The sequence below is a fragment of the Streptomyces sp. NPDC006643 genome (assembly GCF_042870175.1).
Classification (GTDB): domain Bacteria; phylum Actinomycetota; class Actinomycetes; order Streptomycetales; family Streptomycetaceae; genus Streptomyces.
Genome location: NZ_JBIAHA010000022.1, coordinates 22970 through 79419 on the forward strand (window position 1 = coordinate 22970; position 56450 = coordinate 79419).

52 protein-coding genes and 1 pseudogene (1 of these 53 cut by a window edge) are annotated in these 56450 nt (G+C 70.5%); 22 read left to right on the top strand and 31 right to left on the bottom strand.

Annotation, left to right across the window (positions count from 1 at the left end):
* Window positions 1-148 precede the first annotated feature (148 nt).
* Window positions 149-1699 carry a CehA/McbA family metallohydrolase gene (locus ACFYNU_RS27725; protein ID WP_388767507.1) on the bottom strand — a complete coding sequence of 517 codons (1551 nt, stop codon included), beginning with the start codon at window positions 1697-1699 and terminating at the stop codon, window positions 149-151.
* Window positions 1700-1943: 244 nt separating this feature from the next.
* Between ACFYNU_RS27725 and ACFYNU_RS27730 the strand changes: the two genes are divergently transcribed.
* Both ACFYNU_RS27730 and murJ read left to right on the top strand, forming a co-directional pair.
* Window positions 1944-2771, top strand: coding sequence for an LLM class F420-dependent oxidoreductase (locus ACFYNU_RS27730; protein ID WP_356597309.1), 828 nt, complete (start codon window positions 1944-1946; stop codon window positions 2769-2771).
* An 89-nt stretch (window positions 2772-2860) separates the two neighbouring features.
* Window positions 2861-4552, top strand: a pseudogene (gene murJ, locus ACFYNU_RS27735) (murein biosynthesis integral membrane protein MurJ); the annotation flags it as partial.
* Between the two features lie 2 nt (window positions 4553-4554).
* Here murJ and ACFYNU_RS27740 read toward each other — a convergent pair.
* The 3 genes from ACFYNU_RS27740 to ACFYNU_RS27750 form a co-directional block, all read right to left on the bottom strand.
* A complete protein-coding gene (locus ACFYNU_RS27740) occupies window positions 4555-5127 on the bottom strand; it encodes a dihydrofolate reductase family protein (protein ID WP_356597307.1) in 573 nt (190 codons plus the stop codon).
* A gap of 82 nt (window positions 5128-5209) precedes the next feature.
* Entirely contained in the window at window positions 5210-5725 is a 516-nt protein-coding gene (locus ACFYNU_RS27745) for a DinB family protein (RefSeq protein WP_356597305.1), read from the bottom strand.
* A complete protein-coding gene (locus tag ACFYNU_RS27750; RefSeq protein WP_356597303.1) occupies window positions 5722-6036 on the bottom strand; it encodes a helix-turn-helix transcriptional regulator in 315 nt (104 codons plus the stop codon). The genes ACFYNU_RS27745 and ACFYNU_RS27750 overlap by 4 nt, the downstream gene beginning before the upstream one ends.
* Before the next feature lie 193 nt (window positions 6037-6229).
* Here ACFYNU_RS27750 and ACFYNU_RS27755 point away from each other — a divergent pair, with 193 nt between their 5' ends.
* Both ACFYNU_RS27755 and ACFYNU_RS27760 read left to right on the top strand, forming a co-directional pair.
* Window positions 6230-7048, top strand: a complete 819-nt coding sequence (locus ACFYNU_RS27755; RefSeq protein ID WP_388767510.1) for an ABC transporter ATP-binding protein — start codon at window positions 6230-6232, stop codon at window positions 7046-7048.
* A 3-nt stretch (window positions 7049-7051) separates the two neighbouring features.
* Window positions 7052-8389: an FtsX-like permease family protein gene (locus ACFYNU_RS27760; protein WP_356594799.1), complete on the top strand. Its 1338-nt coding sequence runs from the start codon at window positions 7052-7054 to the stop codon at window positions 8387-8389.
* Between the two features lie 117 nt (window positions 8390-8506).
* On the opposite strand, the gene ACFYNU_RS27765 is transcribed toward ACFYNU_RS27760, so the two are convergent.
* Entirely contained in the window at window positions 8507-9142 is a 636-nt protein-coding gene (locus ACFYNU_RS27765) for a hypothetical protein (RefSeq protein WP_356594801.1), read from the bottom strand.
* Window positions 9143-9239: 97 nt separating this feature from the next.
* On the opposite strand from ACFYNU_RS27765, the gene ACFYNU_RS27770 reads away from it, so the two are divergent.
* Complete coding sequence (locus tag ACFYNU_RS27770; protein ID WP_388767513.1) at window positions 9240-11846, top strand: bifunctional FO biosynthesis protein CofGH; 2607 nt, start codon at window positions 9240-9242, stop codon at window positions 11844-11846.
* A 176-nt stretch (window positions 11847-12022) separates the two neighbouring features.
* Window positions 12023-13138 carry an ADP-ribosylglycohydrolase family protein gene (locus tag ACFYNU_RS27775; protein WP_356594805.1) on the top strand — a complete coding sequence of 372 codons (1116 nt, stop codon included), beginning with the start codon at window positions 12023-12025 and terminating at the stop codon, window positions 13136-13138.
* A 64-nt stretch (window positions 13139-13202) separates the two neighbouring features.
* On the opposite strand, the gene ACFYNU_RS27780 is transcribed toward ACFYNU_RS27775, so the two are convergent.
* The 4 genes from ACFYNU_RS27780 to ACFYNU_RS27795 form a co-directional block, all read right to left on the bottom strand.
* On the bottom strand, window positions 13203-14777 hold the full coding sequence (locus ACFYNU_RS27780) for a sodium:solute symporter family protein (protein WP_356594807.1): 1575 nt from the start codon (window positions 14775-14777) through the stop codon (window positions 13203-13205).
* Window positions 14778-15255: 478 nt separating this feature from the next.
* Window positions 15256-15465 (bottom strand): DUF397 domain-containing protein, encoded by a 210-nt coding sequence (locus tag ACFYNU_RS27785; RefSeq protein ID WP_078494319.1) that lies wholly within the window; start codon window positions 15463-15465, stop codon window positions 15256-15258.
* Between the two features lie 196 nt (window positions 15466-15661).
* On the bottom strand, window positions 15662-16519 hold the full coding sequence (locus ACFYNU_RS27790; RefSeq protein WP_356594809.1) for a helix-turn-helix transcriptional regulator: 858 nt from the start codon (window positions 16517-16519) through the stop codon (window positions 15662-15664).
* Between the two features lie 319 nt (window positions 16520-16838).
* A complete protein-coding gene (locus ACFYNU_RS27795) occupies window positions 16839-17579 on the bottom strand; it encodes a GPP34 family phosphoprotein (RefSeq protein ID WP_356594811.1) in 741 nt (246 codons plus the stop codon).
* Between the two features lie 1761 nt (window positions 17580-19340).
* Between ACFYNU_RS27795 and ACFYNU_RS27800 the strand changes: the two genes are divergently transcribed.
* The gene (locus tag ACFYNU_RS27800) at window positions 19341-21266 is read left to right on the top strand and encodes a serine hydrolase (RefSeq protein ID WP_356594813.1); all 1926 of its coding nucleotides are present in this window, start codon (window positions 19341-19343) and stop codon (window positions 21264-21266) included.
* 187 nt (window positions 21267-21453) lie between these two features.
* Entirely contained in the window at window positions 21454-23319 is a 1866-nt protein-coding gene (locus ACFYNU_RS27805; protein WP_356594815.1) for an MFS transporter, read from the top strand.
* Between the two features lie 51 nt (window positions 23320-23370).
* Here the strand turns inward: ACFYNU_RS27805 and ACFYNU_RS27810 are convergent, their stop codons facing one another.
* From ACFYNU_RS27810 to ACFYNU_RS27830, 5 genes are all read right to left on the bottom strand, one after another.
* Window positions 23371-24453, bottom strand: coding sequence for a C40 family peptidase (locus tag ACFYNU_RS27810; RefSeq protein ID WP_031231097.1), 1083 nt, complete (start codon window positions 24451-24453; stop codon window positions 23371-23373).
* Between the two features lie 47 nt (window positions 24454-24500).
* Window positions 24501-24983, bottom strand: a complete 483-nt coding sequence (locus tag ACFYNU_RS27815) for a poly-gamma-glutamate biosynthesis protein PgsC/CapC (protein ID WP_023540944.1) — start codon at window positions 24981-24983, stop codon at window positions 24501-24503.
* The gene (gene pgsB / locus ACFYNU_RS27820; protein WP_356594818.1) at window positions 24980-26728 is read right to left on the bottom strand and encodes a poly-gamma-glutamate synthase PgsB; all 1749 of its coding nucleotides are present in this window, start codon (window positions 26726-26728) and stop codon (window positions 24980-24982) included. The genes ACFYNU_RS27815 and pgsB overlap by 4 nt, the downstream gene beginning before the upstream one ends.
* A 6-nt stretch (window positions 26729-26734) precedes the next feature.
* On the bottom strand, window positions 26735-29089 hold the full coding sequence (locus tag ACFYNU_RS27825; protein ID WP_356594820.1) for a HAMP domain-containing protein: 2355 nt from the start codon (window positions 29087-29089) through the stop codon (window positions 26735-26737).
* Between the two features lie 358 nt (window positions 29090-29447).
* Window positions 29448-30698, bottom strand: a complete 1251-nt coding sequence (locus ACFYNU_RS27830) for a CapA family protein (RefSeq protein WP_356594822.1) — start codon at window positions 30696-30698, stop codon at window positions 29448-29450.
* 74 nt (window positions 30699-30772) lie between these two features.
* Here ACFYNU_RS27830 and ACFYNU_RS27835 point away from each other — a divergent pair, with 74 nt between their 5' ends.
* From ACFYNU_RS27835 to ACFYNU_RS27855, 5 genes are all read left to right on the top strand, one after another.
* On the top strand, window positions 30773-31777 hold the full coding sequence (locus ACFYNU_RS27835) for a hypothetical protein (RefSeq protein WP_356594824.1): 1005 nt from the start codon (window positions 30773-30775) through the stop codon (window positions 31775-31777).
* 205 nt (window positions 31778-31982) lie between these two features.
* Entirely contained in the window at window positions 31983-34040 is a 2058-nt protein-coding gene (locus ACFYNU_RS27840; RefSeq protein ID WP_356594826.1) for a histidine kinase, read from the top strand.
* 6 nt (window positions 34041-34046) lie between these two features.
* Window positions 34047-34736, top strand: a complete 690-nt coding sequence (locus ACFYNU_RS27845) for a response regulator transcription factor (protein WP_356594828.1) — start codon at window positions 34047-34049, stop codon at window positions 34734-34736.
* A gap of 121 nt (window positions 34737-34857) precedes the next feature.
* Complete coding sequence (locus ACFYNU_RS27850) at window positions 34858-35886, top strand: Clp protease N-terminal domain-containing protein (protein WP_356594830.1); 1029 nt, start codon at window positions 34858-34860, stop codon at window positions 35884-35886.
* Window positions 35887-36024: 138 nt separating this feature from the next.
* Window positions 36025-36537: a DUF6879 family protein gene (locus ACFYNU_RS27855; RefSeq protein WP_356594832.1), complete on the top strand. Its 513-nt coding sequence runs from the start codon at window positions 36025-36027 to the stop codon at window positions 36535-36537.
* 208 nt (window positions 36538-36745) lie between these two features.
* On the opposite strand, the gene tgmC is transcribed toward ACFYNU_RS27855, so the two are convergent.
* The 8 genes from tgmC to ACFYNU_RS27895 all read right to left on the bottom strand — a co-directional run bounded on the left by tgmC (window position 36746) and on the right by ACFYNU_RS27895 (window position 42581).
* Window positions 36746-37924, bottom strand: a complete 1179-nt coding sequence (gene tgmC / locus ACFYNU_RS27860; protein ID WP_356594834.1) for an ATP-grasp peptide maturase system methyltransferase — start codon at window positions 37922-37924, stop codon at window positions 36746-36748.
* Window positions 37911-38879 (bottom strand): ATP-grasp ribosomal peptide maturase, encoded by a 969-nt coding sequence (gene tgmB, locus ACFYNU_RS27865; RefSeq protein ID WP_356594836.1) that lies wholly within the window; start codon window positions 38877-38879, stop codon window positions 37911-37913. The genes tgmC and tgmB overlap by 14 nt, the downstream gene beginning before the upstream one ends.
* Entirely contained in the window at window positions 38876-39178 is a 303-nt protein-coding gene (gene tgmA / locus ACFYNU_RS27870; RefSeq protein WP_356594837.1) for a putative ATP-grasp-modified RiPP, read from the bottom strand. The genes tgmB and tgmA overlap by 4 nt, the downstream gene beginning before the upstream one ends.
* Before the next feature lie 309 nt (window positions 39179-39487).
* Window positions 39488-40336, bottom strand: a complete 849-nt coding sequence (locus ACFYNU_RS27875) for a helix-turn-helix transcriptional regulator (RefSeq protein WP_356594839.1) — start codon at window positions 40334-40336, stop codon at window positions 39488-39490.
* A gap of 9 nt (window positions 40337-40345) precedes the next feature.
* Window positions 40346-40864, bottom strand: coding sequence for a DUF6879 family protein (locus ACFYNU_RS27880; RefSeq protein WP_356594841.1), 519 nt, complete (start codon window positions 40862-40864; stop codon window positions 40346-40348).
* Window positions 40845-41159, bottom strand: a complete 315-nt coding sequence (locus tag ACFYNU_RS27885; protein ID WP_356594843.1) for a hypothetical protein — start codon at window positions 41157-41159, stop codon at window positions 40845-40847. The genes ACFYNU_RS27880 and ACFYNU_RS27885 overlap by 20 nt, the downstream gene beginning before the upstream one ends.
* A 328-nt stretch (window positions 41160-41487) precedes the next feature.
* Window positions 41488-41697 carry a DUF397 domain-containing protein gene (locus tag ACFYNU_RS27890; RefSeq protein ID WP_356594845.1) on the bottom strand — a complete coding sequence of 70 codons (210 nt, stop codon included), beginning with the start codon at window positions 41695-41697 and terminating at the stop codon, window positions 41488-41490.
* A 5-nt stretch (window positions 41698-41702) separates the two neighbouring features.
* Window positions 41703-42581, bottom strand: coding sequence for a helix-turn-helix transcriptional regulator (locus ACFYNU_RS27895; RefSeq protein WP_356594847.1), 879 nt, complete (start codon window positions 42579-42581; stop codon window positions 41703-41705).
* Window positions 42582-42853: 272 nt separating this feature from the next.
* On the opposite strand from ACFYNU_RS27895, the gene ACFYNU_RS27900 reads away from it, so the two are divergent.
* From ACFYNU_RS27900 to ACFYNU_RS27910, 3 genes are all read left to right on the top strand, one after another.
* Window positions 42854-43288, top strand: coding sequence for an ATP-binding protein (locus tag ACFYNU_RS27900; RefSeq protein ID WP_356594849.1), 435 nt, complete (start codon window positions 42854-42856; stop codon window positions 43286-43288).
* On the top strand, window positions 43285-43713 hold the full coding sequence (locus tag ACFYNU_RS27905; protein ID WP_356594851.1) for a DUF6415 family natural product biosynthesis protein: 429 nt from the start codon (window positions 43285-43287) through the stop codon (window positions 43711-43713). The genes ACFYNU_RS27900 and ACFYNU_RS27905 overlap by 4 nt, the downstream gene beginning before the upstream one ends.
* 264 nt (window positions 43714-43977) lie before the next feature.
* A complete protein-coding gene (locus ACFYNU_RS27910; protein ID WP_356594853.1) occupies window positions 43978-44517 on the top strand; it encodes a DUF6879 family protein in 540 nt (179 codons plus the stop codon).
* 428 nt (window positions 44518-44945) lie between these two features.
* On the opposite strand, the gene ACFYNU_RS27915 is transcribed toward ACFYNU_RS27910, so the two are convergent.
* Window positions 44946-45812 carry a DUF2690 domain-containing protein gene (locus tag ACFYNU_RS27915; protein WP_356594855.1) on the bottom strand — a complete coding sequence of 289 codons (867 nt, stop codon included), beginning with the start codon at window positions 45810-45812 and terminating at the stop codon, window positions 44946-44948.
* Window positions 45809-46618, bottom strand: a complete 810-nt coding sequence (locus ACFYNU_RS27920) for a peptidoglycan-binding protein (protein WP_356594857.1) — start codon at window positions 46616-46618, stop codon at window positions 45809-45811. The genes ACFYNU_RS27915 and ACFYNU_RS27920 overlap by 4 nt, the downstream gene beginning before the upstream one ends.
* A 327-nt stretch (window positions 46619-46945) precedes the next feature.
* Between ACFYNU_RS27920 and ACFYNU_RS27925 the strand changes: the two genes are divergently transcribed.
* The 3 genes from ACFYNU_RS27925 (at window position 46946) to ACFYNU_RS27935 (ending at window position 48476) form a co-directional block, all read left to right on the top strand.
* Window positions 46946-47413, top strand: a complete 468-nt coding sequence (locus tag ACFYNU_RS27925; RefSeq protein WP_356594859.1) for a hypothetical protein — start codon at window positions 46946-46948, stop codon at window positions 47411-47413.
* Window positions 47414-47605: 192 nt separating this feature from the next.
* Window positions 47606-47989: a VOC family protein gene (locus ACFYNU_RS27930; RefSeq protein WP_356594861.1), complete on the top strand. Its 384-nt coding sequence runs from the start codon at window positions 47606-47608 to the stop codon at window positions 47987-47989.
* Window positions 47990-48038: 49 nt separating this feature from the next.
* Complete coding sequence (locus ACFYNU_RS27935; protein WP_356594863.1) at window positions 48039-48476, top strand: cupin domain-containing protein; 438 nt, start codon at window positions 48039-48041, stop codon at window positions 48474-48476.
* A gap of 51 nt (window positions 48477-48527) precedes the next feature.
* On the opposite strand, the gene ACFYNU_RS27940 is transcribed toward ACFYNU_RS27935, so the two are convergent.
* On the bottom strand, window positions 48528-49214 hold the full coding sequence (locus tag ACFYNU_RS27940) for a DUF2848 domain-containing protein (RefSeq protein WP_356594865.1): 687 nt from the start codon (window positions 49212-49214) through the stop codon (window positions 48528-48530).
* 140 nt (window positions 49215-49354) lie between these two features.
* On the opposite strand from ACFYNU_RS27940, the gene ACFYNU_RS27945 reads away from it, so the two are divergent.
* Both ACFYNU_RS27945 and ACFYNU_RS27950 read left to right on the top strand, forming a co-directional pair.
* Window positions 49355-50701: an MFS transporter gene (locus ACFYNU_RS27945; protein WP_356594867.1), complete on the top strand. Its 1347-nt coding sequence runs from the start codon at window positions 49355-49357 to the stop codon at window positions 50699-50701.
* 13 nt (window positions 50702-50714) lie between these two features.
* Entirely contained in the window at window positions 50715-51536 is an 822-nt protein-coding gene (locus tag ACFYNU_RS27950) for a carbon-nitrogen hydrolase family protein (RefSeq protein WP_356594868.1), read from the top strand.
* Here ACFYNU_RS27950 and ACFYNU_RS27955 read toward each other — a convergent pair whose 3' ends face one another.
* Window positions 51537-52199 (bottom strand): GntR family transcriptional regulator, encoded by a 663-nt coding sequence (locus tag ACFYNU_RS27955; RefSeq protein ID WP_356594869.1) that lies wholly within the window; start codon window positions 52197-52199, stop codon window positions 51537-51539.
* Between the two features lie 555 nt (window positions 52200-52754).
* On the opposite strand from ACFYNU_RS27955, the gene ACFYNU_RS27960 reads away from it, so the two are divergent.
* Window positions 52755-53957 carry an acyl-CoA dehydrogenase family protein gene (locus ACFYNU_RS27960; RefSeq protein WP_356594871.1) on the top strand — a complete coding sequence of 401 codons (1203 nt, stop codon included), beginning with the start codon at window positions 52755-52757 and terminating at the stop codon, window positions 53955-53957.
* Between the two features lie 96 nt (window positions 53958-54053).
* Here the strand turns inward: ACFYNU_RS27960 and ACFYNU_RS27965 are convergent, their stop codons facing one another.
* The 5 genes from ACFYNU_RS27965 to ACFYNU_RS27985 form a co-directional block, all read right to left on the bottom strand.
* Window positions 54054-54626 (bottom strand): GAF domain-containing protein, encoded by a 573-nt coding sequence (locus tag ACFYNU_RS27965; protein ID WP_388767528.1) that lies wholly within the window; start codon window positions 54624-54626, stop codon window positions 54054-54056.
* Window positions 54623-55273: an ATP/GTP-binding protein gene (locus ACFYNU_RS27970; RefSeq protein WP_356594873.1), complete on the bottom strand. Its 651-nt coding sequence runs from the start codon at window positions 55271-55273 to the stop codon at window positions 54623-54625. The genes ACFYNU_RS27965 and ACFYNU_RS27970 overlap by 4 nt, the downstream gene beginning before the upstream one ends.
* On the bottom strand, window positions 55263-55541 hold the full coding sequence (locus ACFYNU_RS27975; RefSeq protein ID WP_388767530.1) for a DUF742 domain-containing protein: 279 nt from the start codon (window positions 55539-55541) through the stop codon (window positions 55263-55265). Before ACFYNU_RS27975 ends, ACFYNU_RS27970 begins: the two co-directional genes overlap by 11 nt.
* A 98-nt stretch (window positions 55542-55639) precedes the next feature.
* The gene (locus ACFYNU_RS27980) at window positions 55640-56029 is read right to left on the bottom strand and encodes a roadblock/LC7 domain-containing protein (protein WP_356594876.1); all 390 of its coding nucleotides are present in this window, start codon (window positions 56027-56029) and stop codon (window positions 55640-55642) included.
* A gap of 91 nt (window positions 56030-56120) precedes the next feature.
* On the bottom strand, window positions 56121-56450 hold the 3' end of the coding sequence (locus ACFYNU_RS27985; protein WP_356594878.1) for an ATP-binding protein. It continues 1938 nt past the right edge of the window; 330 of the gene's 2268 nt are visible here — the last part of the coding sequence; its start codon lies off the right edge, out of view; it ends in the stop codon at window positions 56121-56123.

Sequence of the window (56450 nt, forward strand, 5' to 3'; positions counted from 1 at the left end):
TTTTTGACCGGCGTGGGCCGGGGGGGTTTGTTTCCGGGGGCGGCCGCTGGCCCCCCCGGGGGGGCCGGGCGGTGGTTCCCGCTCCCCGGCGGGGTGTTTGGGGGGGGGGGGGGGGCCCCCCGGGGGGGCCCCCCCCCCGCCGCCTCGACTACGCCTCCGTACGCCCCAGGAACACCGGGTTCGTCAGCGCGACGAAGTTGCCCGGGAGGGGCGGGGCCGTCGCGGGACGGCGTACCTCGGCGCGTACGTATGTCGCGTACTCGGCCGTCGTACGCCACTCCACCGTCCCCGTCCCCGACTCCGGCAGCGTGACGGTGTGCAGCGTCCCCTGGTCGGTGACGATGCGCGCCGAACTGCCCGCCGGGGCGCCGGTGACCTCCAGACGTACCGTCACCGGTTCGTCGTCCGCGACCCGCAGCCGTTCGCCGATGCCCGCGTGCAGACCGCGACCGCCCGAGGCGCCGAAGGTCAGGGACACCGCCGCGGACTCCGCGATGTAGCTGCGCCCCGCGCGGATCCCGGCCAGGATCGCCTCGCGGGACAGTTCGTCGGCGAGGACGACGGTCTGCGGGGTGCCGATCGGTTCCGGGTCGCGGTGCGCGTCGCTGCTGCCCATCGCCGGGGTCCACGGCCGTCCCGAACGGGCCGCCGACACCAGGGTGTTGTCCCACGAGGCCAGGGCGACCTCGTCCTCCGGGGTGAAGGGACCGTTCCACACCTCCACCGCGTCGGCGTCGGCGAAGCCGAACTTCCAGTTGCAGCCGATGCAGGTGGCGTGCGGATGCGCGGGCACGACCAGACCGCCCGCGCGCCGGATCTCGCGCGCGTAGTGCCCGAAGCGGTTGTCGCGGGCGCGGTAGCGCCAGTCGACGAAGGTGCCCGCGTCCATGCCGATGGCCACGACATGGCCGTTACGGGTGGTGATCTCCTCGCCGGTGAGGATCAGCAGGTCGTCGCCCCACAGCCCCTCCCACGCGGTGTGCGCGGACGAGGTGTTGTGCTCGCTGGTGTTGATGAAGTCCAGCCCGGCCGCCCGCGCGCCCGCCGCGATCTCGGCGGGGGTGCGCCGGCCGTCCGAGTGCACGGAGTGCAGATGGCAGTCGCCCCGGTACCAGGCGCGCCCGCGCCCCTTGGCCCGCTCGGGCGGGTGGACCGGACGCGGGGTGCGGCCGGGGGAGCCGTACGTGAGGGTGATGGTCACCTCGTACGCCAGCCCCTGGGGCGCGACGGTGTACGGGCCGAGCGCGATGTGCCACCTGCCGGAGCGCACCGGGCCCGGCAGATAGCCGGGGGTCGCCTCGTCGGCGCGGATGAAGAACTCGCTGCGCGCGCCGCCGGACCAGCCCCGGAACCCGTCGCCGCCCAGGGCCGTGCCGCGCTCGTCGAAGATGCCGATGTCCAGGGCATTGCCCTGGGTGCCGGCGGGCACGGCCGGCCGCTCGTAGCTGTACGCGACGCGGATCTCACGTACCCCGCGCGGTACGTCGACCGGCAGATGGACGAAGTCGGGGGAGCCGGGCGGCAGGGTGCCGCGCACGGTCTTGGTCTCCGTACCGCTCTTGCCACTCGTACCGCTCGTACCGCTGTCGCCGGGCGCGGCGTTCGCGAAGCTCACGCTGCCCAACGTAAGGGCCGCGGCGGCCCCGGTCACGAGCAGACCGCGTCTGCCTATCGCGTGTTCGGTGTGGTCGTTGCACATGCCGACGGCTCCCCGGGGTTCGAGAGGGACAGGAGTGGAGGTTCCGAACCCTGGTATTGAGTCGTGAACGGCCGTACAAGGGAAGGGGGTGGGGAGGTGGTGCGCACATTGCCAGTGGTCACGGCGTGCGACAGGCGTCGGTCCCGCCCGACCGGGGCATAAGTTGGGACGCCGCCAGGCAGTCCCCGCCCCCGTCCCCGCCCGACCGTCCCCGTCCCGACGCCCCGAAACGAGAAACATCCGTATGCGGATCGCGACCACCATCTTCCTCACCGACGAGACCATCACCCCCGTACGGCTCGCACGGGAACTGGAGGAGCGTGGCTTCGCCGGGCTCTATCTGCCCGAGCACACCCATATCCCGATCGAACGGACCACCCCGTACGCCGCGGGCGGCGACCTGCCGCGCGAGTACGGCCGTACGCTCGACCCCTTCGTCGCGCTCGCCCAGGCGGCGGCCGTCACCGAACGCCTCGGCCTCGGCACCGGCATCACGCTCATCGCCCAGCACGACCCGATCGACCTCGCCAAGCGGATCGCGACGCTCGACCATCTGTCCGGCGGCCGGTTCACGCTCGGTATCGGCTTCGGCTGGAACAAGGAAGAGGCGGCGGACCACGGCGTCGAGTGGACGTCACGGCGCGCCCTCGGCTGGGACCGGCTGGCGCTGATGCGCGCGCTGTGGGCACCCGAACCGACGCCGTACGAGGGCGAGTTCGCCTCCGTACGCGCCAGTGAGGCCCACCCGAAGCCGGCGAACGGCGCCCCGCGCACCCTCGCGGGCGGCGCGGCCGGCCCCCAGCTCTTCGCCCATATCGCCGAACAGACCGACGGCTGGCTCCCGATCGGCGGCCGGGGTCTCTCGGAGTCGATCCCGCTGCTGCGCACGGCATGGGAATCGGCGGGCCGCCCGCCGGAGGCCCTCCAGGTCGTCCCGTACGCCGTCCGCCCCACACCGGGCAAGCTGGCGCACTACGCGGATCTGGGGGTGCGGGAGGTGGTGGTCCAACTGCCGCCGGGCGACGAGTCGGAGGTGCTGCGGACGCTGGACGACTTCGCGCAGTACGTGTGAGGGAAAGGTCCGGGCCCCGGCTGCCGCGCGGGTGAAAGAGTGTGCGGATGAGCGCGCCGCACGACCACGACACCGTCACCCTCAGAGTCCCACCGCAGCCCGCCCCGGCACCCGGGTCCGGGGCGCCGGCTGGTGCGCCCGGCGGGGCGCCGGGCGGGGTGGCCAAGTCCAGTGCGCTCATGGCCGCCGGGACCGTCGTCTCCCGTATCACCGGCTTCGCGCGCACCCTGGTCATGGCCGCGGCCATCGGCGTCGGGACCCTCAACGACTCCTACCAGGTCGCCAACGTCCTCCCCACCATGATCTACGTCCTCGTCGGCGGCGGCGCGCTCAACGCCGTGTTCGTGCCGCAGCTCGTACGGGCGATGAAGAAGGACGACGACGGCGGCGAGGCGTACGCCAACCGCCTCCTCACCCTCGTCATGGTGGCGCTGGCGGCCGTCACCGTGGTGTGCGTCGTCGCCGCGCCGCTCCTCGTCCACCTCATGTCGCCGGACATCGCGGACGATCCGCGCCGGCTGGCCGTCACCGTGGCCTTCGCCCGCTACTGCCTGCCGACCATGTTCTTCATGGGCGCCCATGTCGTCCTCGGCCAGATCCTCAACGCTCGCGGCCGGTTCGGCGCGATGATGTGGACCCCGGTCCTCAACAACATAGTGATCATCGCGGCGTTCGGCGGTTTCATCTGGGCGTTCGGCGGCTTCACCGGCACCGGCGTCACCCCCGCCACCATCACCCCGGAGGGCGTACGGCTCCTCGGCCTCGGCACGCTCCTCGGCCTCGCCGTGCAGGCGCTCGCCATGCTGCCGTACCTGCGCGACGCCGGCTTCCGGCTCCGTCCGCGCTTCGACTTCCGCGGCCACGGCCTCGGGAAGGCGATGGGCCTCGCCAAGTGGACACTGCTCTTCGTGCTCGCCAACCAGCTCGGCATGGTCGTCGTCACCCAACTCGCCACCAAGGCGGGCGCGGCGGCCGAACGCGCGGGCTTCACCGGCACCGGCATCACCGCGTACAACTACGCGCTCCTCCTGTGGCAGATGCCGCAGGCCATCATCACCGTCTCCATCATGACGGCTGTGCTCCCCCGTATCTCCCGCGCCGCCGTCGACGGTGACGCGGCGGCCGTACGCGACGACCTCTCGTACGGCCTGCGGACCTCGGCCGTCGCGATCGTGCCGTGCGCCTTCGCCTTCCTGGCGCTGGGAGTCCCGATGGCGACGCTCCTCTACGCGGGCTCCGGCGCCGAGGGCGCGCGGGGCATCGGCTTCGCGCTGATGGCCTTCGGTCTCGGCCTCGTCCCGTACTCCGTGCAGTACGTGGTGCTGCGCGGCTTCTACGCGTACGAGGACACTCGAACCCCCTTCTACAACACCCTCGTTGTCGCCCTCGTCAACGCCGCCGCGTCCGCCCTCTGCTTCGCCGTCCTGCCGCCGCGCTGGGCGGTGGTCGGCATGGCCGCGTCGTACGGCCTCGGCTACGCCGTCGGGGTCGGCATCGCCTGGCGCCGCCTGCGCCGACGCCTCGGCGGCGACCTGGACGGCGCCCGCGTACTGCGCACCTACGCCCGCCTGATCACGGCCTCGACCCCGGCCGCCCTCGCGGCGGGCGCGGTGGCTTACACCCTGACCAACACCCTGGGCTCGGGCGCGCTCCCGTCCCTCCTCTCCCTGACGGCGGGCGGCGCGGTCCTCCTGCTCGTCTTCCTGCTCCTGGCCCGCCTGCTACGCGTACCGGAACTCACAGCCCTGACGGCCATGGTCCGCACCCGGCTGGGCCGTTGACCTCACTTCTTGTCGCGCACCACGCGGTGGCGGAGGCAGACGACCCGTGAGCCGAAGGTGCGGGTCTCGACGAGTTCGAGATTTACCCGGCGTTCCTGCTGGGGGAAGAACGGGGTGCCGCCGCCGACCAGTACCGGGTAGACCCTGGGCCGGTACTCGTCGATCAGATCCAGGGCGGCGGCCTCGGCCGCGAGCGCGGCGCCGCCGATGGCGATGTCGCCGTCGCCCGGCTCGGCCCGCAGCCGTTCGATCTCCTCCGCCAGACTGCCCGAGGCGAGGCGCGCGTTGCCCCGCACCTCCGTCAGGGTGGTGGAGAACACCACCTTCGGGAGCGCTTTCCAGAGCGTGGCGAACTCCGTCGTCGGGAAGTCGAGCGACGGACTCTGGTCGATGGGCTCCCAGTACAGCATCGACTCGTAGAGCCGCCGTCCCAGCAGGTGGGCGCCGAGCCCTCGCACCTCGTCGGTGGAGAAGCGGAAGAGCTCCTCGTCGGGCGGCGACCAGTCGAAGCCGCCGTCCGGCCCGACGATGTAGCCGTCGAGCGAGACGCCCATCGAATAGGTGACTCTGCGCATCGGAAGTCCTCCTCGGTAGCGGGTTCGAGGGTACGACCGCCGGGGCGCCGCGAACTCATCGCGGCGCGCGGAAAAACTCCCGCTACGCGCCCACCGTCCCGTCCACGCCCTCGCGCAGCAGGTCGGCGTGGCCGTTGTGGCGGCCGTACTCCAGCAGGACGTGCACCATCACCATCCGCAGCGAGACGTCCTGGCCCCAGCGTGGCTGACGGCCCGTCAGATCCAGTGAGTCCGCCGCCCGTTCGATCCGCCGTGACGTCTCGACCTCGGCCTCCCAGGCGGTGAACGCCTCGGACCGGGACGAGGCGCTCGCGTCGTACGCCGCCTGGAAGTCGATCTCGCCCGGGGGCGACCAGAGCATCGGCGCCGCGTTGTCCTCGAACACCCGCCGGAACCAGGCGCGTTCGACCTCGGCCAGATGGCGTACAAGGCCCAGCAGGGAGAGCGTCGAGGGGGCCATCGACCGCTGTCGCAGTTCGTCGTCGCTCAGCCCGGCGCACTTCATCGCGAGCGTCGCGCGCTGGTAGTCGAGGAAGGCCCGCAGGGTTTCGCGTTCGGTGCCGGTGCGGGGCGGGCCCACGCGGTCGTCGGTGGTCATGGCGGGGAACCCGCTCCCGCCTGCTCCGGCACGGCGAAGCCGACGAGCAGGCACAGCCGCGCGTACTCCGCGTGATCCAGCCGCAGCGCCTCGGCCAGTGAGTCGACCACCGCCCTGGACGGGCGCCGGCGCCCCTGCTCCAGTCGCTTCAGATGCTCCTCCGACACCCCGGCCAGTCGCGCCAGCTCGTCGCGGCGCAGCCCCGGGACCCGGCGCGTCGCCGGCGACGCCGGCCGTATTCCCACCGTCTCCGGCTTCAGCCGCGCTCGGTATTCCCGCAGCGCAGCGCCGAAATCATCGTTCGTCCGCACCCGCTCAGTGTGACAGCCCGTGGTGCGGCCGGGCGCCGTCACCCGCCTCCCCCGGGGCCCGGGGGGATGGCAGCAGGGGCGAGGTGTACTCAGCGACACCCGTGGTTCGGGCCGTACGCCCAATGTGGGCGAAGCGCGCCGTCCGTAGCGTCTTACCCGTGGCACAGAGAGTGTCCGACGGGAAGGAACGATCATGATGCGTCGTAAGAACGCGAGCCGGCCGGCCAGGAGTGCGGAAGCTCTGCGGCTGGCTCAGGTCACCAAGGTCTACGGGACGGCCGAGAGTGCCGTCACCGCCCTTGACGGCGTCTCGCTCACGCTTCCCGCCGGTTCGTTCACCGCGGTCATGGGGCCGTCGGGCTCGGGCAAGTCGACACTGCTCCAGTGCGCGGCGGGCCTGGACCGGCCCGACAGCGGACAGGTCATGGTCGACGGCGAGGAGATGACCGGCGGCAGCGAGGCCGCGCTGACGAAGTTCCGCCGCCGGCGGATCGGCTTCATCTTCCAGCAGTACAACCTCCTGCCCACGCTCACCGTCGCGCAGAACACCGTGCTGCCCCTCAAGCTCGCCGGGCGCCGTATCGACAAGGACCGGGCCCGGGAGATCCTCACCCAGGTCGGCCTCGGCGACCGTCTCGGCCACCGCCCCGACCAGCTCTCCGGCGGCCAGCAGCAACGCGTCGCCATCGCCCGCGCCCTGGTCACCGAACCGGCTGTCGTCTTCGCCGACGAACCCACCGGCGCCCTCGACATCCGCAGCGCCCGCGACGTCCTGCGCCTGCTCCAGGAGACCGTACGGGTCCACGGCCGCACCGTCGTCATGGTCACCCACGACCCCGTCGCCGCCTCCTACGCCGACTCCGTCGTCTTCCTCGCCGACGGCCGCCTCGCCGGCCAGATCGACCACCCCACCGTCGACGCCGTCGCCGAACGCCTCGCCCACCTCGGCGACACCGTCCAGCACGGCAACACCGCCACCCCGTCCGCCCACACCACGTACGCGGGGGTGTGACCCATGTTCTCTCTCGCCATGAGTTCCGTCCGCCGGCGCCCCGGGCGCTTCATCGCCACCCTGCTCTCCACCTTCCTCGGCGCCGCGGTCATCATGACCTTCGGCTCGATGCTCGACACCGCCGCGGCCCCGGGCATCGACGCCGCCAGCAAGGAGCCCATCACCACCGCCGCGAACGTGGTCGGCGGCTACGGCGCCCTCCTCGTCTTCTTCGCCATCGCCTCCACCCTCACCGTCAACGTCCGCCAGCGCCGCGAGGAGATCTCCCTCCTGCGCCGGAGCGGCGCGACCCCCGCGCAGATCAAGCGCATGGTGGTCTTCGAGGCCGCCGTGGTGGGGATCGTCGGCTCCCTCCTCGCGATCACCCCCGCGATGATCGGCGGCGAGCAACTGCTCGACGTCTTCAAGGACAGTGGCCAGGTCGCCGACCGTGTCGACCATGTCTTCGGTCCCGTCGCGATCGCCCTCGGCGCGTCCATCACCCTGCTGGCCTCCGTCGGCGCCGCGTTCCTCGCGGTCCGCCGGGCGACCAGGGAGGCGGCCGGTGGCCCCAAGTCCCGTGGCCGCGCGAAGAATGCCGCCGGCTTCGCCGCCCTCCTGCTGGGCGCCGGCGCCGTCGGCTCCACCTTCGCCATCGACAAGACGGCCGTCGCGCTGATGGCCGCCCCCGGCTACGGCGCGATCCTGCTCGCCGCGGGCTTCGCGATCCTCTCGCCCGCCCTGCTGCGCGTCCTGCTCGGCGCCCTGTCCGGGCCGCTGACCCTGCTCACCGGCGCGAGCGGCTATCTGACCGTCCACAACATGCGCGAGCGCGCCAACCAGCTCTCCAGCGTGCTCATGCCGCTGATCCTCTTCATCAGCATCGCCTCGGCCATCTTCTACATGCAGATCATCGAGAACGACGCCGCCGAGGCCGCCGGGCTGACCCGGTCGAGCGACGACAAGAGCATCCAGACGCTCAACTTCGTCATCGCCGGCATCATCGTGATCTTCGCCTGCATCATGCTGGTCAACAGCCTTTACGCGGCGACCACTTACCGCACCAGGGAGTTCGGCCAGCAGCGTCTCTCCGGCGCCACGCCCGGTCAGGTCCTGGGCATGATCGGTCTCGAATCGCTCGTCCTGACCGTGTTCGGCGTGTTCTTCGCGACGCTGTCGGCGCTCGCCGGGATCGTCTCCTTCAGCATCGTCCGCACCGACACCGTCGTCCCGGACCAGAGCCTGACGATCTGGCTGGTCGTCGTGGGTATCGGGGCCGTGGCGACGATGGTCACCAGCGTGGGTACGGCCTACCGCGGACTGCGCACCCCGGCCGTCGAGGCGGTGGCACTGGCCGCCTGACATGAATCGACGACAGCACGACGAGAAGCCGCCGAGGGGCAGTCGCACACCGCGACTGCCCCTCCGGGCGTCTCCGGTCGCCTCCGCGCGTCTCCGGGCGTCTCCGGGCGGGCCGCCCTACTTCGGCTCGTACGCGCACGGCGACACGACCGACCCGCTGAACCGGCCCCCGTCCCGCCCGTCCCGCCACTCGAAGAGCAGCCCGGTGTCACCGCCGTCGTCGGACGGGCCCGGCCGCGAGGCACGCAGCGTCAGACTCTCCGCCGGTCCCGCCGTCCCCGCCGGACGGTACGCCGTCCCGTCGAACCTCTCGTACGTGTCGATGTCCCAGCCCTCGTCCCCGAGATACCGGTGCAGCCGCTTCAGCGCGGGCCCGGCCTCGGCCCCCGTCACCCCGTCCGTCTCCCACCCGTCGGAGAGGCTGTACGCGCCCTCCACCGGCTCGTCGGCGATGCTCTCCAGACCGTCGGGGTAGCAGAGGGAGTCGCCCGGACCGGCGGGCCGCGTGTCGCCATCGACGCCCAGCACGTCGTACGTCTCCTGAAGGATGGCGCCCATACGGCTCGTCATCGTGTCCCGGCCGACCCGCTCGTACTCCTCCGGTGTCCCGCGCTGCACCCCGTACGTGACGAGGAAGCCGAGCACGACCAGCACCGGTACGGCGACGAGCAGTCCGCAGCTGATCCCCACCCCGCGCAGCGCGCCACTTCCGGCCGGGCGGTCCAGATCGGTGAGGTCCTTCGCGTCGTCCATATGATCGAAGTTATTCCCCGATCCCCGAATGTGGGGATCCGCTCATGTACTCATCTCTCAGCCGGAATCGTCCGGCCCCGCTCGTATGCTCGGACATATGACGACGAGCGTCCCGTCCCCCGCAGCCCCCACCGCCAACGCCATGCGCCGCGCCCTCAAACGTGCCAGGGACGGTGTCGCGCTCGACACCGGAGAGGCCGCCGTCCTGCTCCAGGCGCGCGGCGACGACCTGTCGGACCTCACCGCCTCCGCCGCGCGGGTGCGTGACGCCGGGCTCGAAGCCGTCGGGCGCCCCGGGGTCATCACGTACTCCCGCAAGGTCTTCATCCCGCTCACCCGCCTCTGCCGCGACAAGTGCCACTACTGCACCTTCGTCACCGTCCCCGGCAAGCTCCGCCGCGCCGGGCACGGCATGTATCTGTCGCCCGACGAAGTCCTCGACATCGCCCGCGAGGGCGCCGAAATGGGCTGCAAGGAAGCGCTGTTCACGCTCGGCGACCGGCCCGAGGACCGCTGGCCCGAGGCGAAGGAGTGGCTGGAGGCGGAGGGGTACGACGACACGCTCGCGTACGTACGGGCCATGGCCATCCGCGTACTGGAGGAGACCGGACTCCTCCCGCACCTCAACCCCGGCGTGCTGACCTGGACCGACTTCCAGCGGCTCAAGCCCGTCGCGCCCAGCATGGGCATGATGCTGGAGACCACCGCCACCCGTCTGTGGTCCGAGCCCGGCGGCCCGCACCACGGCTCCCCGGACAAGGAGCCCGCCGTACGGCTGCGGGTTCTTGAGGACGCGGGCCGCTCCAACGTCCCCTTCACCACCGGCATCCTGATCGGTATCGGCGAGGACTACGCGGAGCGCGCCGACTCCCTCTTCGAGCTGCGCCGCACGGCCCGCGCCTACCACGGCATCCAGGAAGTCATCGTCCAGAACTTCCGCGCCAAGCCCGACACCGCGATGCGCGCCATGCCCGACGCCGAGTTGGAGGAGCTGGCCGCGACGATCGCCGTCGCCCGGCACATCCTCGGCCCGGCCGCCCGGATCCAGGCCCCGCCCAACCTCGTGGACGAGGAGTACGCGCTCCTCATCGGCGCCGGCATCGACGACTGGGGCGGTGTCTCGCCGCTCACGCCCGACCATGTGAACCCCGAGCGCCCCTGGCCGCACATCGACCAGCTCGCCGAGCGCACCGCCGCCGCCGGGTTCGAGCTGCGCGAACGGCTCACGATCTACCCGGAGTTCATCCAGCGCGGCGAGCCCTGGCTCGACCCGCGCCTCATGCCGCACGTGCGCGCGCTCGCCGACCCCGCGACCGGACTCGCCCGCACCGATGTCACTCCGGCCGGGCTGCCGTGGCAGGAACCGGACGAGGGGTTCACCGCCACCGGCCGTACCGACCTGCACCGCACCATCGACACCGAGGGCCGCACCGGCGACCGGCGCGACGACTTCGACCACGTCTACGGCGACTGGGACGCCCTGCGCGAGGCCGCCGCGCCCGGCATGGTGCCGCAGCGCATCGACACCGACGTCAGGCAGGCGCTCACGCGGGCCGCCGCCGACCCGACGAAGCTCACCGACGACGAGGCGCTCGCACTGCTGCACGCGGACGGCCCCGCGCTCGACGCGCTGACCCGGATCGCCGACGAACTGCGCCGCGAGGTGGTCGGCGACGACGTCACGTACATCGTCACGCGCAACATCAACTTCACCAACGTCTGCTACACCGGCTGCCGTTTCTGCGCGTTCGCCCAGCGCCGTACGGACGCCGACGCGTACACCCTCTCCCTCGACCAGGTCGCCGACCGGGCCGCGCAGGCGTGGGACGTCGGCGCCGTCGAGGTGTGCATGCAGGGCGGCATCCACCCCGACCTGCCCGGCACCGCCTACTTCGACATCGCGCGCGCCGTGAAGGAACGCGTCCCCGGCATGCATGTGCACGCCTTCTCACCCATGGAGGTCGTCAACGGCGCCTCCCGCACCGGGATGTCGATCCGCGAATGGCTCACGGCCGCGAAGGAGGCCGGACTCGACTCGATCCCCGGCACCGCCGCCGAGATCCTGGACGACGAGGTGCGCTGGATCCTCACCAAGGGCAAGCTGCCGACGGCCACCTGGATCGAGGTCGTGGAGACCGCGCACTCGCTGGGCATCCGCTCCAGCTCCACGATGATGTACGGCCATGTGGACCAGCCCCGCCACTGGCTGGGGCACTTCCGGACCCTGGCGGGCATGCAGCGCAAGGCACTTGAGGCGGGGCGCGAGGGCTTCACCGAATTCGTCACGCTGCCGTTCATCCACACCAACGCGCCCGTCTATCTCGCCGGGATCGCCCGCCCCGGCCCCACCACCCGTGACAACCGCGCCGTCATGGCGATGGCCCGTCTCCTCCTCCACCCGTACATCACCAATATCCAGACGAGTTGGGTGAAGCTCGGCACGGAGGGCGCGGCCGAGATGCTGCGCTCCGGGGCGAACGACCTCGGCGGGACGCTGATGGAGGAGACCATCTCCCGGATGGCGGGCTCCAGTTACGGCTCGTACCGCTCGGTCAAGGATCTGGTCGCGATCGCCGAGGCCGCGGGGCGGCCGGCCAGGCCCCGGACCACGCTGTACGGGGAGGTGCCCGAGGAGCGCGTACGGGCGGCGGCGGCGTCCGACGGGCACCTGCCGGAGCTGCTGCCGCTGCTGCCTGCGGAGTAGTCCCCGGAGCAGTCCGCGGAGTAGTCCCCGGAGCGGCTCTCCGGAGCGGCTCTCCGGGACGGAAGGGGGTGGCCGGGGACGAACCGGCCACTCGTTCCGCCCGTGCCCAACCGTCCGTTCCCGTTCGATTACAGTGCTGCGCCAGAGCGCGTTCCACGACACGGGAGGAGGGACGCGTGAACAGGCCAGCCACCGCGATATGGGGCCGGGCGGAGCAACAGGACTTCCGCAGCCGCGTCCGTGGGTGCCTTCTCGGGGGAGCCATCGGCGACGCGCTCGGAGCGGGCGTCGACACCCTCACCCTCGACGAGACCCGGACCGCGCACGGCGCCGAGGGCGTCACCGACTTCGCCCCCGCGTACGGCAGGCGCGGCGCGGTCGCCGCCGCCACCCAGCTGACCCTGTTCACCGTCGACGGCCTCATCCGCGCCCAGGTCCGGCGCGACACCGGCGCCTGGCACCCGCCGACCGACGTGCACCGCGCGTATCTGCGGTGGGCCGCCACCCAGAGCGACTGGGGGCCCGACGAGCGCCGCAAGGACAACGGCTGGCTCGCCCAGGAGGAGTGGCTGTACGCGCGCCGCGACCCCGCGCGGCCCTGTCTGACCGGGCTGGCCGACGAGGTGATGGGCACCCTGGAGAAACCCAAGAACCCCACCGCGCGGGACGCGGGCGCCCTGGTGCGCTCGGCGCCGTTCGGGCTGCTGGTGGGGTGGGAGCCGCAGCTGGTCTGCCAGTTGGCGGTGGAGTGCGCGGCGCAGACGCACGGCCACCCGACCGCGTATCTGTCGGCCGGCGCGTTCGCGGTGATCGTGCACGGCGTCGCGCGCGGCGACAGCGTCGACGCGGCCGTGCAGCGGGCCCTGTCGCTGCTGATCAGCCGCCCCGGCCACCAGCCCGTCACCGACGCGCTGGGGCAGGCACTCGGAGCCGTACGGCAGGGCATCCCGACCCCGGGGCGGGTCGCGGTGCTCGGGGAGGGCCGGGCGGCGGAGGACTCGCTGGCGGTGGCCGTGTACTGCGCGCTGGTCGGTGAGGACGTACGCCACGGCCTGCGGCTCGCCGTGAACCACGACGGGCCGTCGTCGGCCACGGGGGCGCTGTGCGGGGCGCTGCTGGGCGCGATGCACGGCGAGACGGCCCTGCCGCCCGCGTGGCTGGCGGAACTGGAGGGCCGTCCGACGCTGTTGGAGATCGCGGACGACTTCGCGATGGAGATGACGCAGGGCCCCGCGCTCCACGGCCCGGCGATCACGGCATCGGGCTGGCTGTCGAGATACCCGCGGGGCTGAGACGGGTGCTGCCGGGCCCGGTGACGCAAGTCCGGACCCGGCGGCAGGCCGAGACCCCCACCCGTCAGCCGGAGGCGTCCTCGCGGCCGAGCACCTTCGCGTCGCCCGGCCGCGCGGGCACCGGCACCGCACCGCGCGCGTCGGAGCCGTCGTCGTCGTTGTTGATCTTCTCCAGTACGGCGTCCCGCTCCGGTGTGTCCTCCGGCTTGATGAAGCCGATCACGACGTACAGGACGAGCGAGACGGCCAGCGGGATCGACACCTGGTACTGGAGCGGCACCCCGCCGTCCACGTTCCAGCTGATCGGGTAGTTGACCAGCCAGAAGGTGACCAGACCGACCCCCCAGCTGATCAGCGCGGCCGTCGGACCGCTCTTGCGGAACCAGGGCAGCAGACCCAGCATCAGCGGGATCGCGATCGGACCCATCAGCCCGGCGACCCACTTGATGACGACGGTGATGATGTCGCCGAAGAAGTCCGAGTTGACCTGTGTCGCGATCGCCATCGACAGACCGAGGAAGAGCAGCGTCGTCCAGCGCGCGGCCAGCAGCCCGACCCGGGTGTCCCACTGCCGTACCCGCCGCGACACGGCGGGCATGATGTCGCGGGTCACGACCGCCGCGATGGCGTTGGCGTCGGAGGAGCACATGGCCATCGTGTGCGAGAAGAAACCGACGATGACCAGACCCAGCAGACCGTGCGGCAGCAGCTGTTCGGCCATCAGCGCGTAGCTGTCGGCCGGCACGTCCGTGTCGATGAGCACCGGCGCCACCCACATCGGGAAGAACAGCACCAGCGGCCAGACCAGCCACAGCACCGCCGACAGCGCGCCGGAGCGGGTCGCGGACTTCGCGGAGTCGGTCGCCATGTAGCGCTGCGCCTGGTTCCACATGCCGCCGTTGTACTCGAAGGTCTTGATGAACAGATACGCGATCAGGAAGACCATCATGTACGGCCCGGCCAACGGCTCGGTGTGGCCTTGGAGTTCGGGCTCGTCCCAGACGTTCCACAGACTGCTGAAGCCGCCCAGCTCGGCCAGCACGGCGACGAGCATCGCGATACCGGCGACGAACTGGATGATGAACTGCCCCAGTTCGGTCAGCGCGTCGGCCCACAGCCCGCCGACCGTGCAGTAGATCGCGGTGACCGCGCCGGTGATCAGGATGCCCATGTTGAGCGAGACACCGGTGAAGACGGACAACAGGGTCGCGATGGCGGCCCACTTGGCGCCGACGTCGACGATCTTCAGCAGCACGCCCGACCAGGCGAGCGCCTGCTGGGTGGGCAGGTTGTAGCGGTTCTTGAGATATTCGAGCGGCGACGAGACGTGCAGTCGCGAGCGCACCCGGTTGAGCCGGGGAGCGAAGAGCTTGGCCCCGATCGCGATGCCGATGGCGATGGGGAACGACCAGGTGACGTACGACGTGACGCCGTACGTGTACGCGATGGCGGCGTATCCGGTGAACATCACCGCGCTGTAGCCGGACATGTGGTGCGAGATGCCCGACAGCCACCACGGCATCTTGCCGCCGGCCGTGAAGTAGTCATGGACGTCGCCCACGCGTTTGTGGGACCAGACGCCGATCGCGACCATCACACCGAAGTATCCGATGAGCACGGTCCAGTCGAGACTGTTCATGTGCCCCCTCCAGGGGTCCGCCTTGTGAACGTTGGTGCTCTTCGTCAGTGCGTCCGGTCAGCGGCGCCCCCGTGCGGGAGCGGGGACTTCGGGGATTGAACCGCTACTCGCGGCAGTGGGTCAAGGGTTCCACCGGTCATAAATGTGAACACGGATCAGAAAGCCGAACGATTTTACTAGTTCTTGACCTGGTGGGGCGTTGTCGTGAACGTGACGGGAACCACACGATGGGCGGGCGCTTCGTCAGGACGCGGTACTGCCGTACGACGGCAACGCAACAGAAACGACCGCACGGGATGCGGGTCCCGTGCGGCCGAGAGGGAGTTCGTGTTTGGTTCATGTGCACAGCCGGGTGAACGGCCGACCGGGATGAGGGCATGGCAGAGCCCCCTCGGCCAGGACGGCGGACCGGTCGAGAGGGCTCATTCCGTGCGTGGTGCGGTTGCGCTACGGCTCTGTGTGGGGTGGGGGGAAGGGCTCAGCCGAGATCGAAGGCGCCCTGGTTCATCTCCTGCACGAATGTGGTCCATGATCCCGGAACAAAGGTGATCGACGGACCTTCGGGGGCCTTCGAGTCCCGTACGGCAATTGCCTGTACGACGGGAGACTTGACCTCGACGCATGCGCCATTTCCGCCGGAGTACGAGGACTTGGTCCAGGTGTCCGTAGCGCCCTGAAGAATTGCCATGTTCGGTTCGCTCCGATTCAGCAAGTGGTGTCAATACGCCAACGTCTTGCTGGCATGATCGACGCTACTAGCCACGGTCGGCGCGTGGGGCGGACGTTCACTCGACCGGATGAGATATCCCGGTGGACTCTTACGCTCCGAGTCCACCGGGTGTATTCTGCCGCGCCGCTCTTCCGCCCACTCCGTGTGAACTCCCTTAGCGGGCGTATCCCTTGGCGATGTCCGAGATGAACTCGCGGGTCTGGTCCGCATTCAGCGCCTGCGCGCGAAGGTGTTCGTACATCACGCTGTACTTCTGGACGTCGTTCGCCTTCTCCAGATAAAGATCACTCGTGACGCCCTCGATGTAGACCACGCTCGAATCCGTGGCGTCCGGGAATTCGAGGATCGCGTAATGCCCGCTGATGCCCGGATGGGCGCCCATCTCGAAGGGCAGTACCTGCACCGTGACATGAGGCAGCTGCGACAGTTCGACCAGGAACTCCAGCTGCTCACGCATCAACTGCCTGCCGCCGACCACGCGGCGCAGCGCCGACTCGTCGATCACGGCCCACAGCCGCAGCGGCTGCTCGGGCGCGTTGACCCGCTCCTGGCGGCGTACCCGTACGCTCACGCGCTTCTCGACGTCCGTCGGCGAGGTCTCCGGGAGCGCGCCGGTGATCAGCGCCTCCGCGTAGCCCCGGGTCTGGAGCAGACCCGGCACCACCTGCGGCTCGTACACGCGCAGTGAGGCCGCGTCCGTCTCCAGGCCGATGTAGACGCTGTACGGGATGTCGCCGAACGCGTGCCACCAGCCCTGCTGCCGTGAGTCCTTGGCCATTTGCATCAGCGACTCGACGATGCGGTTGTCCTCGACCTCGTACACACCGCAGAGGTCACGGACATCGCGCTGGCTGATGGAACGGCGACCGTTCTCAAGACGGCTGATCTTCGACTGGGAGACCAGCAGGCGCTCCGCCACCTCCTCGGCCGTCATGCCCTTGAGCTCGCGGAGCCGGCGCAACTCCTGGCCCAGCCGGCGTCGCCTGACGGTGGGATTGACACTGGACGCCACGGAAACGGCACCTCCTGCTGAGTTATTGCGTAGCTCTGTGTGTCTACGTCTCAGCAGACTGCCACCGATGGCCCCAACTGCGCTGGAAAACAGCCACAGAGAGAAAAGCACGGGCGGTGAGTGGACACGGCGCCGCCGGAGCCTGTATGCGGGCGCGCGACGCGCGGGGCAGCCGGTTGTACGGCTGACCCCGCGCGTCTCTTGCGGCTCCCGAACCGGGTCTCTGGGGACGTCGGCGCGGCGGATTGGCGACACCCGCGTGCGTTCGTGTCCGTGCCTTGCTCTGTGCCGTGCTTTCTGCCGTGCTCTGCCTTGCCTCTCAGTGCGCCGCGACGCGGGCCATACCGCCCGCGCGCTGCGGCTGCATCGGTACGGCCGGCGGTCGGCCTCCCGGTGCGCCCGGTGCTCCCGGTGCGGGATTACGGCGCGGCTGTGCGGCCACACCGTTCTGGACGTCCATCACGGCATGCGCCACGAGACCGCCCATCGGGTCGTGTCTGATCAGGTCCCGGAGCCGGGAGCGCGACGAGCGCCCCTCGTTACCGGGGTACAGGTGCTTGCCCAGACCGACCGCGTGGGCCAGTGCGGCGAGCGCCGCGGTCCGCGGGTCCGGCGGTACACCGGTGCGGATCGCACTGTCCAGCCGTGACCTGATGTCGCGGCTGATCGCCGTCTCCGTCGCCTGGTAGCGAGTCGTCGGCAGCACTCCGCACATCTGGCCCGCCACGGCATGAACCATGCCGCACCGCTCCAGATGCGAGAGGTAAATCTGGCGGAGCCCCAGTCGGGGCCCGCCGATCCAGTGAACTGCGCGAACCGGACTGCCACGTCGGCGCAGCAGTTCCAGCGCGGAGTCCAGAGTCGGATCTCCGGTCGGCCGTGGCATCACCACGGCGATACGATCCCCATCAGGGGCTATCCGTCCTGCCAGAGCCAGCTCTACTAGCTGTGCTCCGGCCAGGCCGAGGTCGAGCGACTGCGGCTGCGCTGTGGTACCCGTGGCCGGGTCCAGAGCGAGCAACAGAAGCTCCTCCGGAATTGTTCTGCGGCTCCTGCCCATCCATGCCTCCCCGCGTGGATGAATGACAGGGTGACCCCTCTCACATTGGTCTGTCGAGAGTGCCTGGCCGCTTTGTACGGGAACCGTTATGTATGTCGTTCTCGTCTGGCACATGAGCTGTGGTTTCACACAGGACACTGATAATCGGTTCGGAGAGTGCGGCGGTGGGGCGCGCGAGCGCCGCGAGGGCCGTACATCGCATGAGGAGGCACGGTGGCGGGCGAGTCCCCCGGCAAGTCGGAGCAGCGGAAGTCGTCGGGGGAGGCGGCGTCCAGGTCGCCTCGGGACGGATCGGAACAGGACCCGAGGTTCGCGGTTTTCCGTGCTTCGGCCGAAGCCGGCGCCGGCGCTGCCGGGGAGGCGGAACGGGCCGACGCGGACAAGTCCGACACCACGGAGGACGCACCGCGTTCGCGGAACGGTTCCGCGAAGTCTGCGAAGTCTGCGAAGTCGGCGAACTCGCCGAACGCCGCTGTCGATGGCTCGACGGCCGTTCTCACGGTCCGGGGGGCCGCGGGTGGCTCTGGGGCTCCTGAGGCGGCTGAGACGCCTGTGAAGGCTGCTGAGGGTGCTTCGACGCCCGAGCCGGACGCCACCGAAGGACCGACGGCGCCGAGGCCGGAGCGCGAACGCGAGCCCGAACTGGAATCCACGACCGAACCAAAGTCCGACGCCACGTTCGCACCGGCGAACCCACAGCCGACGTCTGCGGACGCGCCGAAGCCGACTGCCGGGCCGGTGGACGATGACGCCCCGGCCGACTCGGCGAGCGCGCCGGGGGGCGCCCCCGGCTCGGCCGCGTCGGAGCCGGCTGCCGGACCGGAGGCTGGTACGGGGTCCGACGCCGGGTCGGAGCCGGTGGCCGATGCCGCGCCCAAGTCTGCGCCCGCCTCCGACGGGCCGGGGGCCCGTACGGGGTCCGACGCCGGGTCGGAGCCGGTGGCTGGTGCCGCGCCCAAGTCTGCGTCCGGCTCCGCTGAGCCGGAGGGCGGGCTGTCGGCCGGTGCTGATCGTGAGGCCCCGGCGCAGCCGGATGCCGTGGCCGACGAGCCGGGCGTTGATCGGAAGACGGCCGTCTTCAAGGCGTTGAAGCCGCAGGGGGAGGGCGCCTCGGCGAGCGCGCCGAAGGACGAGGCTGACCCGGCTGCGCCGGGGGGTGCGTCCGGGCAGAAGCCCGTGTCCGACTCGGCTGACGCCACTCCCGAGTCAGTACCTGGCTCCGACGGGCCGGAGGGCCGTACAGGGTCCGAGCTTGCGTCGGACGCCGCGTCCAAGTCCGCGCCTGCCGCCGAGCCGGAGGCGTCGGCTAGCGCCGCGTCCAAGTCCGCGTCCGGCTCTGCCGGTTCGGAAGTCGGGTCTGCCGTGGGTGATTCGGTCGATGTCGGCCGTGAGGACGCCGGGACGGCGTCTGCCCCGGCGCAGCCGGACGTTTCGTCCGGGGCGGGTGCCACGGTGGACGAGCCGGGCGTTGATCGGAAGACGGCCGTTTTCAGGGCGTTGAAGCCGCAGGGGGAGAACACCCCGACCGGCTCGGCGAGCGCGCCGAAGGACGTGGCTGACGCCACACCGGAGTCCGCGCCCGCCTCCGACGGGCCGGGGACCCGTACAGGGTCTGAGCCTGCGTCGGACGCCCCGTCCAAGTTCGCGCCTGCTGCCGGGTCGGAGGCGCCGGCTGACGCCGCGCCCAAGTCCGCGCCCGGGCCCGACGGGCCGGAGGCCCGTACGGCGTCCGGCGTCGGGTCGGAGCCGGTGGCTGATGCCGTGTCCAAGTCTCCGTCCGGCTCCGCCGAGCCGGAGGGTGGGCTGTCGGCCGGTGCTGATCGTGAGACCCCGGCGCAGCCGGGTGCCACGGCAGAGGAGCCGGGCGTTGACCGGAAGACCGCCGTCTTCAAGGCGTTGAAGCCGCAGGCGGAAGGCGCCCCGGCCCGCTCGGCGAGCGCGCCGAAGGGCGACGCTGATCCGGCTGCGCCGGGGGGTGCGTCCGGGCAGAAGCCCGTGGCCGGCCCGGCCGACGCCGCACCCGAGTCCGGGGCGGACGGTGAGGAGCCCGGCGTTGACCGGAAGACCGCCGTCTTCAGGGCCTTGCGGACCGACTCCGCTCCGGCCAAGCCCGGCACCGCGCCGGATGGCGACCTCGCTCCGGTCAAGCCCGGTACCGCGCCGGACGGCGACCTCGCTCCGGCCAAGCCCGACACCGCGCCGGGCAGCGACTCCGCCCCAGGCGGTGGCAAGCCCGTTGATCAGCCCACCGCCATGCTCAAGCTGCCGCCCCAGGCGCCCGAGGTTCCCGCGGAGCGGACCAGTAAGTTCGTGCCTCTGCGGGCCGACGAGGTGCGGGTGCCCGCGAAGCCTGCCGGGGGGCCCGTCGTTGAGGCCGAGCGGACGCGGCAGCAGCCCATGCCGCCGTTGCCGCCGCTTGATCTGCTGGCCGAGTTGACCAACAAGCCGGCGCCGCCCGAGACCCCGACGCGGACCGTCGTCAGGCGGGTCAAGATCTGGACGCCGCTGCTGGTCCTCGTGCTGATCATCTTTGCGGTCGTACAGGCCGTGCGTCCGCTCCCGGCGCCGTCGTTGAACCTCACGGCGAACTCCGCGTACACCTTCGAGGGCGACAAGCCCGCGCTGCCCTGGCCCGGCGAGGGGCAGGGCTACATGGCGGCGACCGGGCTCGGCACCGTCGACTCGTTCGGTGAGCAGAAGGCCGTGCCGATCGGCAGCGTGGCCAAGGCGATGACGGCGTACGTCGTCCTCAAGGACAGGTCCCTGAAGCCCGGCGCCAAGGGCCCGAGCATCACGGTCGACGCCAAGGCCGAGGAGGACGGCGGGCTCGACGCGCAGGGCGAGTCGACGCTCAACACCGTGAAGGAGGGCGACAAGCTCACCCTGCACGACGCGCTGGCCGCGCTCATGATCCCGTCCGCGAACAACATCGCCCGCCTGCTGGCCCGTTGGGATGCGAACGGCTCCGAGGAGGAGTTCGTCAAGAAGATGAACGACACCGCCGAAGAGCTGGGCATGAAGAACACCAAGTACACCGACCCGTCCGGCCTCGACGCCACGACGGTCAGCTCCGCCGAGGACCAGGTGAAGCTCGGCCAGAAGCTGGTGGAGATCCAGGCGCTGATGGACATCACCAAGCTCCCCGAGTGGACGGACCCGTCGGGCAAGACCTGGCGGAACTACAACACCCTCGTCCCGTACGACGGCGCGCTCGGCATCAAGACCGGTTCCACCACCAAGGCGGGCGGCAATCTCCTCTTCGCCGCGCACAAGATGGTCGGCGACACGGACCAGCTGATCGTGGGCGCGATCCTCGGCCAGCACAAGGCGCCGATCATCGACACCGTCAACGCGGCGAGCAAGGAAGTCATGCGCGCCACGCAGGACGAGCTGGACGGCGCCACGATAGTGAAGAAGGGCCAGGTCGTCGGCGAGGTCGACAACGGGCTGGGGACGACCGTGCCGCTCGTCGCCGTCGAGGACGTGAAGGCCGTCGGCTGGTCGGGTCTGACCGTCAAGCTCGAACTGACGGAGGGCGCCAAGGCCGTACCGCAGAGCGCCGCCGCCGGAACGCACGTCGGCACGCTCACCGTGGGTGAGGGCAAGAGCCAGGTCGAGGTGGCCGTCGCCCTCCAGAGCGATCTGGCCGAGGCGTCGTTCCTCGACAAGCTGACCCGGGTCGGCTGAGCCGGCCGCCCATCGGCGGGGGAAGGCGCCGGAAACGGCGTCTTCCCCGCGCCCGGCCGCGTGCTAGCGTCCGACGGAGGGCAGCCAGGCAACTCGGGACGCGGGTACGGCGTCCTTACTTCCTCCAGGACGGGACGGACCAGGGGGGCCGGCACACCGGGCTGACGGTGAGACGGGGAGAGTTGTAGTGACCACCGCTGAGCCGACGCGCGCCGACGGCAGTACCGGCACGGGTACGAGTGCGAGTACGGGTACGAGTACGGACACAGGCACGGACACAGGCACGGACACCGGCACCGGCACCGGCACCGGCACCGGCACCGGCGAGCCCGCCAAGGACCTGCGCAGCCGCGTACTGCGCCACCCCGTTCTGCTCACCGGCACGGTCGCCGGCGCCGTCCACCTTCTCTGGTTCTTCTTCTTCGCGAACAGCGGCGGCGACATCGCCGCGCAGGACGCCTGGGCCGAGTTCGTCGGCCGCCACCCGGACTCCGCGTACAACCTCGCCTGGTACGGCGGGATGCACCCCGTCTCGTACAGCGTCGTCTCGCCCTACCTGATGTCGCTGCTCGGCGTCCGTACGACGATGATGATCGCCGGGACCGTCTCGGCCGCCCTGACCTCGCTGATCCTCTACCGCGTCAAGGCCGTCCGGAATCCGCTGGCGTGCTCCTTCGCCGGGGTCTTCGCCTTCCTCTGCAACGCGCTCTCCGGCCGGGTGACCTTCGGTCTCGGCGCGATGTTCGCGCTCGGCTCCGTCGCCGCCGTCTTCTGCTGGCCGCACCGCTGGCGCTACAAGCGGTGGGCCAAGGCCGTCGTCGCCGCGCCCCTCGCCGGGCTCGCGACGGCCGCGAGTCCCGTGGCGGGGCTGTTCCTCGGTGTCGTCGCCGCCGCGCTGTTCCTCAACAAGCGGCGCCCCGGCGCGTACGCGGTCGGGCTCGCCCCGGTCGCCGTCGTCGCGCTCTCCGCGTGGCTGTTTCCGTTCTCCGGCACCCAGCCGATGTCGATCGGGACCGCGTCGCTGCCCGTCATCTTCTCCGTCGTCGCCTTCTTCCTCGTGCCGCGCGACTGGCACACGGTCCGTACCGCCGCCGCCGTCTACGGTGTCGGGACGGTGCTGACCTGGGTGATCGACTCGCAGATCGGTTCCAACGTCTCCCGGCTGGCGATGATCGTCGGCGGTGTGGTGCTGCTCGCCGCGCTGCCGTACGCGGTGCCCCGCTCCCGTAAGTGGTACGCGCTGGTGCTGGCCTTCGTCGCGTTCAACTTCTGGATCGGCTACAAGAGCGTCGACGACATCATCCGCACCGCCCCCACCGCGTCCTGGACGCGTGAACTCGCGCCGCTGGTCAACGAGTTGCAGGAGGTCGGCGCCGAGCGCGGGCGGGTGGAGGTCGTGCCGGCCAGCAGCCACCGCGAGGCCTCCGCGCTCGCGCCGTACGTCAATCTGGCGCGCGGCTGGAACCGGCAGGCCGACATGGAGCGCAATCCGCTCTTCTACGACGACAGCCTCACCGACGACAGCTACCGCGCCTGGCTGGACCGCTGGGCCGTCTCGTACGTCGTGCTGCCCAAGGGGCGGCCCGACAACGGCGCTGACCTGGAGGCGAAGCTCGTACAGCGCGGGCTGCCCTATCTGAACCACCTGTGGGGCGACGCCAACTGGCAGCTCTACGAGGTCCAGGACCCGATGCCGCTGGCCGATCCGCCCGCGGTCGTGCGGCGGGCGTCGGCCAACGAGCTGACCATAGAGGTGAAGACCGCCGGCCGGGTGCTGATCCGGATCCCGTACTCGCGCTGGCTCGCCGTCGTGGACGAGAAGGGCGAGAGCCTGGACCGCCCGGAGGAGACGGCCGCGTCCAAGGCGGACGAGGGGGACGGTCCGAAGAAGTTCACCAACCCCCACGGCTGTGTGTTCCGGGCCGAGAAGAACGCGGACGGCGATGAGTGGACGGAGCTGCTGGCCCCGCGCCCGGGGACGTACCGCATCTCCGCCCCGTACCAGTTCCGTCCGGGCACGCCCTGCCCGGAGGAACTGCGCGACGAGGGCTGACGGCGGGGGCCGGGCGGATCACCCCCGCCCGCCGCCTCGCGACGGCCGGCCTCAGAGACGCTTGGCGCTGCGCAGCGTCTTCGCGTAGTAGCCGTTGCCGTCCAGGCGTGACGTGCCGCCCTTGTCGCCGATCGTCGGGCCGTTGACCTCTTCACGGCTGGAGACGAAGATCTGGTGGCCGTCGGTGTCGACGCCCATGTAGATCCCGACGTGGTCCAGCCGCTCCTTGGTCCGCGCGTCCAGCTTGAAGAAGACCAGGTCACCGGGTTGCAGCACGCTGATCGACTTCGGCCGCTCGAACGGCGTGCTCCCCTTCAGCTTGATGATGTCCGTGCCGGTCTCGGAGCGGGCCATGCCGTTGGCGGTACGCGGCAGGCCGTCACCGCTCTTGTCGTCGGCCATCAGCGGGAACCGGCCCCGGTAGCCGAAGACCGTCCTGATGAAGCCCGAGCAGTCGATGGAGCGGTAGCGCTTCTGCTCCGGCTGGATGGTCGTGCCGTCACGGAAGGTGTACGGGATGCCCAGGTAGTCGTAGAAGTCCGACTGTTCGAGGCGGTAGTCCGCGCCCTCGCTGCCCTCGGGGTTGATCGGGCCGAAGTCCGCGTCACCGGCGTACGGGGTGCCCTCGTCGTCCTCCTTGACCGGGGCGCCCTCCACGTACTGGAAGGCGAACGCGAACAGGTCGTCCTCCTCGCTGCCGTAGAACTCCTCGAACCAGTCCTTGAACCACTTCTCCTTCTCGGCGTCCTTCTTCCACGGCTCGGGCATCAGCCGCACCCAGTTCTCCGTCACCACCCGGGACTTGGTGCTCGTCGGCTCGGAGAACGTACGGCTCGGCCCGGTCAGCGTCGCCGTGCGCGCGCCGTCGGTGAAGGTGGCGAGCACGGCCCCGCTGCCGGAGCGCAGCACCGAGCGTTCGGGGTTCTTCAGCCGCTCCCACTTCTGCTCACCGGAGCGCGCGTCCCCGGCCGACGTCAGGTCCGGGGTGTCGGTTATCGCCTGGACCGCGGGTGCCTTCGCCTGCTCGTCCTTGCGGAGTTCGACGGTGAGATACGCGCTGCCCGCGAGCAGCGCGATGACGGTGGTCGCGTGCAGCACACGGCGACCGCCGCGCTTCTTGGCCTTGGCACTCATGAGAGGTCAGCTCCGGAGGCTTCAGTGGTCGGTGTCGGGATCACGGATCAGGTGGTGGGCAGGGCGCCGAGCAGGATGCCGGCGGTGAGGACGACGTACGCCATGAGCGTGACCGTGCCGGTGGCGAGGATGGTCGCCCCCTTGGGCTGGCGGACGAGCTGGTACGCGATGAGGCCCGGCACGATGAAGCCGAGGGTCTGGTTCGCGTAGAGCAGCGGGAACTCCAGCGACAGCACGAACATCACCGTCGCCTGGAGGAGCACACCGATGAGGACGACGGTGGAGAACAGCCGCTTTCCGTAGAGGATCACGAAGCGCTGGACGAGGAGCGTGGTCACGTACGTCAGCACGGTCACGCCGACGACCATGGCGGCGCGCTGAAGGTCCTCGACGAGGGTCAGCGCCAGCCAGCCGGGGGTGATCATGCCACCGGGGGAGAGGTTGGTCGTCAGATAGCAGATCAGGGAGAACATCAGGCCCAGGCCGATGCCTATCGCGGCTATCTCGGGCGTGAGAACTGCGGGGATCAACGGTGTTCTCCAGGATTCTGCGGAGTGCGGGGAGTCTGCGGGGACCGCGGGGGCCGCGGCGCGTCGTTGTCCGGCGCGTCGTTGTCCCGAGCGGGGGCCGGCATGCGTACGGGCTCGAAGGGGCCGCGCGGTTTGGCGGCGGCGGGGCGCTGGTAGCGCTCCTCGTACGCCTGGGGATAGGGCTGGAACGGGTCGATGTGGGGCGAGTAGCGCTGGAGCTTCATCGTCTCGTCGTGGCGCGGGTGTTCGGCGGTGCCGTCCTGCGACGCGGGCGATGCGGTGTCGTCCTGCGACGCGGGGGAGGCAGGGGAGGCGGGTGCGGGCGGTTGTCCGGTGAGGCGGGCCACCAGTTCGGCGGCCGGGGCGATCTCCCGTCGCGGCGTCTGCCGCGGTGCGGCGACCACCGGGAGGGCGGCGGTGGCGACCGGGTCGCCGGCCGGGTCTGGGTCGGGGGTCGCGGCCGGCGTTTTCGTCGTCGAGGGAGCCGGGGCGGGTGTCAGGGCCGAGGAGGGAGCCGGGGCCGGGGTCACCGCCGGGTCCAGGTCCAGGTCAGGGTCCGGCGTCTCGTCCGCCGGCAGCTCCGCCAGGTGCTCCAGCAGCAGCTCGCCCTGCCCGTGGATGTTGCCGATCGCGACCAGCGACGAGTCGGGCCCGAGCTGCGCCAGCAGCTCCCGCATGAACTCCTCCGGGTCGCGCTTGTCACCGCCCAGGTCCACCGCGCGCGAGCGCCACTCGGCCGGGATCGCGTCGATCGCGCTCTTCGCCGGGTGCCCGATGACGAACACCTTGTCCGGCTGGAGATCGGGGACGATCTCGCCCATCTGCCCGTTGCGCTCGACACGGTCGGGACGGCAGTTGATGACGACGTTCAGCGGGCGGGCGATGGCGCCCAGGTCGAGCAGCTGGTTGATGTTCATCAGCGTCGACTCGGGGTCGTTCGCGGCGAAGACGTTCGCGAACCGCAGCCGATTCCCGTCCGGCGTGAGATAGCGCTCGACCGACAGGACACCCGGGTCCGGCGGTGCGTCGTACATGCCCTGGAGGGCCGTCTCCCGCTCCACGCCCATCAGTTCGGCGACCTTCAGCGCGATCGACACGTTCTCCTTGAACGTGAACCAGCTGAAGCCGCGCAGCTCCTCGTCGCTGACCGTCTCGGGGTCCGCGTAGATCAACTGGCAGTTCCGCGCGTCCGCCTCCTCCTGGAGGATGTCGAAGCGCTCCTTCTCCGCCGTGACGCAGATGCCGTCCTCCGGCATCGAGCGCGACAGCGAGCGCGCGACGTCGTCCAGCGTCGGTCCCATCTCGGCGAGATGGTCCTCACGGACGTTGCACAGCACGCCGATCGTGGAGCGGATGAGCTTCGACTGGTTGATCTCCTGGAGGGCCGGCATGACGGCCATGCACTCGATGACCAGCGCGTCCGGGTTGTACGCGGCGGCGCGCCGTACGATCCCGATCTGCTCCACCACGTTGGCGATGCCGAACTTCCGGTAGACCGGCTCCTCGGTGGCGTCCGGGTGGATGAAGCGGGCGGCCGTGCCGGTGGTCTTGGCGACGGTGACCAGGTCGCCGCCGCGCAGCGCGCCCGCGCACAGGCGGGTGATGGAGGACTTGCCGCGGATGCCGTTGACCAGGACGCGGGCGGGGATGCGGTTGAGGTTGGTGAAGTGGCGGCGCTGCTCGACGACGCCGGCGACCAGCAGGATGGCGGAGCACACCAGCAGGACGGTGTAGAGGAAGAGCACGGTCGGTCAGTTCCTTCCGGCGGGCGCGCGTACGGCGGCGGGGGCCGTCGCTCCCGCGCCGTCCCGTTTGCGTTGGTCGAGCACCTGCTGGCGCAGCAGTTCCAGGGAGCGGGCGATGGCGCCGACCTCGTCGTGGTGGCGCGGGTAGAGCACGGTGCGGCGGTCGCCGTCCGCGAGTGCCTCGGCCTGTTTCGCCACCTCGCGCAGCGGCCGTACGACGATGATGTGCAGCCAGCCCAGACACGCGGCGGCGGCGGTGATGCCGAGGAGGCCGGCGAGGACGGTGCGGTTCTGGAGGCTGTACTCGGGGATGGCGAGTCCGGCGGCCGGCTGCCAGCTCACGACCATCCAGTTGAGCGACTTGGCCGCGCCGCCGCCGACGAACGGGGCCGCGCCCGCGACCTGTACGCCGCCGCCGTCGCGGTAGACGATGCCGCCCGCGCGGGCGCTGATGCCGGTCTTCTGGGCGGTGCCGGCGGCCAGTTCGTCCAGCCGCGCGGAGGGCAGGTCCTCGAAGGCCAGATAGCCCGTGTTGCCGCCGAGCACCTTCCGGTCGGCGTCGACGACCCGGATCTCGCCGAGCCCCGGCCGCTTGAGGAGGGAGTTGATGAAGTCGATGCGGAACTCGCCGATGACCGTGCTGCCGTCGCGTCCGGGCAGTTCGGCGTAGCTGGCGATGATCGGTTCCGTACCGGAGTCGTTGAGGACGGTGATGGCGTCGGCGAACGGACGGCCGTCCTTGCTGTCACCGTTCTCGCCGTCCTCGCTCTTGCTGTCCTCGGGCAGCCGGGGGGACTCGCCGGACCGCGCCAGGATCTCGCCGTCGGCGGCGCGTACGTACAGCGAGCGGTAGCGCGAGTGGTCGGTACGCGTACGGTCCAGGACCTTCGTCATGTCCTCGGGCGAGGTGCGCTCGCCGAGCAGACCGGCGACGGACACCAGGTCGGCGTGGCCCTCGTTGAGCGAGCGGCGCACCCGGTCGGAGAGGGTGTCGGTGCGCTCGCGCTGGTCGTTGGTGATCTGCTCCGGTACGACGGCGGTGGCGTCGGCCCGGTTGAGCAGGAGCAGCATCGGGGCGGACCAGACCAGCAGCAGGATGCCGCTGACGGCGAGCAGCGCGCGGGCCCCGATCCGCCCCCGGCGGCCGGACTTCGGGCCGGCCGGCCCGGCGGCGTCCGCACGCTCCCCGAGGAGCTGGCGGCGCAGCCGCTCCAGCGCCTGCCCGATCCGGGCGGCCTCGCCGAAGCGGGGCACACTGACCGGGCGGGTCAGATCGTCGCGGGTCAGCCGCCGGCTCTCCAGGAAGAGGCGCAGCAGCGGCCGTTGCACCGTACCGAGCAGCACGCCGACGGCGAGCGCGCCGATGAGCAGCAGCGCGCCGGCGGCGAGCAGCCCGAACAGCGGGTCGGTGACCCGGGTCGGGTCCTCGGCGACGTCGACCATGGCGACGACGGTCAGCCCGAGTGAGGTGGCGACGGTGCCCTTGCCCGGTTCGGGGCCGGTGAGGGCCGCGTAACCGGCGATGGCGCGGTCGCCTTGGAAGGTGTCGCCGCGCAGGCTGCCACTGACGCCCAGATAGCCGCCCTCGCCGGGGTCGTTGGCCTTGAGGGGGTGCTCCTGGGCCCGCTTGGCGGCGACCTCGGCGAACGCCGTGAGCTGCTTCTTGGAGCGCTCGATGCCGGAGCGCTGGAACTCGGTGACGACCTGTTCGCTCTCCGGGATGCCGTCGCTGCTGAGGATGCGGCCGGTGCTGTCGATGACGGCGATGGAGCGGAACTTGCCGAGGCTGATGCCGGGGAAGCGCAGGCTGCTGGAGGCGATGAGCAGCTGCTGGGGCTGGCCCTTCCAGGACAGCAGCTGCAAGGAGAGCAGCCGGGTCTCGCCGTTGGCGAGGCGCACCATACGGGGGCTGAGGCCGTCCTTCTCGGAGAGCTTGGCGGTGTCGATCGCGGCGACCGGAACGTTCTCGCCGCGCGCCGCGAGCATCTTGCCCGAGGAGATCTCGACGACGGCGGTGCCCACCCACTTCTGGTAGACGCTGCCGATCTTGTCGACCACGGCGTCCGGCTGGGCCGGGTCGCCCGCGTTGAACAGTCCGGCGGTTCTGGCGAGGTCGGCCGCGCTCTCGTCGATGGAGGCGCGCATCGCGTCGGCGCCGTCCTCGGCGAAGCGCTGCTGCGAGGTCATGACGGCCTTGGGGACGGACTCCTCGCCGGCCCGGCCGAAGCCGAGGGCCGTGATTCCGGCGAGGGAGAGCAGCAGCGCGGACAGAACCGCGATGGGCGGGCGGATGCCGCCCAAGAGGGACATGTCGGCCCGCCTGCGGACCTTGTGCCGTCGCTTCGCGGACGAAGCGGCCATGAGCGTTCCCCTTCGGGTGTTCGTGATCGGCGGGTTCTGTGCGTGCGTGCGGGCGCGCGGAGAACAGCCCCAGCCGGAAATAATCGACTCGCAGGCCTTGGGGAAGGTTGCACGAAGAGTGACCAGTGTGATCTACGCGACGTTTGGACTGGATGATTCCGTCAACGCGCGCGGGAGATTCGGCCGGGCGTACGTGCGGTGCCGCGTATGTGCGTGGCCGACTACGCGCGGGGCGGCGTACGTACGGGGCGGCGTACGTACGGGGCGGCGTACGTACGGGGCGGACACCCGCGCCGTACGTACACCGGCCCCGCCCCGTCTCCACCCGGCCCCCGCCGTCTCAGCTCAGTCGGGCAGCTCAGTCAGGCAGTCCGTTCAGTGGCCGCAGGCCGTCCTTCGAGGCGCCCCGGTTGAGCATCGTGCCCCGGGTGCGTTCGAAGGCGAGGCGGTACTGGGCGCGTTCCTCGGCGGACAGGTCCTTGCCGTCGCGCAGCGCGCCCGCGATGTCCAGCAGCCGGTGGTCCGTCGCCGCGCCCTTCGAGCCCGGGGACTGCTCCACGGCCGCGCCGCCTGCGTCCGTGCCCGCGTCGCCGGAGTCGTCCTCCTCCGGCGGGATCGTGACGAACGTCGGCGCGTACCGCGCCTCCACGTCCCAGCCGCCCCCGGACTTCTTGTGGAACTCGAACCAGCCGATGGCGCCCTCCTCGGTCAGCCCCGACGGCACGTCGTGCCGCGCGAGCTGGTTGCCGAGGCCGTACGCGATCCAGGTGCCGTCCACCTTCTCCATCGGCTGCACCACATGGGCGTGATGGCCGATGATCAGGTCGATCCCGGTCTCCTCGGCGAGTCGCCGCCCCAGTTTCAGCTGCGAGGCGCTCGGGTCGGGGTGGTGCTCCCGCCCCCAGTGGATGCTCAGGATCACCGCCTCCGCGCCCGCCTTGCGCGCCGCCTTCTCGGCGGCGGCGATCGCGTCGAACGAGGTCCTGTTGGAGAGCCATGGCTTGCCGCTGGGCAGCTCGCGCCCGTTGAACCCGAGGGCGTACGACAACTGCGCGACCTTCACGCCCTTCACGTCCACGATCAGCGGCTTCGCCGCCTCGGCGGCGCTGCGTGCGGAGCCGGTGTGCTTCAGCCCGGCCGCGTCCAGGGCGTTCAGGGTGCGGGTCACGCCGCCGGGGCCGTCGTCCAGCGTGTGGTTGGACGCGGTCGAGCAGGTGTCGTAACCGGTCTTCTTGATCGCCTCGGTGATCTGCGGCGGTACGAGGAAGTCGGGGAAGCTGCGGAACGGGCCCTTCGGGCCGGCCACCACCGGCTCGAAGTGGCAGATCGCCAGATCGGCCTTGCTGATGACGGGCTCGACCCCGGCCATGATCTTGGTGAAATCCGGATCGGGGACGTCGTCGCCGACCTTCTTGCCGACGGCCTCCGGTACCTGGGCGACTCCCGCGTCCCGGTAGCCCTGCTCGGTCAGCTGCGGGTGGATCAGGATGTCGCCCGCCGCGGCGACCGTGAACGCCGGCTCACCCTCGGCCCCCGCGGACTCGCTGTCGCCGCCGACGAGGGAGCAGCCGGCCGCCGTCGTGGCGAGGAACGCGAGCGTGAGTGCCACGGCGCTCCGGGGCAGGCGGCTGCCAGCTATGGAGGTGTTTCGGTGCGTTCTCACCCTGATACTTTCACTCGAACATGAGCCCTGATCCGACCAGAAAGATAACGGCACCGGCGAACCTGCCGCGCACCGCCGTACTTCTGGCGCTCCTGGTGGCCGCCGTCGCCGTGGTCGTACCGGCGCTCGACCGGTCCCGCACCGACGGCCCGAACCCCGGCCCCGCACCGACCGACGGCCCCGCCGCCGGTCTGGAGCGGCGGCTCTCCACGTACGCCTCCGAGGTCGTCGCCGACTCCCGCTTCCGCCCCCCGGACCGCGCCGAACGCGAGGCCCTGGCCGAGGGCGTGGCGCTGTACGTGGACGGTGAGCGTACGAAGGCCGAGAGCAGGCTCGCCGATGCGGGCTACGGAGTACGTGTCGTACGGGACGGGCCCGGCGACGGGGACGGTGACGGCGACGGGACCGGCCGCCGGTACGCGGAGATCGCCGACCGCGACGACGAGACCCGGCGCGGCTGGGGACGGGTCTACATCGACTTGGACACCGCGCCCCGCTACAGCGTCCAGGTCCCGCACCCGGTGGCCGACGCGTACACCGACCGCCTCGGCGCGGGCGTGCTGCGCGCCGCCCCCGGCGGGATCCTGGTGATCGCGGGCGCCCACCGCCGGGCGGGCGAGGGCGACGCGGCCGACGTCGCGCACCGCCGGGACACCGTCTTCCACGCGATCACCGTCGAACTCGTCGCGCGGCGCATCCCCGGCATCCAGGTCCACGGCTTCGCCGACAGCAGCGTCCCCGGCCGCGACCTGGTGGTCTCCACCGGCGCGGGCGACGTGGCCCGCCCGCAAGGCCGCACGCTGGCGGACGCGTTGGACGACGACGGATTCCGGGTCTGCCGGGCGTGGGTGGACAAGTGCCCGCTCGAAGGCCGCAACAACACGCAGGGGCGACTCGCCGCTGCCGAGGACGTGCCGTTCCTGCACGTGGAGGTCAGCCGCGCGGTCCGCGGCGACGCGGCCCGAACGGCGCGCGCGGTCGCGGCGATGGCGACGGCGGTACGGGAGTGGGACGGGCACGGCTGACCCGATGGGGGTACCGGCTGCGCCAGGCGCGCGGCTGTGCGTGCCGGTGGCGGGACTCACGCCCACCGCCGGCTCCCGCTCACGAATGCGGCCGCCGGCGGTTGCCGCTGGTGTTCCCGAGGACGGACCGGTTGCTGCTGCCGCCGCCGCCCTGTCCCGCCCGTCCGAACGGTTCATTTCCGGCCCGTCGTACGCTCCTGTCCCCATGGAAGCGATGAAGAACTGGCTCCTGCCGCCGGCCGTCGCGGTCTGCCTCCTGGTGTGGCCGGGACCGTTGGTGCTGGACGGCGGCCATGACGCCCTGCGCGCGGACCTCGCGCTGATCCTGGTCGTGGCGGCCGGGACCACCGCCGCGCTGGGGCTGCGCCGGCGGGCGCCGCTGCCGGCGCTGGCCGGGGTGGCCGTCTGCTACGGACTGGGCCTGTTCACCGTGGACTCGGACGCCGTCGAGGTGTTCACCATGGTCGCCGACCTGGTGGCCGTGTACTCGGTCGCCGCCCGCACCACCCTGCCGGTGACGCTGCGCGCCGTCGGCGTCCTCGTCTGCTACGAGGGCGTGGTCGGCTTCGCCGTCGAGGGCGTGAGCCTGCTCTCCGGTGCCGGCCTGGCCGTCACCGTCGCCTGCCACCTGGGCGTCGTCGGCCTCGGCCGGGCCCGCGCCCACCAGCGGGCCGCACGCGAGCGGGCCGCCGCCCGGCTGGCCCGTGCCCGGTCCGAGAGCCGGGGCGCGGGAGCGAGTGAACGGCGCAGGCTGGCAAGGGAGTTGCACGACGTCAGCGCCCACCACCTCACCTCCGTGGTCGTCACCGCGGAGGCCGCCCAGCACCTCGCCGCCGACCGTCCCGAACTGGGCACCGAAGCCCTCGACTTCGCCGCCCGCACCGGCCGCGAGACGCTGGCCACCGTGCAGCGCCTCGTCACCTCCCTGGGGACCGCCGAGGAGAGCGGCGAGGTCCCGCTGGTCTCCCGGATCGAGGAACTCGCCGGCGGTTTCGTCCGCCTCGGGCAGCGGGTGGAGATCACGAGCGACGCGGACGCCGTGGACGCCGCGACCGCCGCGGGCGAGGCGGGCGACGCGGCGGTCGGTCCGCGTGTGACGGAGGCGGTGTTCGGCATCGCCAGGGAGGCCCTGACGAACACCCTGCGCTACGCGCCTGGAGCGGTCGTACGCGTCGGTCTGCGAGATCTCGGAGAGGGCTGGCTGGCGCTGACCGTCGACGACGACGGAGGGCCGTCCCGTACGGAGGCTCGTGAGGGGGCACGTACGGAGTCCCGTACGGAGGCTCGTACGGGGTCCCGTACCGGCCTCGGGTCCGGCCGCGGCACGACCGGTATGCGCGAGCGCGCCGAGGCGGTCGGCGGCACGGTGTCCGCCGGGCCCGGCCCGGCCGGCGGCTGGTCGGTACGGGCGGAACTGCCGGCCCACCCGGGAGAGGGCGTGCGTCCCCCCGCCGGGCGGCGGGGCAGAGTGCTGGACTGGCGCCTCGCCTCGCACGCCCTGCTGCCGGCCGCCGGACTCCTGCCGGCGGTGTTCCTGTTCACCGGGGACCGGGACTCGCCCGGCGAACTGGCGCTGCTGGGCACGCTGTTGATCGTGCAGCTGCTGCCGTTGCTGTGGCGGCGGGCGGCGCCCTGGCCGGTGCTGGCGGGGCTCCTCGCGGGAGCCTGGCTGTGGCCGTGGCCGCCCGGCACCGCCGCGGATCCCTGGCTGGCCCTGACGTCGGGCACCTGCGCCCTGCTGGGCGGGGTGTACGCGGTGGGGGCGTACGGCCGCGATCCGTGGGCGACATGGGCATCGGTGCCGCTGGCCGCGCCGGTACTTGCCTGCGCGGTCACGGTGACGGCGACGCGCGACGGCGTCATCAACGGAGACCCGGCCGGAAGCGTCGCCGTGGCGGTCTGCGTGTCCGCCCTGACGCTGCTCCTGCTGCCGGTGTTCGGCGGCGCGTGGGCGGCGGGCTTCGCCGTCCGGTCCCGGCGCGGGCGGATCGTCCGCCGCGAGGACGACGAACTGGGCGCGGTCGTCCACGAAGCCCTCGCCGCCGCGCACCAGGAGCGCCAACGGGTCGCCGCCGGGCTGCGGGCCGTGGTCCTGGACCGTACCCAGGAAGTGGTCCGAGCCGCCGAGGATGGCCGCCTCGACGACGTGGCCCCGGCCGCCCGCGAGGCGCTGGCCGCGATGCGCGAGCTGCTGGGCAGTCTGCGCGACGGCACCCCCGCCGACGCCCCGCCCACGGTCCTCGCCGAGGCCTCGGTAAAGTGAGGCCCCATGACCTCACCCGCCGCCCCCGCCCGGGTCCTGGTCGTTGACGACCAGGTCGTGGTCCGCGCGGGTTTCGCGGCCATCGTCGGCGCGGAGCCGGACTTCGAGGTGGTCGGCGAGGCGGGCGACGGCGCCGAGGCGGTCACCCTGGCGGCCGAGCTCAACCCGGACGTCGTCCTGATGGACATCCGTATGCCCGGCATGGACGGCCTCACGGCTACGAGCCTGCTGACCGGTTCGACGTCGGGCCACGTACCCCGGGTGCTCGTCCTGACCACCTTCAACCTCGACGCCTACGTCTACGAGGCGCTGCGCGCCGGCGCCTCCGGCTTCCTCCTCAAGGACGCCCACCCGGCCGATCTCCTCGCGGCGCTGCGGGTGGTGGTCGCCGGCGACGTGATGCTCGCCCCCGCGATCACCCGCCGCCTCATCGACACGTTCACGGCCGCCGCCCCCACGCCGCAGGTCGCCCCCGAGGCCCTGAACGCCCTCACCCCCCGGGAACGCGAGGTCGTCTCACTGATCGCGACGGGCCTCGCCAACGCCGAGATCGCCGAACGTCTGGGCGTCGCCACCGGCACCGTGAAGACCCATGTCAACGCCCTGCTCAAGAAGTTGGACCTGCGGGACCGGGTGCAGGTGACGATCTTCGCGTACGACGCCGGCCTGGTACGGCCGAAACCGCCGCGGCAGTGAACCGGCGACGCCTCACCTGTATCTGAAGGTACAGAAGCGGCTCCTTCTGCGGAGCGACGCGCTCTCCCGCCCTGGTCAGCGAGGCTGCTGGGCAGGAGCAGCGGAGAGAGGAAGAGGCCGAATGCAAGCGAGCACGTCGCCGGACTGGAACATCGTGGGCATCCTGGGGGCCGCCCGCGGCGCGCGGGGGGACACCGACGAAGCCATCGGCACACAACACCTGTTGGCCGGCATCACCACCGTCCGGGGCCCGGCGCGTGAGGCGCTCGCGGACGAGGGGGCGACCAAGACCGCGCTGCTGGCGGTGTTGCGGAACAGGGCGGACAAGGATGGCGTGTGGCAGACCGCCGACGGCGCGGAGGCAAGCGTCGCGTCCGAGACCGTCCTCGGGGAGGACGGCGACCGGCACACCCGTTTCACGGGCGCGGCGGCCAGGGCGCTGACGGCCGCGACGGGGCACGCACGGCGGAAGGACGCGGCGAAGTTCGGCGCGGAACATCTGCTGAGGGGACTGCTGGAGGAGGAGAACCGCGCCGTGGAGCTGCTGGCCGTGTGCGGCATCACCCCACAGGCCGTACGCGCCCGCCTCGACGGCGGGACCGGGACCCGGGAGGACACCCTGGACCCGCTGCTGCACCCGACCCGTGACCTGCTCCTCGGCCGCAGCCACTACCGGCGGGTGTCCTTCTGGATGCGCTGGATGATCAAACTCAGCGGAGTCAACTGGGCCGCGCTGCCCGCCGGCTGGGTCCGGCTGGAGACCTTCGAGCAGGCGCGCCGCCTCGGCAACGGCATGGTGGGCACCGAACACGTACTCCTCGCGATCCTGGCCACCCACGAGGTCGCGCGCCAGTACCCGCACCTCTCGGGCGCGAGCCTCCCCGGCCCGGACACCCAGTACGCGGGCGGCGACCGACTGGCGGCCCTGGGCCTCGACTACGCCTCGGTCCACCACGCCCTGACGTCCCCCACCCGCCCCCACCTGACCCCCGACCCGCACCCGGCCGAACAGTACGTGGACGAGACCGCACCCCTGAACCTGGACACCACATCGGACCCGGGCACGGCCCCCCTGGTCGAAACCCTCCTCACGACCACCACCCGCGCCCGCCAACTGATCGAGTCACTGACACCGAAGCCGGGCGACTGACCCGGGGGGCCGCGGGCCACGTGGGTGGCAAGTTCTGGCAAGTCCCTCGTGGCGGAGACGGCCGCACGGCAACATCGGACCCCGAACACGGTGGGGTAGTTCCCCGGCGTATGACGCGATTCTTCCTGGAGGTACGGAGTGGCCGAGGCGCCGACGTTCGACGAACTGTTCCAGAACTGCCGTAGCTCGGCGGTCCATCTCGAAATGCGCGACGGCTACATGGAGTCGGACCCCGTCTTCATCGACTGGCGCGCCGGACAACGCATCGACCCGGCCGCACGCTGGCCCGAGTGGTACGAGCTGGTGTCCAAGGCGACCAGCCGAGGGGTGGAGGTACGCCGGGCCCGCATCGTCTCGGAACCTGTCAGCGAATACATCCGGTTCGAGTACGAGGTGACGCAGGGCCTGAACATCGCGGCCGGCGAGCAAGTCCGCTGGCTCCCACGCCGTCAGGCGACCAACATCCCACTTCCCGGCAACGACTTCTGGCTGTTCGACGGGAGTCTCGTCCTCATCAACCACTTCGACGGCAACGGCGACTCCCTGGAACACGAACTGACGACGGACCCCGACGTGGCGAAGCTCTGTGCCTCAGCCTTCGAGAAAGTGTGGGAGTCCGGAACAGCGCACGAGGAGTACCGGCCGATTTGACAGCCATCTGAACCACGCCAGGTCATCGTCTCCGCCGTAGCATCTCGGCCTGAACACGCTTCCCTGACCGTCGAGTTGGGTGCGGTCCGGCAGGGGCGGTCCGTGTTCGGCGGCGGAGGCGAATCATGAAGAGTGCGCGCGTGGGGTTGGAAGCGTTCGAGACCAGAGCACGTGAGGCCGCCCGGACCTTGCCTGGAGGTCGTACGCCCTAGGCGGGTAGCCGCCAGCTTGGGCCGTCGGGGGCACCGAGCCAGACGCGTTGCGCGTCCGGGGTGACGGTGAGGCCGAACTCGGCGGGGCCGGCGGCGTGCCACAGGGCGAGGGCCTGCTCGACCGCGTCCCACAGCAGCACCGGGCCGCCCTGCCGTACGCTCCACCCCTCGCCATCCGGGGTCAGAACGGCGAACGCGTCGTTCCTGGCGTCGAGCACGTATGTGCCCATGGTGCCGTCGTCGCCGGGCATGGAGAAGGAGCGGGCGTGCGGCAACGCGAGCTGAGCGACGAACCCGCTGTCGGGCTTGGTCAGCAGTTCGGGGCCGTAACGGGTGTGACGGGTGGTGCCCTCGTCCAATGACGGGAGCATTCCGAGGCTTTCCGGTGCGTCCTGCTGTCGAGCGATCATGAAACTCGGGTCGCTGGAAAGAAACCGGCCGTGCGCGGTGTGCTCGTCCTCGACGGTCAGTCGTACGAGGCCAAGGGAGCGCATCCAGCCGCGGAGCGTTGCGACGATCAGCCCGCCGGGGCGGGTCTGCCGCACCCACGCGGCGGGGATGCTGCGCACGCCCATGGTGGCGATGGTGCGGTCACTCGGTGCGGAGCCGTCGGCGCCGAGCAGGCCATCGCCGACACGGAGCCGGGGCCGGTATCCGCAGCTGGTGAGCGCGTCGCGGGCACGCGAGGCGACCTCGGGGTCTGTCTCGACGGACAGCACGCGGTCCGCGCCAAGGCGGTGACACATGAGTGCGGTCGAGTAGCCGGTGCCGGTCCCGAGCTCCATCACAGTCATGTCGTCCTCGACCCGGAGGTCTTCGAGCATCCGCACGACAAGGGTGGGGAGCGTCGAGGATGAGGTGGGGTGCGCGTTGCTGATGGGCTGCGGGTCGGCCCAGTCGATTTCGCGGCCGTCGAATTGCGTGATCAGCGTCTCGTCGACGTACGCCTGCCGCAGCCACTTGTCGAGCCCCACGAGTTCGGGCGTCACGGGTACCCAGGTGGTCAGCCCCGGGGCGTCGGTCTCGACGTAGAAGCGCGGGACGAACTCGTGCCGGGGGACAGCCTCGACGGCAGCCCGCCAAGCGGGGGAGCGCAGCCATCCGGTGGCGGCAAGCTGCTCGGCGAGCCGTTGCCGCAGCTTCGCGGCGACGGTGTCGATGTCAGGTTCGGTCATGGGTACCTCGTTCCAGTAGGTCGGCGAGCGCCGCGGTCATGGGCAGGCCGGTCGGCGGTTCCATCCACGCCCACTGTCCCGACGGGTTGCATTCGATGAAGGTCCACTCGCCGGATGCGGACAGGGTGAAGTCGAACGCGCCGAAGACGAGTCCGAAGTGCGTCAGGTACGCGCGGATCGCGCGCGCCACGTCCGGCGGTGTCGGGATCGGCGTGTAGGTGTGGGTGCTGTAGTCGGTGCGCCAGTCGAGCAGACCACAGTCGATGCGCACGGCGAATATCTGCTCGCCGATCACGGTCACGCGCGCGTCGGCGACCTTGTCCATCCGGGCTTGGAACAGGTGCATGGTGCCCGCGATGCTCCCGTCGACCTCGTCGGCGGTCACCTCGGCGACGGGCACGGTCTGCGCCTTTTCGTCGATGAGGTAGAGCGGCACGGACAGCGGCTTGAAGATGACCGGCCCGTGTTCCTTGATGAAGGCGCGGGCGTCGTCGGGCCGGTTCGTGATGAGCGTGGGCGGCAGTGTGAACCCGCACACTGCGGCGGTGGCGAGGCCGGCTGGTTTGTACTCGGCGTCGCCGATGCGGTTCGGGTGGTTGACGTACCGGCAGTCGGGCAATGACGCGAGCACGCCGCCGAGCCCGTAGCGGGCTTGCGCGATGGCGAAACGGGCGTCTTGCGGGTCGAGGTACGGGAAGGCGAACCCAGAGGGGCGCCGGTAGTACAGCGCCCGTAGGCCGCCGAGTTCGGCCACGCGGGTCGGAGTTGCCACGCTTCCGCCCCAGTGTGCCGCGTGTCCGCCGATGTAGGCGGAGCACGACAGGGTCGCGGGGAAGTCTCCGGAGTCGAGCCGCATGACCGGGACTCCCCGGTCGTGCAGCTCGGCAATCACGAGATCTGCGGTCGGGTCGTCAAGGTTGGTGACGACCAGTACCGGACGGGGATCGGTTGTCACTGGTCGGTGTCGTTCCCCGTGTCGCTGTCGGGCGCGTCGCCGTTGCGGTCACCCTGCCCAGTGGTGCCGGTGGGCGGGTTCGTGCCCGACGAGGTGCCGTGCCCCGGCGCCATCACGACCGCGCCCCCGGCGTCGAGGTAACGGGCGATCTGTGTACCACTGTCCAGCTCGACGCGGGCGTAGTGTGGAGCATCGACCGCAGGGTACGGGGCCAGCCTGCTCAGTCCCCACGGTGCGGCAGTGAGGTGCCCTTGCGGCAGAGGGCCGCCGGTAGGGAATCGGTCTGAATGATTGAACATCGCGTGCCTTCCTCTCGCTGGTAGGTCGGATTGTGTGATGGCGACGCCTCCACTCCGTACACCGTTTACCGTTCGTCTCCGCGCGTTCCGTGTGCTCTGCGTGACTATCTGCTCACGCAGTGCCTCGGGCTGCGTACGCTCAACACCGCCCAGCGGTTTCCAACGCGTTTGCAAATTCGGGGAGTTGTGCCACTGAGCGCCTTGGGCGGGGGTCTGGCGGTGCGGTCGGCATCGGATGGCGACCACGCTGACCACGCTAGGGAGGACGGAGCATCAACTCACAGGCGATTGCACGGGGTTGCACGTCAATTACCGGAGGGCATCCAGAGCCGACGTAATCAGCGCGCGTGCGGGGGTCCCATGGACGGCCAGTGCTGCCAGCTCCGCGAACGTCTCGGCGTACATGGCCACTTCGCTGGGCTGTGTGATCGTGAGGTAGCCGGAGATCAACTCGACGTTGACCTGTGCCACGTCATAGATCCAAAACCCCTCAGCCGGCCACCGCTCCCGATCCGGCGTCATTGGCACAACTCCCAAGCTCACGTTGGGAAGTGAGGCAATCGAGATCAGATGGCCAAGCTGCCCGGACATCACATCGGCGCCGCCGATTCCGGTCCGCAACACCGACTCTTCAACGAGAAATGCAAACCGCCGGTCCCCCTCGTACAGGACCCGCTGACGCTCCATGCGGACGGACACAGCTTCGGCCACGTCGTCCACCAGGCCGCGCCGTCGCTGGATCGCTCTCAGTGCCGCTGTCGTGTACGGCTCCGTTTGAATCATGCCGGGCACGAGCCACGAGGAGTACGAACGGAAACGACGGGTTCGCTGGTACAGCGGCAGCCGGGCCTCCTGTGCCTGTCTGAGCCCGGCCCGCTCCATGCGCCGCCAGCCAACCCACATACCCTCGGCCGTCCGCAGCATGGCAATCAGGTCTTCGGTCTGCTCCTCGGTCCCGCACGCCTCACACCACGCCCGGATGTCGTCGGCGGACGGTGGCGTACGCGCGTTCATGATCCGGGACGACTTGGACCGGCTCCACCCGCAACGCTCAGCGAGGTCAAGCCCGGTCAGCCCGGCATCCCGGCAAAGTTCCCTGAGTCGATACGCGAGAGCCTGCCGGGCCTGCTGGGCGCTGGACGATGCGGAGACAGCCACGGTGTGCGATCAGCTCGGCCGGTACTCCGCGTGAGGAATCGCGCACTTCCACGCTGCCTCGTACGCCGTGACGTATTGCGCCGCCAACACCGGATCGTGGCGGACCTCCATGCGCGGGCCGGTCCACTGACCCTCGCCGCTGAAGTGGTGGAGGATCACGGTTTCCTCGTCCATGACCCAACCGTCCAGCGCGGGGAGCAGCAGATCACGGGCCCGCGAGCGAGGCAGCCAACGTACGTCCTCACCCGCTGTGATGTTCGTAAAGGTGCCGTCGTACTCATAGCGCACGTAATCACTCAGCGGTTCAGAGACGACACGCAACCGACGCATGACCACACCCCGGCCGGTCGTCTCGGCCACCACGTCCAGCCACGAGCGCCACCATGACTCAGGGTCGTCCGGCTCGTACCGGTGCCCTTCCTGCCAGCGGATGAACTCGGGGTCATCCCGCATGTAGCTGTCCCGCATCTCAAGGTGCATCGCCGTGCGCCGCGCCTTTGCGAGAGCTTCACGTACCGCTGTTGCCACCGTCGCCGTCCCTGCTGTCGTCGTCCTTGTCGCTGACCTCAACCGCCGCCATCTCCAAGTTCTCCGGGCGGGGGATGAACTGGAGCATGTTCGCGGGGAGCCGGATCACGGACTCGTGCTCCGGTACCTCTTTGGAGTGGCCCGGCACTGAGCCGACTTCCTGCGCCTGCCGGATGGTCTCCTCGTCCGCCTTCCACGACTGGATGACCAGATCGCCGGTCGTGTCGTCCAGCCAGATCGTGGGCGATCCGTCGTCCGGTGTGTCGGGCCAAATCCCCAGGAACTTTAGGGCCATTGGGGCACTCCTCTACCGGGTGGGTTGCACCGATGAGCATGAGTTCGACCGTGAGCGACCCGCATCCGTCGCCCTGTGAGCGTGGCGAGCGCGGGCTCTGTGGTGCTGCTGCGTGGTCAGTACCGGTCGTCGTTGATGGCGCCGATGAGACGGCGGGCGAACCCCGCCGGCGCGCTGGCCGAATCGCTGGCCTTGGCCTTCGGCGCGCCCGCTCTGTCCACTGTGCGCGCCAAGCACCGATATGGAGAACAGGGTTTCCGGCCGAGAGCTGCTGAAGTCGGGGTGCCTGTGGGCTGCTTCCGGGAGGGAAGCAACCCACAGGACCGGTCTAGAACTCCCCGTTGCTGAGGGCGCCGATGAATGCGGTCCAGGCGTTGCCGGTGAGGGTGAAGGCGGGGCCGTGGGGGTTCTTGGAGTCGCGTACGGCCATGGCGCCACCGGGGAGACGGGCGCCTTCGACGCACTGTCCGCCGTGGTCGTTGCTGTAGCTCGACTTGAACCAGTCGGCACCGGACAGCGAGCCAGCCGTGGTTGTCATCGGAATCAAAGCTCCTTCATTGCCTTCTTGATCATGCTCAGGGACTCCTGCGGCCCGAGAGCGATGGCTTGCAGTTCGCTGAACGCTTCCTCATGCAGCTCTACGTCCGACTGCCGTCGGCTCACCCAGGCATCGGCCAGGTTCTCGAAGTAGATGATCGGCTTGAGAGCGTCCCGGTCGTGAAACTGGAGCGTGGCGAAGGCCCCGTTCATCCCTGGATGGGCACCTGCCTTGAAGGGGACCACCTGGACTCTGACGTTGGGCAGCGCCGCCAAGTCAACAATATGCGCGAGCTGCGCACGCATGACCTCCGGGCCTCCCACCTGCCGGTGTAGCACGCCCTCGCTCATGATTGCCGCGAATTTCAGCGGTGCCTTCCGGCGCAGCGCCTCCTGCCGTGTCATCCGCACGGCCACCATGCGGGCGATCTCCTCCTCACTGAGACCTTGATGCGCGTTCTGATGCGTGGCGCGCACGTACGCCTCGGTCTGGAGGAGGCCGGGGACGAACTCGGACTCGTAGTTGTGCAGTGCGACGGCCGTGGCTTCCAGGCCCAAGTAGGCCCTGAAACCAGGGGAGATGACTTGGCGGTACTCCGTCGACTGCCACCAGTCCCGTTTCCGCTTGGTGACGGCCGCATACCCCTTCAGCTGCTCCGTCTTCTCCTCGTCCGCCCCGAAGATGTGACAGAGCGCCATGACATCGACCGGCTCGACAACCGAGTTCTCTCCCGTCTCCAGTCGGGTCAGCTTGGACGGACTCCAGTAGAGCTTTTTGACGACCTGGGTTGATGTCAGCCCGGCCTTCTGCCTGAGGTGACGCAGCTCGTTGCCCAGGTGCAAGCGGCACAGGGCCGGGGTTGCCGACTCGATGTCCGTGATCATCTGCCGTCCTCTCGGGGCGTTTTCCAGTGTGTCGACGTTGCTTCCGCCTACGCAAGGAACTTTCCGCGCAATAGCGGGAACCACTGCTCCCGTGCGTGAGCACCCTCCGCGCAGTGGCTGATTCACGCAGATTTCCGCATGCAGAATTCGGCTACGGAGTCCCATCCGCGAAGCATCTGGTGCGAGGCTATACGTACTCCTCACGCACCGCAGTTGATTCAACGCAACGCGTGAGCATGGAGACTCGACGACAAGGACTCCCGATGCCTCCCATGACGCGTAGCGCAACTTCCGTCCCACCCACCGCGGTTGACATACGGGACGCCGTCCGCCTGAGCATCTCGTTCCGCCCCCACACCCGCCGCGTCGCGCACCTGCGGCACATCACCGGCGCGCTTCTGCGGGAGGGCGATGTCGGGGAGGACGCGGTCGAGACCGCGCAGCTTCTCGTCAGCGAGATCGTCACCAACGCCGTGATGCACGGTGGCGGTGAACGCGTCCGGTTCTCGCTCTCGTACGACCGCTGCGGTGACGTACTGATCGAGGTGGACGACGGCGCCCCCGCACGGATCGAGGTCCGTCATCCGGAGGCCGACGACGAGACCGGTCGGGGCATGCTGCTCGTCGCGGCGCTCGCGCGGACCTGGGGCCGGCGCGGGACCCGGACCTGGTGCACGGTCGCCCGGTGGGAGGCGTCCGCCTCATGACGTCCAACCGCCGTACGCCCGGCGCCCATTGGCCTCACCGGCCGCCGAGGTTCGCGCAGGACCCGCAGACGCTCCGCCGCCTGCTCGACGGCCTCAACCGCGATCTCCCCATCGACTTCGTGACCGTCTCCCGTACGGTCGCCGAGGCCCTGGCGTTCCAACTCCCCCTGCCCGAGCGGGCCTGGGTGGACCTCACCACGCTCAAACTCCGTGGCCACTTACAGCTCCTGCTCTGCGAGTACGACGGGGACGCCGACGCCCCGCGAACACTCGCGCTCCACAGGGACGCCTACCGGCTGCTCGCCCTCTGCGACACCTTCGACCGTGCGACACCGCCCCTGCACGCGTACGAGCTGATGCGCGCGTTGGCCGAGACCACCCGCTCGTTCATCGAACTCCACGAACAAGGGGAGCGGGACCGATGAGCAACGCCAAGGCGCAGACCCTCTACCTCATCTCGGTCACCGCTGTCGGCGGCTCGATTGTCCTCGCGCTGTGGCGCGGCTGCTGACTCCGCCCGCACCCCGGAGGACGACATGACGCTCAGGTTCATCGGGACGACGTCCGACAACGGCAACTGTCCTGACCGACTCCGCGCATCTCGCACAATTACGTGACGTCAAGGAGTCGGAGACGTTCGTCGTCATCCCGCGCGATCTGCTCACCCGCTTCGCCCCCAAGGAGTGACCGTGTCTCCGTTGATCCCGTTCAACCAGATCACCCACCTGTTCACCGACTTCGCGCACACCGCCTGGCGGCTGGAGACCCGGCGCGGCTACGCGACGGACCGCGAGAGTCCGAAGTGGCGGCGGTGGAAGTCCGGGCAGGACATCGCGAACGAGCCCTTCGACTCCTGGCGTCTGAGCGTCAGCGAACAGACGAAGCTGGGCAAGCGCTTCGAGCGAGTACGTCTCGTGGACGATCCGCCGACCGAGGGCCAGCGGTTTCTCCTCGACTCGGGCCTCGGGAATGTCGCCGCGGGCGAGGACATCCGTAACCTCCCCCGGGCGCGGGCCGAGAGGCTGGCGCTGCCCGAGTTCGACTTCTGGCTGTTCGACTCCCGTACCGTCGTGAGGTTCGTCATCGACGACGAGGGGACGACCCTTGGGGTGCGCGTACTCGAAGACGCCGAGAGTGTCGTGCGCGCCTGCCAGGCCCGTGACGCTGCCTGGCATCACGCGGTGCCTACAAGGGAGTTCCGGGCGCGGGCCTCCCTCAACACCGCGTGAGCCCAACGGCTGCGATCGGGGGCGATCGGCCGAGAACTTCGGCGATCGGACGCAACCGGCAGGCCGGCGCGTAACTCCCCTCCCTGGCGTGGCACGCACGGCGGATCGGGCTCACCATCCGCATCAGGCAGGGAGACTGTCATGGGTGGACAGCACGGCGGCGGCACCGGCGGCGGTCAGGGCGGCAGCCCGGCAGGACGATTCCAACAGCGGCGCGTACACGCTGTGGCTCTACAACACCGACACCCACTCGTGGGCCAGTGCCGACCATGTGCCGGGCGGCACGGAGTTCGAGGTGGTGCAGTGCGGACCGCGTCGGCTGTGGGGCGAGGTCGAGCGGGCGTTCAGCTGGTGGGTGGGCCACGGACGGCCCGGCTTCCAGCGTTTTGGGCTGACGGTCGGCGAGGCCGGGCAGCGTGCCCATGCCACTACCGAGGTGACCGCGGCCGGGCCGTGGGTGTGGTCGCGGGTACGCGGGACTGGACGCACTCTCGTTCGCCGTCCTTCGACGCGGGCCGGAAGCAGGCCCGGACGGTGCTGCCGGGGTGGGTCGCGGTCATCTCGGTGTAGACGTAGGTTTCCGTGTCGGTGGTGTCCTCGACGCGTGCGTCGTAAGCCGGGCCGGCCGACTTGACCTGTACGCGGTCGCCGATGCGGGTTCCCCACACCATCGCCCAACTCGCGCCGCACTTCTCGCTGTAGCGCAGCTCCAGGTGGGCGCCGGTGGTGGTGAGACGCGTGCTGAGGGTGTCGGGGTCGTAGCCGCAGAACAGGCGTATCGGGTCCAGGCTCTCGCAGGCGGCTCCGTGGCACTGGGGAGCGAGCGAGTACGGGGCGGCGGCCGAGAGCCCTTCGGTCTTCGGGACGTACCGGTCCGGCAGCAGGACAAGCAGCAGTGCCGCACCACCGACGATCACGACGCAGGCCGACGCCAGCAGCACTATGAGGCCGCCTCTGCGGGCCTTGGGTCGTCCGGGCCCGGGCGGCTCCGGCGGTGGCGGCGGCAGTGGCGGTGGCTCGTCGGCGGTCGGGGCGGGGACCGCCGCCCGTCCGCTCCAGTGCGACTCGGCGATCTCCCACAGGGCCAACAGCCGCCCGTCCGGCTCGTTCGCGAGCCGGCACAGCTCCTGTACGGCCTGACGAGGGGGCAGGCTCTTGCCGTTGAGGTAGCGCTCCCAGGTGGACTTGCTGTACGCCGTGCGCTGCGACAGCGCCGCCAGGCTCAGACCCGTACGGGCCCGCAACGCCCGCAGCGCCGCGCTCAACCGGATGTGTCCCGAGTGCTCCATGGTCATTTCGGCGCCGCTTCCCGTAGGGACTTCCAGGTGTGCCGGCCGATGACACCGTCCACGACCAGCCCGTCCCGTGTCTGGACGCGCTGGACCGCGCGCTGCGTCTTCGGGCCGAAGACACCGTCGATGTCTCCCGGCGGGAAGCCTGCCCGGCGCAGCAGGCACTGCGCCTCGGCCACCTCCGGCCCCACGTGGGTGTAGGCCAGGATGGTCTCGGAGGTGCGGCTGAGGCCCGCGTACCAGCGGCCGTCGCGCTGCTCCAGCCGGCAGGTGTAGATGACCGGCACCATGGACTCCGACACGATGGCCGGGGTCGCCCGGGCCGCCCCCGCCCGTACGTCCGCCAACTCGGCGCGGGTGTCGGCGAGTTGTACGGCCAGCAAGGCGGCGGCGGAGACGGACAGCACCAGGGCGACCGCGCCCGCCGCGACCAGCGCGTGCGGGTAACGCCCGTACGCCTGCCGCTCCGTGGACGTGGACGGGGACGTGGACGGGGGCGTGGACGTGGGCGTGGAGGGGGACGGGGGCGTGGGGTCCGGCGCCGCCGCCCAGCGTTCGGAGGCGATCTCGTGCAGCACCAGCAGCCGGGTCGGATCGTCGCCGCCGATGCGGGCCATCGTCTCGACGGCCTCCCGGGGCGGCAGCGACCTGCCGTTCAGATACCGCTCCCACGACCTCGTGCTGTAACCGGTCTTCGCGGCCAGTTGGCGCGTGCTCAGTTCGCCGTGGTCCTTGAGCCTGCGCAATCGGACGATCAACTGGCGTATGTCCGGGTGCAGTTCAGTGGGCAACTCTTTCCAACGCGACATGTTCCCCCCACTCGCGTCATGGACCGCGATATGCCCGCGCCCCCTGTGTCCCGGCGTCATTCTGCATCAGTGGTCACGGCATTCACACGGAGCAGCGACCGGGCATGTCGTGGGAGAGGCCGTCCCCGCATGTGGTGGCCCCGTGCGTGCCCGTCCCGCCGCACCGACTCGGCGGGCAACGTCCCAGCAGGTCAGCGCCTTGGACGTCCCGGGATGACGTCACTTCCACGTCAGCTGTCGCCGGGCATCGCGCCGAACCCGCAGTCTCCTTGCGGGGCCGGCCGGTGCGTTCGGCCCCGCTCATGCCACTTCACCTGGAGCGTTCCCATGAAACTGAACAGAAAGCTCGCGGCGCCGCTGCTCGCCGTCGGACTGGCCGCGACCTTGACCCCGCTGACCGCCTCGCCCGCCGCCGCCGACAGCGCCTACGGCTGCTCGTACCCGCGTGTGTGTCTGTACTCCGGTTCGTACAGCAGCGGCAGCATCATCGGCTGGTTCCAGGACACGTACTACCAGAACCTGCCGACGTCCATCCGCAATCTGCCCGACGCGGTCGTCAACACCCGTAACGACGACTCCGTCTGGCTCCTCGACACGGGCTACGCCCCCGCGGACGCGTACATCTGCATCCCGAAGAACAAGGCCGTGAACCTCGGCAGCTACGACCACCCCAACGGCACCACCTGGGCGAACGATGTCGACACCATCCTGATCTGGCCCGAACCCGACAACGGGCTGTGCAGCGGCTCCACCGACGTGCGGCAGGGCACCGTCCCCAACGGGTGGCGCCCCTGACGGGTGGAGCCCTGACGGATGGCGCCCCTGACGGGTGGAGCCCCCGACGGGTGGCGTCCTGACGGTGGGCGTCCCGACACACGCGGCCGTCCCCGGCGCCTCAGGCCCCGGGGGCGGCCGTTCGGGCCGCCGGTGGGCGCGGGGCCGCGCTCCGCGTCGCGTGAGTACGGTGTCGTCCGGCAGGCTGGCGCCATGAGATCTCGAACCGGCGGTATGTGGTGGGGGACGACCATCGAGGCCCCGGACCCCAGCGCCTTGGCGAACTTCTACGCCGAACTCCTCGGCTGGCACATCGGGCACGAGGAGCCGGGAACGACGATCCTCGCCGCCTCCCCCCAGGGCCCCTTCTTCGTGTTCCAGCACGCGGACGGCTATCGGGCTCCGGTCTGGCCTCCGGTCGCGGGGGAGCAGCGTCCGATGATGCATCTGGACTTCCAGGTCGGCGATCTGTCCGAAGCGGTCGCCGAGGCGGTCGCCCTGGGCGCCACCGTGGCGGAGTTCCAGCCGCAGGAGAACGTCCGGGTGCTGCTCGACCCCGCCGGACACCCCTTCTGTCTGTGCTTCGACCCGTCATGAAGGGCCGCCACGTCGTGCAGCCCGTTCGTACAGGGAGAAGGCAGTGGACATGAGCGGGCGCAGCCGGGTCGGCATGATCGCGGCCGGCGCCGCGACAGCGGTACTCGTGGGTGCCGGCACGGCTGGGGCGACGCCGGCCGGACCCGGTGTGGTCGGCACGATCATTTCGCGGACGACGGTGGGCGACAAGGACCACATCCTCCGCCGAATCACCATCCCCGCAGGTCAGAGCACCGGATGGCACTTCCATCACGGCACGCTGTACGCCTTCGTGGAGCAGGGAACGCTCAGCCACTTCGACGCCACCTGCGAGTCCAGCGGTGTCCACCCGGCGGGCAGCGCGCTGACCGAGGCTCCCGGCGCCGAGAACGTCCACATCGGGCGTAATCTCGGTACCGTCCCCCTCGTCCTGGACGTGCTCTACGTCCTCCCGCACGGCGCGCCGCTCTCGGAGGACGCCCCCGACCCGGGCTGCGACTTCCAGTAGCACCGACCGGGCGCGCGGCCTATCCGACCGCGCGCCCGCGCGCCGCGACCCTCAGCCGATGGGCGCGGGCATGCGCACCACGTCGTACGCGAGGTCGATGACATCCCCGGTGACCGGGTCGCTCAGCTCCACGCGCCAGCGGTCGGCGAACTGGTCGACGCCCTCGGTCATCGGGATGGTGCCGGAGATCAGCACCGTGCCCGGCACCAGATCGCCGCGCTCGCGCAGGACGTCCGCCCAGTAGCCGGGGGTGAGCAGCTCGGCCAGGGTCCCGTTCTGGATGAGCGTCTCCCGCCCGTCGTGGGTCACCCAGGCCCGCAGCGCCAGCTCGTCCAGCCGCCCCTCCACGTCGGCGAGCCGCCAGGCCCGCCGGGCGAGCACGTCGGGGCTCGCGTTCTTGCTCCATGCGACGCCGTGCACCTCCAGTTCGCGGTCGGTGTGGTCGCAGGCGGCGGTCAGCAGCAGTTCTCCCTCGCTGTCCACGACCAGGGCCCACTCGGCCTCGCCCGACGTGCGGCCGTGCTGGACGCTGACGCGTTCGGTGTGCTGCGCGAGGTAGGGGGAAACCGGGTAGAGGGCCGGTGTCACGGACGGCGCGGGCACGCCCAGCTCGGCGAGTTCGGCGACGTGCGCGGCCACGTCGGCCTGGCTGCGTCCCGCGTAGCCCGCGTTGAGCACCTGGACGACCTCGGTGCTGCGGGTGGTGCCGTCGGGCAGTTGGAAGGTGAGCAGCGCCATGGGAATCTCCACATCGATCGCGGTATCGGCGAGGTTAACTTTGCGCGAGAGGGTTGCGCATACGACCTGTATACAAGAAGTATGCCGGTAGGTCGACAGTTGCCCTGCATCCAGGCGCCCCTCATGAAGGAACAAGCACTGTGAACAAGAGCACCAGCGGTGACGGCGGGTCCGCCGTACGCCGCGCCTTCTTCGCCAGCCTCACCGGCACCGCTCTGGAGTGGTACGACTTCGCCATCTACTCCGTGGCCGCGGCGCTGGTCTTCGGCGACGTCTTCTTCCCCTCGGAGGATCCCGCCACCGGCACGCTGCTGGCCTTCTCCACGTACGCCGTCGGCTATGTGTCCCGCCCGCTCGGCGGCTTCGTCTTCGGCCGCCTCGGCGACAAGATCGGCCGCAAGAAGGTCCTCATCGCGACCCTCGTACTGATCGGGGTCGCGACCCTCCTGATCGGTCTGCTGCCCGGCTACGCCACGATCGGCGTCGCCGCGCCCATCGCGCTGGTGATCCTCCGCTTCGCCCAGGGCGTCGGAGTCGGTGGCGAATGGGGCGGAGCCGTACTCCTGTCCAGCGAGTTCGGCGATCCGCGCCGGCGCGGCTTCTACGCCTCGGCCGCCCAGATCGGGCCGCCCGCCGGCAACCTCATGGCCAACGGCGTACTCGCCGCACTCGGCGCGCTGCTGTCCGAGGACCAGTTCGTGTCCTGGGGCTGGCGCGTGGCGTTCCTTCTCTCCGGTGTTCTCGTCGTCTTCGGGCTGTGGATCCGCACCAAGCTCGAGGAGACCCCGGTCTTCAAGGCGATGGAGGCCGAACAGACCCGCCCCACGGCCCCCATCCGCGAGGTGTTCACCACCCACCCCCGCGCGCTGACGGCCGCGATCCTGAGCCGCGTCGCACCCGACGTGCTGTACGCGCTCTTCACCGTCTTCGTCCTGACCTACGCGACCGGCGAACTCGACATGTCCCGCGGCTCCGCGCTCGCCGCCGTGCTCATCGGGTCCTCCTTCCAGGTCTTTCTCATCCCGCTCGCGGGAGCCCTCTCCGACCGCGTCAACCGCCGCCTGCTGTACGGGCTTTCGGCCCTGGCCGCCGGAGTGTGGCCGTTCGTGTTCTTCCCCCTGACCGACGGCGGGAGCTGGCCGCTGCTCACTCTCGGTGTGGTGGTGGCGCTGGGCATCCATTCGTTCATGTACGGGCCGCAGGCGGCCTTCATCGCCGAACAGTTCTCGCCACGGCTGCGCTACACGGGCTCCTCACTCGCGTACACGCTCGCCGGAGTCATCGGCGGGGCCGTCGCGCCCCTGGTGTTCACGGCGCTGCTCGACGCGTACGACTCCTGGGTGCCGCTGGCTCTCTACGTCGCGGCCACGGCGGCGGTCACGGTCACCGGGCTGGCTCTGGGCCGCGACGGCGACGGGTCCGACGACACCGTCGAGGCCACGCCCGCGAAGTCGGCCGTCGAAACACCCGCCGCGAAGACCAACTGACAGGAGCCGTACCGTGCGCATCGCGCTGAGCCAGATCACCACCGGCCCCGACCCCGAGCGGAACCTCGGACTCCTCCGCGAGGACGCCCGCCGGGCCGCGGACGCGGACGCCCGCGTCGTCGTCTTCCCCGAAGCCGCGATGGCCTGTTTCGGGAGTCCGCTGGCATCACTGGCCGAACCTCTCGACGGGCCGTGGGCCACCGGCGTCCGCCGGATCGCCGAGGAGACCGGACTCGTCCTGGTCGCGGGCATGTTCACCCCCGCCCCGGACGGGAAGGTGGCCAACACGCTGCTCGCCACCGGCCCCGGCGTGGAGGCCGCCTACGACAAGATCCATCTCTACGACGCCTTCGGCTACGCCGAGTCCGACTCCGTGGCGCCCGGCTCCGAGGTCGTCACCATCGAGGTCGACGGCGCCCGTATCGGCCTGGCCACCTGCTACGACATCCGCTTCCCCGAGCTGTTCCGGGCGCACGCCGACGCCGGAGCGGTCCTCTCGCTGCTGCCCGCCTCCTGGGGCGCCGGCCCCGGCAAGCGTGAGCAGTGGGAGCTGCTCACCCGGGCCCGCGCACTCGACGCCACCCTCTGGCTCGCGGCCGTGGGACAGGCGGACCCGGCGGCGTCCGGCATCTCCCCGACCTCGAACGCCCCCACCGGTATCGGCCACAGCGCGGTCGTCGGCCCCGACGGGACCGTACGGCAGCGACTCGCGGAAGGGCCGGGGATGCTGCTGGCGGACCTGGACCTCGACGAGGTCGCCACGGTCCGGCGATCCGTACCGGTGCTGGCCAACCGCCGCCTGCCGCTGGGAGAACGCCCGAGCGCCCCGCGCTAGTCAGCCCGCCAGCAGGACCTTCAGCGTCGTCTCCAGGTGGCTGTCGATCGCGATACGCGCGGCGCGGCGGTCACCGGAGGCGATCGCCGTCAGGATCGCCCGGTGCTCGGTCAGCACGGACTCCTGGCGGCCCTGCTGGTTGTACAGAGCCACCACCCCGGCCCGGATCTGCCGGCTGCGGAGCCCGTCGTAATGCCGGTTGAGCAGGGCGTTGCCCGCCGCGGCGACGATCGTCGCGTGGAACAGATGATCCACCGCGATGAACTCCTTCGCGTGCTCGGGCCCGCTCAACGCGCGCTGGCGCTCCAGGAGTTCGGTCAGCTCCGCCAGGAGATCCCGGTCCCCGGGATCGACCCGCTCCGCCGCGTACCGCTCGACGATGCCGCGCAGCTCCATCACTTCGCTGATCTCGCGCCCCGACAGCGGCACGATCTGCGCGCCCCGCTTGGGCACCAGCCGGACGAGATCCTCGGCCGCGAGCAGCAGCAACGCCTCGCGGATGGGGGTGCGGGAGACTCCGATACGGTCGGCCAGCTCCTGCTCGGAAAGGAACTCGCCCTGGCGGTCCGGGTCGGTCAGCACGTTCTCCTTGAGGAACGCGTACGCCTTCTCCCGGCCCGACGTCCGTTCCGACTTCCCCTCGGAGGCCCGTTCCGACGTCATGCTGTCCCCCGTGACCCGTATGACTGCATACAGTGAGTATACAGATGGACGGACTCTCTCCGGGGGCTCGCGGGTGCTCCGGCACCGTTCACCGGCGGGTCCGGCGGGTCCGGCGAACCGGGTCGGCCACGGCGGCCCGAACGCCCTGCCTGAGGGTGCCCGTCCGGCACCGCAGTGTGCTCGTGTTATGCCTACGGCATGCCCGAATAGCCCGTAAACGTCCCTTGGCGCGTTTCATACCGTCGAACGTGATCGTTCATGACCCGCGCGGGGGTCGTTTGGCGTTCGGATGGAACCACACCTGTCGGCGGCCAAAACGTGAAAAAGGCCGGATTGGCACAGAGTCGCGCGGACACGGGGTGTAGTCATCGCAGCAAACGACCCACAAACGACCCCTGTCCGGTGCTGCAACGAGAGCGGGAAATCGTCACTGTGTAGGAGCGCCTGCCGCCGGTAGGGCGAGTTCCGGTTCCGCTGACCTAACTGAGAGCACCGATCAGTTCTAACCATGTTGACAGTTGACAGATGTCTCATTCGAGAGGGCTGTACAGGCGCATGAGTGGCTATTTCACCACGGAATTCCATGAACGTCTCAGGGCGCAGGTCCGGGCATTCGCCGAGGCCGAAGTCCGGCCCCGAATACCCGAGATGGAGGCGTCCAAGGCCGTCCAGCACGAGCTGTCGCAGCTCATCGCCTGGCAGGGCTGGCTGGGCGTCACCATCGATCCCGCGTACGGGGGCATGGGCGCCGGCCATGTCGCGAAGACGATCATCATCGAAGAGCTGTCGCGGGTCAGCGGCGCCATGGGCGCCATGGTGCAGGCCTCGCAGCTCGGGGTCGCGAAGATCATTCACTTCGGCAGCGACGCCCAGAAGAAGACCTGGCTCCCGGAGATCGCGGCCGGCGGCTGTCTGCCGACCATCGCCGTCACCGAGGCCGGCTCGGGAGGCCACGTACTGGGCATGGAGGCGACCGCCCACCGCGACGGCGACGACTATGTCCTCAACGGCGCCAAGGTGTTCGTCGGCAACTCCCACGTCGGCGATCTGCACGGCGTCGTGGTGCGCACAGGACCGGGCAGCAAGGGCCTCTCCGCCTTCCTGGTGGAGGCGGACCGCCCCGGCTTCTCGCTCGCCCCGCACCGGCCCGCCATGGGCCTGCACGGGTTCTCCTTCGGCGAGCTGATCTTCAACAACTGCCGGGTGCCCGCGGCGAATCTGCTGGGCAACGAGGGCGACGGGCTGCCCGTCGCGTACTCCTCCAGCACGCTCTACGGCCGGGCCAACCTCACCGCCGTCGCGCTGGGCATCCACCGGGCGATCCTGGAGGAGACGATCGCGTTCACGACCGCCCGGGAGCGCTACGGCGCGCCGCTCGCGGAACTCCCCACGGTCAAGCAGAAGTTGGGGAAGATCCAGTCGGCGTACATGACGGCGCGGCTGGCCGCGTACCACGCCGTGCACCTGCTGGACCAAGGGCTGCCCTGCGACGCCGAGTTGATGAACGCCAAGCTCGTGAACGTCGAGTCGGCGATGGACTCCGCCCGTGTCGCCATGGAGGTCCACGCGGCCATCGGTCTGTCGACGGACCGCGCCATCGAGCGCTACACGCGCGACGCGTTCCACATCTTCGCGCCGGCCGGTACGTCCGACATCCAGCTCCAGCGGCTGGCGGAGGTCGCGCTCGGCACCTCGAAGGGCGAGTGGTCACGACGACTGGCCGCCCACGCGGGTGCGGGGGCGGCCGTCGCCGTCTGAGACCAAGTGCCCAAGTGGCCACAAGATTATGAAACTTGTGGAGCTATGGGGCTTGTGGAGCTGTGAGGCTGTGAATCGTCGGTGAGGCCCCGCTGGTCAGCGCGGGCCTCCACCGGTGCGCTGGTAGATGAGGCGCATCAGCTCGTCGCGGCTCTCCTTGATGAGCTGAAGGGTGTCGCGGCCCGTCTCCTTGCCCCGCGGGTCCGTACCGACGAAGCAGACCGTGCCCAGCACCGTGTCCGTGCGCTCGTCGATGAGCGGGGCGCCCGCGTACGTACGGATACCGATCAGGTCCACCACCTCGTTCGAGGCGAACCGCGGGTAGGCGTACACGTCCGGCAGTACCAGCGCCTTACGGCGGTTGAGCACGTCCGGGCAGTAACCGTGGTCGCGGGACATGATCCGGCTGACCTCGGGGCCGGCGTCCGGACCCGACTGGCCGGACTGGCCGGGGGACGGCGTGTGCAGACCGGCGAAGAACTGGTGGCCGGTGATGAAGTTGACCATCGCGTACGGCGCGCCCGCCGCCTGCGCGAGCTGCGTCGCGAAGGCGTCGAACTGGGCGTCGGGCATGTCACCGAGCCCCAGTTCACGCAGCCGGGCCTCCCGCCGCGCCAGGTCCATGTCGGGTGCGGGGAGATGCAGGCCCGCTTCGGTGTCGTACGTCATGAGGTGGCTCCCAGATCGCTGGAGTACTGAAGGGGGGGTGCGGGGGGCGGGGCCTGTACGGCCTGCTCCCGCGCGCGGCGGAGCGAGACCGAGTGCGCGTAGCTGACGAGTGAGATCAGTACGTGCTTCGCCGAGGCCGGGTCGCGCGCGTCGCAGAGCAACACCGGTACGTCCGCCTTGAGTTCGAGCGCGTCGCGGACCTCTTCCGAGCTGTAGCGGTAGGCGTCGTCCGCGTCGAACTCGTTGACCGCGACGACGAAGGGCACGTCCCGGCTCTCGAAGTACTCGACGGCGGCGAAGCAGTCCAGCAGCCGGCGGGTGTCGGCCAGGACGACCGCCCCGATGGCGCCCAGCGACAGGTCGTCCCAGGTGAACCAGAAGCGCTGCTGACCGGGGGTGCCGAACAGCAGCAGCACCATGTTCTGCTTCTGGAGCGTGATGCGGCCGAAGTCCAGGGCCACCGTGGTGGTGGCCTTGTTCTCGATGCCCTCCAGCCGGTCGGTGCCCGTGCCGCTGCTCGCCGAGGTGAGTGTCTCCTCGGTCGACAGCGGTTTGATCTCGCTGACCGAGCCGATCATGGTGGTCTTGCCCACGCCGAAGCCGCCACCGACCACGATCTTCAGGGCGATGGGATCGTCAGACGACATAGGTTCGTAGCCCCTCAAGCACTGCCTCCAGCAGATTCGGATCTTTCGGGTCGGCCGTTCTCGTGGGCATCGCCATGATCAGAGCGCCCGCGTCCAGCAGGTCGGAGAGCAGGATCTTGGCCACCTGGACCGGCTGGCCCAGCGTGGCGGCGACCTCGGCCACCGACCGTGCCTCGCCGCGGCAGAGCGCGAGGCAGTGGGCCGCCTCCGGGCTGAGATAGCCCTCCGGTGCCGTGGCGCGTGCTTTGAGGAGAGACGACAGACTCATCTCGTTCGTGGGCCGCGTTCGCCCACCCGTCAGGGCGTACGGACGAACCTCGTGCTCGTCGTCGTCGACCCAGGGGGTACCGTCTAAGGCCGCCATGATCAGTGCACCCGGTCGTCGACGGCGGGCTGCCTGAACCGCGGTGGCGTACTCAGGTGTTCGGGCACGCTCTTGACCAGCTGGCCCATCTCGAAACCGACGGCGCCCAGATCGGCGCTGTCGGAGGCCAGCACACCCAGGACGGCCCCGGGGCCGGCCATGGACACGAAGAGCAGCCCGTTGTCGTGCTCGACCACCACCTGCCTGACCCTGCCGTCGGCGGGACCCTTGATGTCACGGACACCGCCGGCCAGCGAGCACAGCGCGGTGCTGATCGCGCTCAACTTGTCCGCCGAGTCGATGCTCAGACCGTACGAGTGCTTACGCACTCCGTCACTGGAAGCCAGGACGGCGCCCTCCGTACCGGGGACGCGCCTGATGAAATCAGCCATCAACCAGTCCAGATCGGGCTGCTGGGCCGAAAAAACTTCGTTTGGCAAGAGAGTGACTCCGTAAGTGGTTGGGCGACCGCCGAAGGCAGCGTCAGCTCGTCTGGTCGGGGGGCCCTTGAGGGCCGTCTTCCGAACTGGCGAGCCTGATGCCTGAGGCGAAACGAGCCATCAGATCCGGATTCGGGGCGACGACCTGCCGGTCGGCGTCGGCGAGCCGCGGGAACTCGGGTCCGCGGTACGTCTCGCTCCGCCGGGGCAGGGTAGGCCGGCGGCCGGGAGGACTGGTGGCGTCGCTGGGGGGTGAGGCCTGGGTGGATCGGGGGACCTCGGGGGGTGTGACATCGGCAGAGCCGGGGGTGGGGCGGCCGGCGCTGGGTTGGCCGGAGTTGGAGTGGGCGGGGGCGGGGGGCCGGCCGCCGAG

Bases quoted from the DNA above. Each gene is read 5' to 3' on its own strand.
- ACFYNU_RS27725 (WP_388767507.1), bottom strand. From the start codon at position 1,699: ATGTGCAACGACCACACCGAACACGCGATAGGCAGACGCGGTCTGCTC.
- ACFYNU_RS27730 (WP_356597309.1), top strand. From the start codon at position 1,944: ATGCGGATCGCGACCACCATCTTCCTCACCGACGAGACCATCACCCCC.
- ACFYNU_RS27740 (WP_356597307.1), bottom strand. From the start codon at position 5,127: ATGCGCAGAGTCACCTATTCGATGGGCGTCTCGCTCGACGGCTACATC.
- ACFYNU_RS27745 (WP_356597305.1), bottom strand. From the start codon at position 5,725: ATGACCACCGACGACCGCGTGGGCCCGCCCCGCACCGGCACCGAACGC.
- ACFYNU_RS27755 (WP_388767510.1), top strand. From the start codon at position 6,230: ATGATGCGTCGTAAGAACGCGAGCCGGCCGGCCAGGAGTGCGGAAGCT.
- ACFYNU_RS27760 (WP_356594799.1), top strand. From the start codon at position 7,052: ATGTTCTCTCTCGCCATGAGTTCCGTCCGCCGGCGCCCCGGGCGCTTC.
- ACFYNU_RS27765 (WP_356594801.1), bottom strand. From the start codon at position 9,142: ATGGACGACGCGAAGGACCTCACCGATCTGGACCGCCCGGCCGGAAGT.
- ACFYNU_RS27770 (WP_388767513.1), top strand. From the start codon at position 9,240: ATGACGACGAGCGTCCCGTCCCCCGCAGCCCCCACCGCCAACGCCATG.
- ACFYNU_RS27780 (WP_356594807.1), bottom strand. From the start codon at position 14,777: ATGAACAGTCTCGACTGGACCGTGCTCATCGGATACTTCGGTGTGATG.
- ACFYNU_RS27785 (WP_078494319.1), bottom strand. From the start codon at position 15,465: ATGGCAATTCTTCAGGGCGCTACGGACACCTGGACCAAGTCCTCGTAC.
- ACFYNU_RS27795 (WP_356594811.1), bottom strand. From the start codon at position 17,579: ATGGGCAGGAGCCGCAGAACAATTCCGGAGGAGCTTCTGTTGCTCGCT.
- ACFYNU_RS27810 (WP_031231097.1), bottom strand. From the start codon at position 24,453: ATGAGTGCCAAGGCCAAGAAGCGCGGCGGTCGCCGTGTGCTGCACGCG.
- ACFYNU_RS27825 (WP_356594820.1), bottom strand. From the start codon at position 29,089: ATGGCCGCTTCGTCCGCGAAGCGACGGCACAAGGTCCGCAGGCGGGCC.
- ACFYNU_RS27835 (WP_356594824.1), top strand. From the start codon at position 30,773: ATGAGCCCTGATCCGACCAGAAAGATAACGGCACCGGCGAACCTGCCG.
- ACFYNU_RS27840 (WP_356594826.1), top strand. From the start codon at position 31,983: ATGGAAGCGATGAAGAACTGGCTCCTGCCGCCGGCCGTCGCGGTCTGC.
- ACFYNU_RS27845 (WP_356594828.1), top strand. From the start codon at position 34,047: ATGACCTCACCCGCCGCCCCCGCCCGGGTCCTGGTCGTTGACGACCAG.
- ACFYNU_RS27850 (WP_356594830.1), top strand. From the start codon at position 34,858: ATGCAAGCGAGCACGTCGCCGGACTGGAACATCGTGGGCATCCTGGGG.
- tgmC (WP_356594834.1), bottom strand. From the start codon at position 37,924: ATGACCGAACCTGACATCGACACCGTCGCCGCGAAGCTGCGGCAACGG.
- tgmA (WP_356594837.1), bottom strand. From the start codon at position 39,178: ATGTTCAATCATTCAGACCGATTCCCTACCGGCGGCCCTCTGCCGCAA.
- ACFYNU_RS27885 (WP_356594843.1), bottom strand. From the start codon at position 41,159: ATGGCCCTAAAGTTCCTGGGGATTTGGCCCGACACACCGGACGACGGA.
- ACFYNU_RS27890 (WP_356594845.1), bottom strand. From the start codon at position 41,697: ATGACAACCACGGCTGGCTCGCTGTCCGGTGCCGACTGGTTCAAGTCG.
- ACFYNU_RS27895 (WP_356594847.1), bottom strand. From the start codon at position 42,581: ATGATCACGGACATCGAGTCGGCAACCCCGGCCCTGTGCCGCTTGCAC.
- ACFYNU_RS27900 (WP_356594849.1), top strand. From the start codon at position 42,854: ATGACGCGTAGCGCAACTTCCGTCCCACCCACCGCGGTTGACATACGG.
- ACFYNU_RS27905 (WP_356594851.1), top strand. From the start codon at position 43,285: ATGACGTCCAACCGCCGTACGCCCGGCGCCCATTGGCCTCACCGGCCG.
- ACFYNU_RS27915 (WP_356594855.1), bottom strand. From the start codon at position 45,812: ATGACCATGGAGCACTCGGGACACATCCGGTTGAGCGCGGCGCTGCGG.
- ACFYNU_RS27920 (WP_356594857.1), bottom strand. From the start codon at position 46,618: ATGTCGCGTTGGAAAGAGTTGCCCACTGAACTGCACCCGGACATACGC.
- ACFYNU_RS27925 (WP_356594859.1), top strand. From the start codon at position 46,946: ATGAAACTGAACAGAAAGCTCGCGGCGCCGCTGCTCGCCGTCGGACTG.
- ACFYNU_RS27930 (WP_356594861.1), top strand. From the start codon at position 47,606: ATGAGATCTCGAACCGGCGGTATGTGGTGGGGGACGACCATCGAGGCC.
- ACFYNU_RS27935 (WP_356594863.1), top strand. From the start codon at position 48,039: ATGAGCGGGCGCAGCCGGGTCGGCATGATCGCGGCCGGCGCCGCGACA.
- ACFYNU_RS27940 (WP_356594865.1), bottom strand. From the start codon at position 49,214: ATGGCGCTGCTCACCTTCCAACTGCCCGACGGCACCACCCGCAGCACC.
- ACFYNU_RS27955 (WP_356594869.1), bottom strand. From the start codon at position 52,199: ATGACGTCGGAACGGGCCTCCGAGGGGAAGTCGGAACGGACGTCGGGC.
- ACFYNU_RS27960 (WP_356594871.1), top strand. From the start codon at position 52,755: ATGAGTGGCTATTTCACCACGGAATTCCATGAACGTCTCAGGGCGCAG.
- ACFYNU_RS27965 (WP_388767528.1), bottom strand. From the start codon at position 54,626: ATGACGTACGACACCGAAGCGGGCCTGCATCTCCCCGCACCCGACATG.
- ACFYNU_RS27970 (WP_356594873.1), bottom strand. From the start codon at position 55,273: ATGTCGTCTGACGATCCCATCGCCCTGAAGATCGTGGTCGGTGGCGGC.
- ACFYNU_RS27975 (WP_388767530.1), bottom strand. From the start codon at position 55,541: ATGAGTCTGTCGTCTCTCCTCAAAGCACGCGCCACGGCACCGGAGGGC.
- ACFYNU_RS27980 (WP_356594876.1), bottom strand. From the start codon at position 56,029: ATGGCTGATTTCATCAGGCGCGTCCCCGGTACGGAGGGCGCCGTCCTG.